This is a genomic window from Haloleucobacter albus (assembly GCF_052492075.1).
Genome location: NZ_JBQWAS010000030.1, coordinates 115,343 through 173,013, shown reverse-complemented (window position 1 = coordinate 173,013; position 57,671 = coordinate 115,343). Strand labels below are relative to the sequence as shown.

The following is a 57,671-nucleotide window of genomic DNA, read 5'->3' as shown; positions in this document are numbered from 1 at the left end:
CGCTTTTCGTGCGGGTGGCAGCCGGAGCCGGGCCCGCCTTCGCCCAGAGCGACATTCCCGTAACCGTGCGCATTTATGACCGCATCGGCATGGTGCGCGGCTCCATGGAAAAGCCGGTGGCCGAAGGGGCCACATTCACCGAGGATGGCGACCAGCGCCAATATCTCAAGACCATCGACAACAAGCGCTATCGGGTGCTTGAGCAAAGCTACCTCATGCGGCCCCAGCGCAGCGGAGAGATACGGATTGAACCCCTGCGGCTGGAGGCGACGGTTTCCAGCTTCCAGGGCAGTTCCGCCGCATCGGACATGGCCGGGGTGCTGGGTCGGGGGATGGACCCCGGCCATCGCCTGGAGCGCAATCTCACGGTGCGCTCACAGCCGGTTTCCATCACCGTGCAACCGCGCCCGGAAGGCGCGAAGGGCTGGTTCCTGCCTGCCCGGAATGTGACGCTGCGCGAGGAGTGGTCCACCCCGCCAGACAAGGCCCGCGTCGGACAACTGCTGACCCGTACACTTATTCTTGAGGCAAAGGGCTCCACATCAAACCAGCTTCCCCCGCTGTCCATCAGCCCCGTCGCCGGGCTGCGCCAGTATGAGGACCATGCCGAGGCCGAAAATGTCTGGGTGGGAGATGAGATGGGCACACGGCTGGAGAAGGTCATCTCCATCATGCCAACCCAGCCGGGAACAATGGACCTCCCTGCCATTGATGTGCCTTGGTGGAACCTGACAACCCACCAGCAGGAAAATACCCGCCTTCCGGCCATCACCCTCAAGGTGGAGGGTGATGTGATGGCAGCGGCCGTTCCGCCAGCCGCCGCGCCTGATGATGAGAGTACAGCTTCCAGTGCCTCCCCCTCCTCCATCCTGCCGGAGCAACCGCCGATGCAGCGGCTGACATCGTGGCTGGGGCCGGTGTGGCAACAGGTGCGCCCCCATTGGGCGGTGCTTGGAACAGCGACTTTCGGAGCCCTCGCCCTCATTCTGCTGGCGCTGGGCCTGAAGCGACGGCGCGCAGCCTCGCAGCCACGACAGCCAGAGGCGCGCTCTCCCAAGACAGCTCCTGATATTTCGGAAGAGGAAGCCTTCGCCGCGCTGGAAATCGCCTGCAAGGCTCATAATGCGACACAGGCTCATGCCGCCTTTCTGCGCTGGAAACAGCAGGCACCGCGCACCATATGGGTGGAAAGCCCTATCCCGGCAGAACTGGAACATTTGCGCCAGCATCTTTATGGCAATGCGCCGGGTCTCTGGAATGGAGCCGGCCTGCTCAAAGCCCTGCGTCGAGCGCGCAAAATACAAAAGCGCGCCCCCTCCCGCCCCCATGGGGCCCGGCTGGCGCCGCTCTATCCCGAGGCGTGACCTCGAGCCCTTTTTCCCCAAACAAAACGGGGGCCGCATGTTGCGACCCCCGCTTCAAAATACATCGTCTGACAGAAGCCGGCTCAGGCCAACTTCATCTCCGGCACATCAGCCGGCACGATGAGACGGGCAGAAGTGGCCTTCACCACATCCTCAACGCTCACGCCCGGCCCGCGCTCGCGCAGAACAAGGCCTTCATCGGTGGGCTCGATCACCGCCATTTCGGTGACAATCAGGCTCACACGACGCGCCGCCGTCAGCGGCAATGTGCATTCCGGCACAATCTTCGGCGTACCGCGAGCGGTGTGGACCATGGACACGATGACCTGCTTCGCGCCGGCCACCAGATCCATCGCGCCGCCCATGCCCGGCACCTTGTGGCCCGGCACCATCCAGTTGGCGAGATAGCCCCGTTCATCCACTTCAAGGCCACCAAGAACAGTGATGTCCAGATGACCGCCACGGATCAGCGCAAAGCTCATGGAGCTGTCAATGGAGGCTGCACCGGGCACAGCGGTAACAAAACCACCGCCCGCATCCGTCAGGAAGGGATCTTCCATGCCTTCCAGCGGATGCGCGCCAAGGCCGATCAACCCGTTCTCGGCCTGAAAGAAGACATCCGAATTCTTCGGCAGATAGTTGGCCACCATGCTGGGCAGACCAATGCCCAGATTGACCAGCATCCCCGACTTCAATTCCAGCGCCACGCGCCGTGCGATGACTTCCTTGGCGCTCATGACCGGCTTTTCAGTGGTGTTTGCAGTTTCGGTCATCACGCAGCCCTCGCCAGAAGATGGTCAACCAGAACGCCCGGCGTGTGTACGGCATCCGGGGGAATCACGCCAACGGGCACGATCATGACCGGCTCCGCAATCACGGTTTTGCCGGCCAGGGCCATGGCCGGGTTGAAGTTCCGCGCCGTCAGGGCATAAGCGAGGTTGCCCACATAGTCCGCCTGATGGCAAGCCAGCAGGGCGAAATCCGCATGAAGCGGCTTCTCCAGCAGGTAGGTCTTGCCGTCCACGTCCACCTTCTGCTTGCCGTCTTCGACAGGGGTGCCAAGGCCGGTGGCCGTCAGCACACCGCCAAGGCCCATACCGGCGGCACGAATACGCTCCACCAGCGTGCCCTGAGGCACCAGTTCCACCTCGATCTCCCCGGAAATCATCTTTTCCTGGATCTCGGGGTTGAGACCGATATGGGTCATGATGGCTTTTTTCACTGCCCCGGCGTGGACCAGCGCACCAATGCCCTTGCCCGGCACGCCAGCGTCATTACCGATGACTGTGAGATCCTTCACCCCGCGGGCCACCAGCGCCTCAATGATGCGGAATGGCGTACCCACAGTCATGAAGCCGCCAATCATCAGGCTGGCCCCATCGGGAATAAGCGCTGCGGCTTCCTCGGGTTTGATTGCTGTTTTCATGGAAGCTCTTCTCCCTCAGGCCTTCTCTACTCTACTGCTGCTCGGCCAGCAGCCGCTTGGCCGCGCGTGCAATAACCAGTTCCTCGTTCGTGGGAATGACCATCACGCGGGTACGGCTGAACTCGGTACTGATGACCTGAGCATTTGCCTCGTTCTTGTTCGTGTCGACCTCAATACCAATCCAGGAGAGGTCCTCACAGATGCGACGACGGATTTCGACAGCGTTTTCACCAATACCGCCGCAGAAGACCAGCGCATCCACACCCCCGAGCGTGGCCGCCAGGCCACCCAGCTCACGACGAATGCGGAACACGAAATAATCAATGGCCTCGTGCGCCTCGGGCACCTGAGCATTCAGCAGCACGCGCATATCGTTCGAGATGTCGGACAAGCCGAGCAGACCCGACTTGTAATAGAACATGTCGCGCACCTGATCGACGCTCAGCCCTTCCTGCTGCTGGAGATAGAAGATCACGCCCGGATCAATCTGCCCGCAACGCGTACCCATCGGCAAACCGTCCAGCGGGGTGAAACCCATGGTCGACGCCACGGAGCGGCCATTGAGAATGGCGCACATGGAAGCGCCATTGCCCAGATGCGCCACAACGACGCGCCCGGCAAAAAGCAGGGGAGCAATGCGCTCCAGCTCACCGGAAATATATTCATAGCTCAGGCCGTGGAAGCCGTAGCGACGCACGCCCTTGTCATAATATTCCCGCGGAATGGCGAAGGTGTCATTCACCTTGGGATGCTTGCGGTGGAAGGCGGTATCGAAACATGCCACTTGCAAGGCATCGGGAAAATGAATCTTCGCGGCTTCCACGCCGGCAATATTGTGCGGCTCATGCAGTGGGGCGAGCGGCGAAAGGCTTTTGAGCTCCTTCAACACCGCATCATTAATCACCACCGCCTTTGAGAAATGCGGGCCGCCATGCACCACGCGGTGCCCCACCACGGATGCTTTTGCCGCCGGAAACTTCTCGCGCAGCAGGGCCAGCGCCGTATTGAGCGCAGAGGAATGATCCTGCGCCTGCACGGCCGCCAGATCCTGCTTCACAGCCGGCTCATTCAGACCAAACTGGGTCTTCAGCTGCGGTTGACCGCCAATATTCTCCACACCGCCAACGGCCATGAGCTGCGGCTCACCTGCACCGGCGATGTTGTACATGGAGAATTTGAGCGAAGACGACCCAGCATTCAGGGTCAGCGTAACGGGAAGGGTCATTGGTCGCAATTCCTCAGATCTTGCCCATCAGGCGGGCCTGATGCACCAGGGCCACCGCGCAGGAGGCAAGGCGCGACTTGTCGCTGTCGGCACGCGAGGTGAGGATGATTGGCACCTTTGCGCCCATCACGATCCCGGCGGCTTCAGCACCGGAAATGAAGGTGAGCTGCTTGGCCAGCATGTTGCCGGCGTCCAGATCCGGCACCACCAGCACCTCGGCCTGGCCAGCTACCGGGGAGACAATGCCCTTGATGCGCGCGGCGGCCAGATTGATGGCATTGTCCATGGCCAGCGGGCCATCCACCATGCCGCCAGTAATCTGCCCCCGCTCATTCATCTTGGACAGCAGCGCCGCATCCACGGAAGACGGAATGGACGGATTGACCGTTTCCACCGCCGAGAGCACGCCCACCTTCGGATTGTCCATCCCCAGGGAGTGCGCCAAATCAATGGCGTTCTGCACGATATCCACCTTCGTCGGCAGATCCGGCGAGATGTTCACGGCCGCATCGGTCACCAGCAGCGGGTGCGACACACCGGGTACATCCATCACGAAGATATGGGTAAAGCGGCGGCCAATACGCAGGCCCCGTTCCTTGCGCAGGGCGGCATGCAGCAGCACATCGGTGTGCAGATGCCCCTTCATCAGCGCATGGGCGCGCCCCTCGGCCACCAGATCCACGGCAGCATTGGCGGCGGCGGAATCATTGATCTGGTCGATGATTTCCACGCCATCCAGATTTTCACCCAGCTCCTTGGCGGCGGCGAGAATCTTGTCTTTCTGACCGACCAGAATGGGCGTGATGAGCTTGGCTTTCATGCCCAGAATGGCGCCACCCAGAGAGTTTGCCTCTTCCGGTGCAACCACGGCCACGGAAATCGGTTCCAGCGTCTCCGCCCGTTCCAGAAGGGCGTCAAAATGGCGATGGCTCTGCACCACAAGGCCCGGCAGATCCTGTTCCTCATACTGGAATTTGGCGGTGGGGGCGCACACCTCGGCCTCCCCTTCCAGCAGCACGGCATCATCGGAGACACGCCGCACTTCGGTGCCGAGACGCACGGTGCGGTCATCCTTCTTTTCAAGGACGGTGACCTTCGCCACCAGATCATCCCCGGCCTTGGCGCGGTCCTTGAAGGTGAAAACCTGATGCTTGTAGAGCGTTCCCGGCCCCGGAAGAATGTTGCCGAGCACGGCGGAAATCAAAGACCCCACCCACATGGAGGGCGCCACGACCTCATCTTCCTTGCCATCTCCATCCACATCCTGATGCGGCAGATGCATGGGATTGTGATTGCCGGAAGCATTGGCGAAGACAATCAGATCATCAGCGGTGCAGCTGCGCTTCAGTTCCGCGCAATCACCCACCTTGAGTTCTTCAAAAGTTCTGTTTTCGCGAATCATGAAACGACCCTGCCCCGGCATGAATGAAGGAAAAGGGGCGCCGCGCATTGCCCGGCGACCATGGCAGGAAGGCCGGGGCCCGTCCTCCGGCGAAACGCCGCAGAGGGCCTCAGACCTTCCACATTCCGGAAAACTCAGCTTCGGGCCTCTCAGCCCATGATGTGGAAACCACCATCAATCATATGCACGCAGCCCGTCACATTGCGGGCGGACGGGCTGGCGAGGAAGGCTGCATAAGCCCCCACATCGCGCAATGTGGACAGCTGGTGGGTAGGCGCGCGGGCCGACACTTCATTCATCATGGTGTCGAACTCGGCGATGCCCGAAGCCGCGCGCGTCTTCATCGGCCCAGGCGAGAGGGCATTCACGGAGATGCTCTTTGCACCCAGCTCAGCGGCCATGTAGCGCACGGAGGCTTCCAGAGCGGCCTTCACCGGCCCCATCACATTATAATGCTCCATCACACGGGCGGAGCCATAATAGGAGAGGGTCTGGCAGGAGCCGCCATTGACCATCAGCGGCTCGGCGTGGCGCACCATGCGCATGAAGGAATGGACGGAAATATCCATGGCCATGCCAAAGCCATCGCGCGAGCAATCCACAACGCGCCCGTGCAGATCGTCCGCCGGGCAAAAGGCAACCGCATGGATCAGGGTATCGAGCCGGCCCCATTTTTCGGAGATCTGCCGGAACAGATCCGCCATGGCCGTATCATCCTGCACATTGAGCGGCGCGATGATTTCGGCATCCAGCTCTTCCGCCAGCGGGCGAACGTGGGGTTCAGCCTTCTCATTCAGGTAGGTGATGGCAAGATCGGCCCCCTGATGGCGCAGCGCCTTGGCGCAGCCCCATGCGATGGAGTGTTCATTGGCAACCCCAACGACAAGAGCTTTCTGACCCGATAAGGAAAACATCACAGCCTCCCTGACATATCTGCCAGTGGTATCATATTGCCAGAGGCGCGCATGGCAACCTCAAACACCCGGTGCATAAAGTTTCTTCCTTCGCCATTTCTTTAGGCAGAAAACTTCTTCAAGCTCATTTCTTGCCAAAAATGCGTTTGAGCCTACTTCACGCCCCGGAATGGACTTTCACCACGCTGCTGTAGCCGTTGAATCACTTCAAAACGATGACGCAGGTCAACCGTATGAAGATACGAGCTTTCTGCATCTCCTGTTTTCCATGCCGCGAAACTTTCATCACCTCTGCGCATACGACTCTTTGCCTCACGGGTGCGGTCTGAATCAGAAAATCATCCGGCCCGGCAAGGAAGCTCAAAGCAGCTGCGCCATGAAAACTTGTCATCGGCATCTGAATTTTCAACATATGGACAGTGAACTGCCCTGCCCTTAGGCTTCCATTGGCCTAAGGACGAATCGCATCTGGCTTCTCCGGCTTTTTTCGCTTGAAAGGCGCCGCCTTATTCATGAGCCGGTTGTTGTTTGCTGTGCTGGAAGCGTGCATCCTGCGGCGCAACACAGCGCATGCGCGCACATTGTGCGGACAGAATGGGGCCAGCGCGCCGCGATTGCGGGGCTGTCAGCATCTGCGGGGAGTATGAATGAGCACCATCCCGATCCACTATGACAGGATCCTCTCCATTGTTGGCGAGGTGGTGCGTGTAGCCCTGCCCGCGCAAACGCGGGATGACCCGGAAGGGCCGCGTTATGGCGACTTGGCGGTGGTGTATGATGGCGATGTCGCCGGTGCGGAAGATCCTTTCCACGCCAGCCAGCCGCGCCTTGCGCAGGTGGTGCAGCTTGAGGAAGGAGCAGCCTCGCTCCAGGTGTTTGGCGGCACACAGGGCCTGTCCACCCGCACCCGCGCGCGGTTTCTCGGCCACCCGCCGCAGGTGGCCTTTTCCGACAATATTCTCGGCCGTGTCTTCACCGGCGATGGCAGCGTGATGGATGAAGGCCCGCGCCTCGATCAGGACCGGCAGGTGAATATTGGCGGCCCCTCCGCCAACCCGGCCCGGCGCGCGCTGGCCAGCCGCATGATCCGCACCAATGTGCCGATGATCGACGTGTTCAACTGCCTGGTGGAAAGCCAGAAGATCCCCATCTTCTCCACCGCCGGCGAACCGCATGACGCCCTGCTGGCGCGCATCGGCGTGCAGGCGGAAGCCGATATTGTGGTGTTTGGCGGGCTCGGCCTCACCTTTGATGATTACTGGCGCTTCCGCACCGCCTTCGAGGATGCCGGCGTGTTCGCGCGCACCGTCATGTTCATCAATCAGGCCGCGGACCCGCCGCTGGAGCGTCTGCTGGTGCCGGATATGGCGCTCGCCGTAGCTGAACGTTTCGCGGTGGAGGAAAAGAAGCGCGTTCTCGTGCTGCTGACCGACATGACCGCCTTCGCCGACGCCCTGAAGGAAGTGGGCGTGGCGATGGAGCGCGTGCCTTCCAATCGCGGTTATCTGGGTGATCTCTATTCCCAGCTCGCCCGGCGCTATGAGAAGGCCGCGGTATTTCAGGGGGCGGGCTCTGTCACCATTCTCACCGTCACCACCATGCCTGGCGGAGACGTGACGCACCCGGTACCGGACAATACCGGCTATATCACCGAGGGGCAGTTCTACCTGCGTGACGGGCTGATAGACCCCTTCGGCTCGCTTTCCCGCCTCAAGCAGCATGTCATCGGCAAGGAAACGCGCGAAGACCATTCGGCGGTGATGAACACCATGATCCGTCTCTATGCCGGCGCGCGCGAGGCCGAGCGCAAGCAGTCCATGGCCTTTGAACTGTCGGATTATGACCAGCGCCTGCTGCGCTATGGCGCGCTGTTCAAAGAGCGCTTCATGGATATCAGCGCCAATCTTTCGCTGGAGGCCGCGCTGGATCTTGGCTGGCAGACCATGGCGGAATGCTTCGCGCCGGAAGAACTTCTGGTGCGCCAGAATCTGCTGGAGAAATACTATCCCGCACCGCAGGATTGATGGCCATGGCCCAGAACTCCCGCGTGACACTGAGCAAATCCCAACTCAGCCGCGAGAAGGAAAATCTCGCCAGCTATCGCCGCTACCTGCCGGCGCTGGATCTCAAGCGCCAGCAGCTCATGGCCGAGCGCAACCGCGCCCGCATTGCCTGCGCGGATCTGGAGCAAGCCATGCACCGGGCCATTGAAGAAGCCGGTGCAACCCTGCCCATGATGGCCGAGCACCGGCTGGATCTGAAAGGGCTCGTCACCCTGGAGGAAGTCCTCATCGACATGCAGAATGTCGCTGGCGTGCGCCTGCCTCAGGTTCGCGCTGTGCAGGTGAAGGTGGCACCCTATGGCCCGATGACCCGCCCGCACTGGGTGGACGCTTTGGTGCGCCGGTTGACCGAGGCCGTGCGTCTGCGCGCCGAAATGCAGGTTGCCGAGCGCCGCATGGCCCTGCTGGACAAGGCCGTGACGCGCGTGACCCAGCGCACCAATCTGTTTGAGAAGATCCTGATTCCGCAGGCGGAAAAGAATATTCGCCGCATCATGGTCTTCATCGGTGATACAGAGCGCGCCGCCGTCGTGGCCGCCAAGCTCTCCAAAAGCAAACGCGCCCGTGAGAAGGTCGCCCGCCCGGAGGCTCGCGCATGAGTATTGCCCGCATGCAGCGCATCACCCTGTGCGGCCCTTCGGCAGACAAGGCCCGCACGCTGGACGCCCTTCAGGCGCTGGGCGTGATGCATCTCATTCCCCTGAGCGATCCCGGCCCGCTGGTGCCGCGTGACGCCACCCGCACCAACCGCACCGAAGAAGCCTGGCGACATCTGGAAGAGGCGGCGGACAAGCGCCTGACCTTCCGGCCCGGTATCGCATTCGATCTGGATGAGGTGGTCGCGCGCGTGCTTGATAACCGCGCCCATCTGCGCACCCTGCACAACCGGATCGAGTTTTTACAGAACCGGGTTGAGGCGCTCGCGCCATGGGGCGACATCCACTTTCCGGCGCTGAATGAGATGGGCGGTCAACGCCTGTGGTTCTATGCCCTGCCTCTGGCGACCCGCCCGGCGCTGGACCGCGTGGAGCTGCCCTGGCAGGTGGTGCGCAAAACCTCCACCACCCTTTATGTGGTGGTCATCAGCCCGGAGGAGCCGCCGGCAGACCTGCTGCCCGTGCCCCGCACCTGCACCGGCAACCTGCCGCGCAGCGTGATGAAGCAGGAGGTTGAAGAACTGGCCGTTGCCATAGATCAGGCCGAAAGCGCACGCAGCGAACTGACCCGCTGGCGGCTGGCGCTGGGCCTGCATCTGGCTGCTGCCGCAGACCGCGAGGATCTGGATGTCGCCATGGCCCAGACCCTCGACGCAGAGGCCGTGTTCGCCGTGCAGGGCTGGGTTCCGATCGACGCCACTGCCGCTGTGTGTGAACTGGCGGAAAAGGCACGCCTTGCCTTCGTGGTGGAAGAGCCCGGCCCGGAAGATATGCCGCCCACCCAGTTGCGCACCCCTGCGGGCATGGAAAGCGGCAGCGACCTCACCTTCTTCTATACAAGCCCCGGCTATCGCAGCTGGGACCCGAGCCTGATGGTGTTTGCATCCTTCGCCCTGTTCTTCTCCATGATCGTGGCAGATGCGGGCTATGCCATCATCATCGCCCTCACCACCCTGCTGTTCTGGAAGAAGCTGGGCGGCACGGCCGGTGGCCGGCGTGGGCGCGTGCTGCTGGGCGTGCTTTCAACCACGGCCATTGTCTATGGCGTGCTGGCGGGCTCCTATTTCGGGCTGGAGCCGCCGGAAGGCAGCTGGCTGGCGGCCATCTCCATCATTGATGTGCAAAATTTCGATCAGATGATGGATCTCACCATCTTCATCGGGGCCCTGCACCTGTCCATCGCCCTTGGTGCCGTGGCCTGGCTCAACCGCACCAGCGGCAAGGGGTTTTCAGCGCTGGGATGGATTGTCGCGCTGTGGTCCGGCATGATGCTGGCCCATGGTGCGGATGACAGCCTGTTCGCCATGGAAACCATCGGCTCTCTCGGCCTCGCCGTGGGCCTGTGCATGGTGTTCTCCGGTGCGGCCGCCGCCGTGCCTGTCACCACCCCGAAGGACTGGCTGAAACGCCTGATTGCCGGTGCCATGGCGCTCACCAGCGCCACCAAGCTGTTTGGCGATGTGCTGAGCTATCTGCGCCTGTTCGCGCTGGGGCTGGCCAGCGCCTCCCTCGCCATCACCTTCAACACGCTGGCGGTGGAAATGCGCGGCACGCATCCCGGCCTTGGCGTGCTGCTGATGATCCTCATTCTTGTCTTTGGCCATTCGGTGAATTTCATGCTCGGTGTCATGAGCGGCGTGGTGCACGGGCTGCGGCTCAATTTCATCGAGTTCTTCGGCTGGGGCCTGACCGAAGAAGGCTACCCCTTCCGCGCCTTCACCAAGCGCACCCACACTCAGATTCAGGAACAGACCGGGGCCGGCGAGAGCGTGACGAACGCCCGCCCGGCACACCCGTGAGGAGACGGACCTATGGATGAACTTGTCATCACGCTTGGCTGGGTTGGCGTGTTTGCCCCCATGGCTTTCGGCGCGCTGGGCTGCGCCATCGGCGTGGCCATTGCCGGCCAGGCCGCCATTGGTGCCATGCTGGAAACCGATAGCGGATACGGGCGTTTCATCGGCGTTTCAGTCATCCCCTCATCCAACGTCATCTATGGCATTGTGGTGATGTTCTCCCTGCAACAGAGCATTACGGCGGAGAATGGCGGGGCGCTGTTCGCCATTGGCTTCCTGGCTGCGCTGGTGCTGCTCTATTCCGCCATCTGGCAGGGCCGCGCCTGCGCCAGCGCCATCGCCGCCTCCAAGACCAAGCCGGAAATCTTCGGCCTGTCGCTGGCCCCGGCCGCCATCGTGGAAGGCTTCACGGTCTTCACCTTCGTGTTTGCGCTGGTTCTGGCCCGCTCCATCTGATTTTCAGCCCCCCGCCGGCCTTCTGCGGCCATGCCGCGTGCGGCGGGGGAACAACGCCATCACTTTTGCCCGCATTTGCGTGCCTGCCTTGTGCCCCTGGCGCATGTCGCACCCGCCCGGAAATGCGCCCGATCATGCTCCAGGAGCGCGCCATGTCCCAGAAGCAGACTGCCGCCACCGCCTCGGGCGTCGAAGCCCTCATCACCCGCCTGCGCGATGAAGGCGTGTGCGCCGGCCGGACCGAGGCCGACCGTCTTGTGGCCGAGGCGCAGGCCCATGCCCGTGAAATTCTCGAAAAGGCGGAAGCTCAGGCTCACGCCCTGCGCGAAGCGGCGCGGGATGAAGCCGAGGCCCTGCGCCGCGCCGGGGAAGATGCCCTGCGCATCGCCGTGCGCGATACCATGCTGGAGCTGAAAAGCCAGATCTCGCAGCGCTTCGCCTCTGAAGTGGGCAAGACCGTCTCTCAGGTGATGAGGGATGATGAGCTGCTCAAGCGCATGGTTCTCGCCGTGGCCAGCGCCAGCCGCGATGAGGCCGGCATGGACCGCGCCGGTGAGATGGTTATCGAGCTACCCCGGCAGGTGGTGGGGCTGGATGAGCTGCGCCGCAACCCGGAAGAGCTGGTGGAAGGCTCCCTTACCCATTTCGCAGCCGCCACCGCCGCCGACATGCTGCGCGCCGGGGTCACCTTCTCCCGGCAGGAGGGGGATGATGGCGGTATCCGCATTCATCTGGTTGATCGCGGCGTCAGCGTGGAGCTGACGGACAAGGCCGTGGCCGCTCTGCTTGTGGCCCATCTCCAGCCCCGTTTCCGCGCCCTGCTGGAGGGTGTGGTGCGATGATCGGCGTCGTGGATGAGCCTTATGTGATGCTGATGTCCAGCCTGCCCGCGCTGGGCCAGCTTCTGGGCAGCGCCACGCCGGCCATCACCATCACCCGGCTGGAAGAGCGCCTGCGCTTTCTCTCGCCCGGAGATCGCGCTGATCTGGACGCCATGGCCAGCGCCCTCTCCTGGAAACGCATTCCGCTGGGCACGGATGAGACCGCCTATCTTGCCCATGTCGCCCGGCAGATGGAAAAAGTGCGCAGCCCGGTGCTGCGCAACATCATTCGCGACCGGCTGGAAATCCGCACCCTCACGGCCGCCCTGCGCCGGCGACACGCCGGTGAAGAAGCCCCCGCCCCCGGCCTGCTCTGGGGCTATGGCCGCCATCTGGAAACCATCCGCAAGAACTGGGCCCTGCCGGATTTCGGCGTCGCCACCTCCTTTCCATGGGTCAATCAGGCCCGCGAACAATTGGAGGCCGGCGATACAAGAGGGCTGGAGCGCACCATGCTGCAAGCCGCCTGGAATGCCGCCGCGCGCTATGCCGACGGCCACTATTTCGATTTTGAAGCCGTGGCGGTCTATGTGATGCGCTGGAATCTGGCCGATCACTGGGTGCGTTATGACATCGCCGCCGCCACGCGGCGCTTCGAGACTCTCCTTGATGCCGCCTGCGGCGACATTCTTCCTGAAACCGGCAAACCGGGGAAAAGCGCATGACAGCCCAAACCGCCACCGTGCCACCCGCCACTGTGCCGCCCATGGAGCCCACCGCCACCATTGTGGCCGTTCAGGAAGACATTGTGCGCCTGCGCCTTGTGGACCCCGCAGGCGGACGGCTGATGAAGAATGAGGTGGTCTATATCCGCCCCGCCCGCGCCCCCGAGGAACGACTGAAGGCCGAAGTGCTGCGGGTGATCGGCGATGAAGCCGATGCCCAGGTGTATGAAAGCACGGCCGGCGTGGGGCTGGGAGACGCAGTGGAACAAACCGGCCGTCTGCTCTCCATCCGCCTCGGCCCCGGCATGCTGGGGCAGGTGTATGACGGATTGCAAAATCCGCTGGAAATTCTGGCTCAGGAACACGGCACCTTCCTGCCGCGCGGCGTAGCCGCGCCGGGGCTGGACCCGGACGAGCGCTGGTCCTTCTCGGCCCTGTGCCGGGTGGGCGACAAGGTGCGCGCAGGCGATGTGCTCGGCACCGTGCCGGAAGGCCCCATCACCCACAAGATCATGGTGCCGTTCGAGCTTGATGAAGACTGGACCGTAAGCTGGATCCGCGATGACACGGTGACGGTGAACGAGCCCATCGCCCGCATCACCGCCCCTTCCGGCGCGGAACGCACCCTGACACTGGCGCAGGACTGGGCGGTGCGCCGCACCCTGCCACGCCTGCAATTGCGCAAGGGCTATTCCACGCGCCTCTACCCCTCCGAGCCAATGATTACCACCCAGCGCATCATTGATGCCTTCTTCCCGGTGGTTCAGGGCGGCGCGGCCTGCATTCCCGGCCCGTTCGGCGCAGGCAAGACGGTGCTGCTCAACCTGATCGCCCGCCATTCGGATGTTGATGTGGTGGTGCTGGTGGCCTGCGGGGAACGCGCCGGCGAGGTGGTGGAGACCATCACCGATTTTCCCCGCCTGAAAGACCCCCGTACCGGCGGCTCGCTGATGGACCGCACGGTGATTGTCTGCAACACCTCCTCCATGCCGGTGGCCTCACGCGAGGCCTCCATCTATACCGGCATCACCATCGGCGAGTATTACCGCCAGATGGGGCTTCGGGTGCTGATGATCGCCGATTCCACCTCGCGCTGGGCGCAGGCCATGCGCGAGACTTCCGGCCGGCTGGAGGAAATTCCGGGCGAGGAAGCCTTCCCCGCCTATCTCGACAGCGCCATCAAGGGCGTTTACGAGCGCGCCGGCGTGGTGCGCACCAATGATGGCTCAACCGGCTCCTTCACCATTATCGGCGCGGTGTCGCCTGCCGGCGGCAATTTCGAGGAGCCGGTGACGCAATCCACCCTTGCGGCGGTGAAATGCTTTCTCGGCCTGTCCTATGATCGCGCCTACAAGCGCTTCTACCCCGCCATCGACCCGCTCACCTCCTGGTCGCGCTATCGTAAACAGCTTGCGCCCTGGTGTGACGAACATATGGGCGCGGAATGGGCGCACCGTATCGACGAGATGATGGCGCTGCTGGGGCGTGGCGACGAAATCCAGCGTATGGAGCAGGTCGCTGGCGAAGAAGGCATTTCCATCGAAGACTTTCTCGCCATGGAAGCCGCGAAATTTCTCGACATGGTTTTCCTCCAGCAGGACGCCTTCGATGCGGTAGACAGTTCCGTTTCGCTGGAACGGCAGAAACAATTGTTCAACAAGGTCTACGCCATCGCCACAAGCCGTTATGAATTTGAGGACAAGGAAAGCGTGCGCGTGCATTTCACGCGGTTGACCGGCCTGTTCAAGAATCTCAATTATGCGGCCCCCAATTCGCCCGATTTCGAGCGTCTCTCCCGCGAGATCGACGAATTGCATGAAAGCGTGCCTGTGACCTGAAGGTGGGCCTTCAGCCTGACGCAACACGGGAAAAGACATCAAAAAACGGGCGGACAAACCGAACCTTCGGCGTCTGCCCGTTTTTGCAAGCACAGGTTTCGCAAAGCCGAAAGCTCAGGCTACACTGACAACTGAAACGAGATCAGGGACCTCTTCAGAATGTGCACATCGCTTCTCTATCGCGACGCCGCCAACCGCGCCTATCTTGGGCGAACACTGGAGTTAAGCCTTGATTTGCCTTATCAGGTCACGCTCTTTCCAAAGGGTCAGGCCCTGTCGTCGACGGTTCAGGGGCACCCCGCACTGAACTGGGAGATGCGCCACGCCACAATTGCGGTGACCATGCCCTCCGTGCCCACGGCGGCGCTGGATGCCAGTAATCTCAAGGTCATTGAAGGGCTGAATGATGCGGGGCTGACCTTCAGCGTCCAGTCCTATCCGCAGGCCGATGGCCCCCAGGCCCCGGTGGATGCCGCCCGCGCCGCGCTTTCCGCCGCAGATATCGGAGCCTGGGTTCTGGGCCAGTTCAGCACCGTCGCCGAAGTGAAGGCCGCGCTGGAAGACATGCCCGTGGTGCTGGAGCCGGTGCCGCTTCTCGGAGGGCTGGCCATGCCCTTCCACTATGGGATTCATGATCCGAGCGGGGCCAGCCTCGTGATCGAGTTCCATCACGGTGTGCGCACAATCTACGACAACCCCGTTGGGGTGATGACCAATGCGCCGCAGTTTCCCTGGCACCTCACCAATCTCAACAATTATACCTTCCTCAACAATGTGAACCATGCGAAGGCAACCTTCGGCGCGTATCAGGCTGTGCAGCCCGGCACCGGCATTGCCAAGGCCGGCCTGCCCGGCACTGACACATCTGTCGATCGCTTCATCCGCGCGGCCTTCTATGCCCAGTTCGCGGAAAAGCAGACCGATCCGGACAAGGCCGTTCAGATGGTCGCGCATATCATGAACAATTTTGACCGCCCCCGTGGCATCACCGTAGACCAACCGAACCTTGGCAGCGACCATCTGCATGTGACCGGCCATGATACGGATGGCGAAACGACCGAATCCACGAGCTGGACCAGCATTGCCGATCTCGACCGGCGGCTGATGTTCCTGCGGGATGCAGGTGGCATGAATTACGCCTGTCTTGATGTGACGGCGCTGGCCGGCACTGCGGATTTCCGCACCATGCCCATGGCCCGGCTGCTGCCCGGCCCCGTCAATGTCTCCCCGGCTCTCGCCGGCGCATAACCCAAGGTGGATGAGACGCGGCACCGGCTTTTGCCCCTGTCAACATCACTCATGCAAAAGGGCGGGCGCCGCAAGGCCCCGCCCTTTTCACATCCGCTCTACGCGTGCGCCCTACGCGTGGCAGAGCCTCAGCCCAGCCAGATGCCCAGCAAGGAGGCTGCGATGATCCACAGCGCGATATTGCCCCAGCGCGCGCGCTTCGCCTCTGCCCGGCCAATACCCTCCAGGGTCTCCGGCGAGAGCTGAAGGCCATTGCGGGTGGCCACGTCCATCTGCTCCACCACACGGGCTGTCTGGCCCAAAAGCGTAGGAATATTGGTGGCGAAATGACCCACCTGCCCCAGCCCGGACCCCACCTGCTGAAGCTGGCCGACAGGGCCGAGATTACGGGTGATCCACTCCTCCACCACAGGTGCGGCGGTCTTCCACATATCCAGCTGCGGATCGAGCGAACGAGCGACCCCCTCCACCACCACCATGGTCTTTTGCAACAGCAGCAGTTCCGGGCGGGTACGCATGTCGAACAGTGCCGTCACTTCCAGCAACAGGGCCAAAAGGCGTGCCATGGAGATCTGGTCGGCCGTGCGAGAATGAATGGGTTCGCCAATGGCCCGGATGGCGAGGGCGAAATCCTCCACCGAATGGTGGGCGGGCACATAGCCCGCTTCGAAATGAACTTCGGCCGTGCGGCGGTAATTGCGGGTGATGAAGCCATAGAGGATCTCGGCAAGGAAGCGCCGTTCCTTCAGCCCCAGCCGGCCCATAATGCCGCAATCCAGCACCACAAGGCGGCCCTGCGCATCTACGAAGAGATTGCCGGGGTGCATATCGGCATGGAAGAAGCCATCGCGCATCGCCTGCTTGAGAAAGCTCTGCATCACGATGCGGGCGATCTCCTTCAGGTCATGTCCGGCGGCGACCAGCGCCTCCTTGTCGGAGAGCTTGATGCCGTCAATCCACTCCGTGGTCAGCACCTCACGGCCGGAGCGACCCCAGTCCACCTCCGGCACATGCACATCAGGATCTTCGCTGACATTCTCAGCCAGTTCCGTATAGGCGGCGGCCTCAAGGCGCAGATCCATCTCCATGGAGACGGAGCGGGCCAGCGTATCCACCACGCTTTCCAGACGCAGACGACGGGCCTCGGCAAAGTTGTTTTCGGCGAACTGCGCCAGACGGCGAAAGCTTGCCATATCGGAGGCAAAGCGCCGCTGCACGCCGGGGCGCAGCACCTTCACCGCCACGGTGCGGCGTTCCCCATCGCGCTCCACCACCTCGGCCTTGTGCACCTCGGCAATGGAGGCGGCGGCCACGGCGGGGCCAAATTCCGGGAACACCTCGCGCACCGGCTTCTCGAACGATTCCGAGACGATGCGCTCGGCCTCTGCCTGCCCGAAGGCGGGCATGCGATCCTGAAGCACCTCAAGATCGCGCGCCACGGAAGGGCCCACCACATCCGGCCGGGTGGCGAGAAACTGACCCAGCTTCACATAGGAGGGACCAAGCCGGGAGAGCGCCGCAGAAAAACGCGCCGCGCGCGAACCGGCATCGCGCCGGGCCATCATGCGGGCAATGCGCAGGGCCGGCCGGGCCAGCGGCGGGGCCACGGCGGGCGACACCAGTGAAAGCACGCCCTCGCGCGCCAGCACATAACCGGCGCGGGCAAGACGGGCAGCATCGGCGAAAATCAGGATCACGGCTTGCGCCCTTCCATCGAAACCTTGTTCAGCAGCGCACGCGCCATCAGATGCGGAAGCCCCAGTGCAGAGCCACAATGCCGCCAGTCATGCGCATGAAATCCACCCGGCCGAAACCGGCATCACGCATCATCTGGGCGAATGTCTCGGCATTGGGGAAGCGGCGGATGGATTCAACCAGATACTGATAGGGCTCGGCATCCCCTGCGACCTGCCCCCCAACACGGGGAATGACATTGAAAGAATAGGTCTCGTAGATCTTGTCCAGAACCGGCACATCCACCTTGGAAAATTCCAGCACGAAGGCGCGGCCACCAGGTTTCAGCACCCGGCGCATTTCCTTCAGCGCCTTGGGAATGCGCGGCACATTGCGGATACCGAAGGCGATGGTCACGGCATCAAAGCTGCGATCTTCGAAGGGCAACTCCTCGGCATTGGCATCCTGAAAATCCACCTTGCCGGAAAAGCCGCGCTTTTCCGCGCGCTCGCGGCCAACCGCCAGCATTTCACGGTTGATATCCGCCACCGTGACATGAACATTCGGCCCACCGGCCTCGGCCACGCGGAAGGCCACATCGCCCGTGCCTCCGGCCAGATCCAGCAGGCGGAAAGGGCGCTCATTGATGGGCGGGCGCATCTTGGAGACGAGCGCATTCTTCCACACCCGGTGCAGGCCGCCGGACATCAGATCGTTCATGATGTCATAGCGTTTGGCGACCTTGTGGAACACATCGTCCACCAGATCCTGTTTCTCACCCAGCGGCACGGTGCGGTAACCGAAATGGGTATCGCCCTCCACACGGGCGGATTCGGCAAAGTCGGTCTGCGGGCGGGCGGTCGGTTCGGTCATGTCAGGCGCACCACGTGCTGTTCTGTTCGGCGCGCGGACCTTACCGGATCACGCGCGCCAATACCATGCAGCACATTGCGGCAGGCACAGCGCCGGACAAGCCGGCCGGGAGAAGCGGCACCTACTCCACCGGCATGGCTTCGCGCGCGGCGCGGGCATGATTGAGAATGGCGCGCAGGGCCGCCGGCTTCACCGGCTTGTGCAACACCATCATATCAGCCTCATGCGCGGCGGCGCGCACCTTGCGGGTGCGGTCCGCCGTAATCAGCACAGCAGGCAGATGTCCCAGCTTTGCGCGCATGACAGAAATGGCCTGCGTACCCAGCGCATCATCCAGATGATAATCCACCAGAATAATGTCTGGCCGTGCGGATGCCTGCCCCACCGCCTGCACAGCGGCTTCAGAATCACCCGCCGTGATGACACCGCAGCCCCATCCACCCAGCAATATGGCCATGCCTTCCAGAATGGCCGGTTCATTATCCACCACCAGAACCGTCAGCCCCTCCAGCCGCGCCCCGGCCCGCAGAGTGCGCGCGGGTGCAGCCTGCTCCTCCGGCACACAGGGCGCCATGGGCACATCCAACGCGAACGCCGTGCCACGCCCCGGCGTTGAGCGCAGAGTGATGGCATGGCCCAGAACACGGGTGATCCGCTCCACGATGGAAAGCCCCAGCCCCAGCCCGCGCGCCTCCCGCGCCCCGCAATCCAGACGCTGAAATTCCTGAAACACCAGCTTCTGTTCGGCTTCGGAAATGCCGATGCCGGTATCCAGCACCTCAATACGCACCATTTCCCCGTGCCGGCGGCACCCCACCAGAATGCGGCCCTGACGGGTATATTTCACGGCATTGGAAACAAGGTTCTGCAATAGCCGGCGCAGCAGGCGACGATCCGAGCGCACGGTAAGCGAAGAAGGCATGAAGGCCAGCTTCAGCTTCTTTTCCCGCGCCAGCGGTTCGAACTCGATTTCGAGCTGGCGGAAAATATCGGCGATACGAAACTGGGTCGGCTCGGGCCGCAGGACGCCACTATCCAGCCGGGAAATATCCAGCAGGGCGACCAGAATTTCCTCCACCGCCTCCAGCGAGGCATCCACATTGCGGGCGAGGCGCTGCTCCTCCTCGCCCTTGGCCCGTTCCACAAGGCTGGTGACATACAGGCGCGCCGCATTGAGCGGCTGTAGAATGTCATGGCTGGCCGCAGCCAGAAAGCGGGTCTTGGAGAGATTCGCAGCTTCAGCCTCGGCCTTGGCGCGGCCCAGCGCCGCATTCAGATGCTCCAGCTCTTCCGTGCGTTCGCGCACGCGCCGCTCCAGCGTTTCGTTCGCCCGTTCCAGCGCAAGCCCGGCCTCCACCGAGGCGGTAATATCGGTGAAGGTCACCGCCAGTCCACCGTCCGGCATGGGGGCAGAGCGCGCCTCGATCACGGCATCACGCCGGGCCAGCCGCTCGGAAAAATTCGGGCTGGGATGCGCATAGCGCTCCACCCGTGTGGACACGGCCAGCCCCGGCCCGGTCTCCGGCGCATATTTCAGGATACGCGCCAGTGGCGCACCCATGGCACAGCAATTCGCCGGCAAATCCAGCATTTCACCAAACTGGCGGTTCCAGCAGACCAGCTCCAGATCACGATTGAACACGGCGATGCCCTGCCGCACATGGTCAATGGCGCTCTGCAACAGTTCTCGATTGTGCTGGATGGCGCTGGAAGCATCATCCAGCAGCTTCAGCGCCGCCTTGGTGGAAACGGTGCGCTTGCGCAACAGCAGCGACAACACAAGCCGGGAGGACGCCGCCCCCACCGCCGCCGCCAGCAGATGTTCGGCATGGCGCACCGTATCGGCATCGGCCTCGCGCGCAGGATCAAAGCTGGTGCCGCGTGAGCGAGCAAAGCTGATAAAGGCGGCGCGGGTGCGCTCCTCTCCCAGATAGCGCGAGACAGTGGACACCACCTCCCCCACCGTGACCGCCGAGCGCCAGGGCAGGAAGGAGGGGCGGTATTCCAGCGTTTCCGGCCCCCGCACAGGCTTGGAACCCCAGCCCTGCCCCACAAACAGCTCTGCCTGTACCAGCTCGATCTTGCTGGGGCGGGTGAGGAAGGAAACCCCGAGCAGCACCAGTATATTGATGGAAATACTCCAGACCACGCCATGGGCCAGCGGGTCAGCCTCAATACCGAACAAGGCCGTCGGACGCAGCCAGGCGAGGCCAAAGGGGCCGTGATCCACCAGCGCGCGGGAAATCAACCCGCCTTCCGCCAGAGAGGGCAGCATGAGCGTATAGGCCCAGATCAGCGCCCCCACCAGAATGGCGGCAATGGCGGCCTTGGCCGTCACCCCGCGCCAGGCCAACCCGGCGGCAAAAGCCGGACCCACCTGCGCAATGGCCGCAAACGAGAGAAGGCCGATCTGCGCCAACTGCACATCGCCTGTGGTGCTGTAATAAAGATAGGCCAGCAGCAGGATGGAAAAGATGGCGATGCGCCGCACCAGAAGCAGCAGGCCCACCATATCCTCGCGGCGTGGCTCCTCCTCCGCCCGCCCGGCACTGCCCCGCAGCAGAAGCGGCATCACCAGATCATTCGAGATCATGATGGCCAGAGCCACCGTTTCCACGATAACCATGGCCGTGGCGGCGGAGAGCCCGCCTATGAAAGCCAGAAGCGCCAGCCCATCGGCCCCTGCGGCCAGCGGCACCGCCAGCACATAGACATCACTGTCCATGATGCCGTTGGGAAACAGCACCATGCCCGCCAGCGCCAGAGGCACCACGAACAGATTGATGAGCAGCAGATAAAGCGGGAACAGCCAGCGCGCCCGGCGAATTTCCTCCTCGCTGGTATTTTCCACCACCGCCACATGAAACTGGCGCGGCAACAGCAAAAAGGCCCCGCCCGCCAGCAGGATCATCGTCACCCCGTTTTCAAGCGAGGGACCGCGGGTGAAAGGCGCGGTGACATTGGCTCGCTGCGCCGCCGCCCACAGATCCGCCGGGCCGGAAAACAGCACGAATGTGACAAAGATGCCCACGGTCAGAAAGGCCGCCAGCTTCACCAGCGATTCCGCCGCCACCGCCAGCATCATGCCATGCTGGTGTTCGGTGGCATCGGTGTGGCGGGTGCCGAACAGCACCGCGAACACCGCCATGGCGCAGGCCACCAGCAGGGCCAGATCCCCCCCCACTGTCCAGTCCGAAACCTCCCCGGCAAAATGCCCAAGCACCGCCATAAGCGAGGAGGACACCGCCTTGAGCTGCAACGCGATATAGGGCACCGCCCCCACAATGGCCACCACTGCCACCAGAGCCGCAATGCCCTGATGCTTGCCATATCGGGCGGCGATGAAATCAGCGATGGAGGTGATGTTGTTGGCCTTGGCCAGTCGCACCACCCGCAGCAGCAGGGGCGAGGCCAACAACATCAACATGGCCGGGCCAACATAAATGGTGAGAAAATCAAACCCCTGTGTCGTCGCCAGCCCCACCGAGCCGAAAAACGTCCAGGAGGTGCAGTAGACAGCCAGCGACAGCGAATAGATCAGCGGCCGGGACACCCGCCGGCGCGGACGGTTGCGGTCTCCATAGCTGGCGATGGCGAACAGCAGGCTCAGATAAGCCAGCGCGGCAAAGATGACGACCGAGGTCTGAAGCATATTCCCCTTCCGGCCGCACGGACAGGGCCGACCTTGGCTGCGACCAGCCTGCGCCCCAATCCGAGCCCTGCACAGGCGCGCGCTCGGCCTCTTGTGTGCCGGGCGGCCTGCATCCCCCCTCCTTCCCATCAAGGGAAAGCTGTGAGGGGAAAATCACATTTGCCGGCGGGCCTTGTCCAGCCCATTCCTGTGCGGGCAAGCCGACATTGTGCAGGGTAATCAGGCGTTGCGCTGCGACAGCTTCTCGCGACGGCGCTGCACGGATGAGGGGATGTTCATGCTCTCGCGATATTTGGCCACGGTGCGCCGGGCAATATCAATGCCGTCGGCTTTCAGCTTCTGCACCAGCGTATCGTCGGAAAGCACATCCTCCGCACTTTCATTTTCGATCAGGGTCCTGATGCGGTGGCGCACGGCCTCGGCCGAATGGGCCTCCCCGCCACCGGATGCGGAAATGGCGGAAGAGAAGAAGAACTTCATCTCCACCACACCCCGTGGCGTGGAAATATATTTGTTGGAGGTCACGCGTGAGACGGTAGATTCATGCATGCCGATGGCATCGGCCACCATGCGCAGATTGAGAGGCCGCAGATGGCGCACACCATGCAGCAGAAACCCATCCTGCTGGCGCACGATCTCGCTGGCCACTTTCAGAATGGTGCGGGCGCGCTGATCCAGAGAACGCGTCAGCCAGCTTGCACTTTGCAGACATTCTGAAAGGAAGCTCTTTTCCTCGGCTGAAAGAGATGCCTTCGCCACCGTGGCGTGGTAGCTCTGGTTCACCAGCACGCGCGGCAGGGTTTCCGAGTTCAGCTCCACCAGCCAGGTTCCATCCCGGCCGGGACGGACATAAACATCCGGCACCAGCGGATGCACCACGCCGGAGCCGATGACCAGACCCGGCTTCGGGTCAAGCCGGCGGATTTCCTGAATCATGTCGGCAATATCGGCGGCATCCACGCCGCACACCCGCCGCAAGGCGTTGCGATCATGGCGGGCCAGAAGCTCCAGATTTTCCACCAGCGCCTGCATCGCCGGGTCATAGCGGTCCTTCTCGCGCAGTTGAAGCGCCAGACATTCGGAGAGCGAGCGCGCGCCCACGCCGGAAGGCTCGAAGGTCTGGATCAGCGCCAGCACGTCATCCACCTCGGCCCGGCTGACCGAGAGTTGCTCGGCCACCTTGTCGAGATCCGCCGTCAGATAACCTGTCTCGTCGATCAGGCCGATCAGATACAGGCCGATGAGCCTGCGGGTCTGGTCTGTCTCGGCCACGGAAAGCTGGGCTTCCAGATGATCGGCCAGAGTGGTTTCGGCGGCCAGAAAGGCTTCGGGATTGTAGTCCTCTCCGCGCTCTCCTCCACTCCACTCCGTATAGGATGAGGATGCACTCCCGCCAGCAGCCCCGCCACCCGGCGCCATCTGCCCGGAGGGCACGTCATCAGGGAAGACATTGGCGAGATCAGCATCCATGCGGCTTTCCATATCCGCACGGCTGGGCTCCATGTCGCTCGCCATCCACTCGCCGGTATCGGGAGATTCCCCCCCGCTCTTGTCGGCCCCGCTCTCGCCTGCACTGTCGCCGGCCTCCGCCCGCTCCGCGCTTTCAGGCATGCCCTCTTCGCTGGCCCGCTCCAGAAGCGGGTTCCGCTCCAGCTCAGCCTCCACATAGGCTGTCAGCTCCAGATTGGAGAACTGCAACAGCTTGATGGCCTGCATGAGCTGCGGGGTCATCACCAGAGACTGGCTCTGGCGGAATTCCAGCTTCGGGCTCATCGCCATGGGCGCGCCCCTTCCTGCCGGAGCCGTTCCAGCCTGACCAGACGACGCGCAAGCGCCGCCTTCATAGACGGAACTCCTCGCCCAGATAGAGCCGGCGCACTTCCGCGCTGGAGACGATGGAATCCGGGTCGCCCTCCATCAGCACGGAGCCGGAATGGATGATATAGGCCCGGTCGATCAGCCCCAGCGTCTCACGCACATTATGGTCGGTAATCAGCACGCCAATGCCGCGCGCCGTGAGATGGCGCACAAGCGACTGGATATCGCCCACCGCAATGGGATCAATGCCGGCGAAGGGCTCATCCAGCAACATATAGGAGGGGTGGCTGGCCAGAGCGCGGGCAATTTCAACGCGGCGTCGCTCACCACCCGAAAGGGCGATGGCGGGGGATTTGCGCACATGGCCGATCTTGAATTCGTCGAGAAGCTCTTCCAGCTCCTCCTTCCGGCGGGCCCGGCCCTTCACCGTGACCTCCAGCACGCCCATGATGTTGTCTTCCACGGAAAGCCCGCGAAAGATCGAGGCCTCCTGCGGCAGATAACCGATGCCCAGACGCGCGCGGCGATACATGGGCATGGAGGTCACATCATGCCCGTCCAGCTCGATACGCCCGGCATCCGCCTGCACCAGCCCCGTCACCATGTAAAAGCAGGTGGTCTTGCCCGCGCCATTCGGCCCCAGCAGGCCCACGGCCTCTCCCCGGCGCACATTCAGGCTCACATCGCGCACCACAGTGCGCCCGCCATAGGTTTTGGCGATACCGTGACTGGCCAGCGCATCCCTCGCTCCAGCCGTTGAACCGACAAAACCGGCCTGAACAGCAGCGGCTGAGGCGGGGGAGTCACTTTCGGGGGCGACTGTGTTCTGATCCATGTGGGCTCTCGCGAAACATGTTGTAGCTGACAGGGGAGCGCAGCCCGCAAGACCACGCCTCCCGCCCCCATCCGCCCGAACCGGCCACGCCATGACAGATGCGCCATGACGAACGCGAACCGTGCAGACCGACGCGTTCGGGCACCATGTACGACATCTGCCGCACAGGGCCATGAAACCATTTTGTCAGATGTAATATTTCGGAAGAGTGGATGCAACGGAACATGCAAGTTCCGGGCCGTCATTCCCGTTTTCCGCCCAGGTTCGCATGCCGCATCGGAACCCCGGAACCGGCCGGCCTCCACATGCAGGCCGGGAGCGCCGCCAGATAAGCAGACGAACAAACCTTTCACAACCCCTGTCAGAACGCGATACGGCGCCAACCCTGACTGGCCGGCGCCGTCATCCTTCCGCGCAAGATCATGGGCGCAGACATGCCCTGCCTCCCGGTGCTGCGGACAAACCTGCACCGGAGAAGGCGGATCAATCCCGACGCTGCCCCAAACCCATCTGCTTGGCCAGCGCGGAACGGGCCGCAGCATAGTTGGGCGCAACCATGGGATAATCCGGCGGCAGACCCCACTTCTCCCGATACTGCTCGGGCGTAAGGTTATACTGCGTGCGCAGATGCCTCTTGAGAGATTTGAACTTCTTTCCGTCTTCAAGACAGATGATGAAGTCCGGCGTGATGGACCGCTTCACCGGCACGGCCGGCTTGAGAAGCTCCACCTCGGGCTCTTCTTCCCTGCGGGAGGCCCGCTCCAGCGTGGCATAGACCTCATTGATGAGGGCAGGCAAATCCCCGGCAGCGACAGAATTGTTGCTGACATAGGCGGAGACAATATGCGCCGCCAGCTCCATATACATATTGGATTCAGCTTCTTCGCTCATGTCACTTTCTTCATCTCTTCGGGCAAAACCCGTAGCGATTACCCGGCCATACAGGCATGAAACATGCAGGGCATGAACCGGAAACCCCTCCGTTCCGCACTGCCGACACTGATTCAACTAGCATTGAACCTTACATCGCACAAGTGAGTGAGTCAGCAAAAATCAAGTACTTTTTCGCACGAATGCGCCCAACAACTTTAGCAGCGAAAATTGTACAGCCACATCAGGCGACATCTTCGCACATTGTCGCACCACCATCTTTCCCGGTCACGCACACACAAACAGTCTTGTAGGTGCGCTAACTTTCGCACATGCAGCAAAACAAGATCTGTGCCGACAAACTCATATGCAGAACACCGCGCTATCAAGAAACCGATGAAACAATGCGAAACCGCGAAGCTGTTGCATCTCGTCCGGCCAGCCCCCATCTGCCAGAAGAAGCCCGGCAACCACCCCCGGCATTTGCGCCGCAAGCATGGCTCTGCCACCTTTGCACCATCGCGTGCAGCGCCCCTTCTTGCAGCACTCCTGCAGAATGCCAGTGAAAAGAGCCCGCCATGTCCGCCAGCAATCCCCACGACAAGCCGCCTTCTGAAGCGCCGCAGAAAATCGTCCGTTCCGAGGGCGAATGGCGCTCCTGCCTCACGCCGGAACAGTTCCGCATCGCCCGTGAGCAGGGTACGGAGCGCGCCTTCACCGGCCCCTATTGGGATGAGAAACGCGCCGGGCTTTATCGCTGCGTGGCCTGCGGCACGGCGCTATTCCGCTCCGAGAGCAAGTTCGATTCCGGCACCGGCTGGCCCAGCTTCTTCCAGCCGGTTTCGCCTGAAGCCCTTGTGCTGCATGAAGATACCAGCCATGGCATGCGCCGCATCGAGGTGCGCTGCGCCAGTTGCGACAGCCATCTCGGCCATGTCTTTCCCGATGGGCCAGCCCCCACCGGCATGCGCTTCTGCATGAATGGCACCGCCCTTTCCTTCTCCCTCGACACCGCGGAAGACGAATGACCACCGCCCAGATGCCCGCACATCCCCCCGCCCCCGCCGAACGTCGCCCCGTATCGCGCACCCTGCATGGCGTGACGCTGACCGATGATTATGGCTGGCTGCGCGCCGAAAACTGGCGCGAGGTGATGCGTGATCCCACCACCCTGCCGGGCGAAATCCGCACCTTTCTTGAAGCTGAGAATGCCTATGCGGACAGCTTCTTCGCTCCTCTTTCAGACTTGCGTGAAAAGCTGGTGGCGGAGATGCGCGGGCGCATCAAGGAAGATGATTCCTCCGTGCCTGCTCCCGATGGGGCCTTTGCCTATTACAACCGCCACCGTGAAGGCGGACAGCACCCGCTGGCCTGCCGCAAGGAAACCTCTGCGCAAGGCGAGCCGACCGGCGCGGAAACCATCATGCTGGATGGCGACTGCGAGGCTGAGGGCAAGGCCTATTTCCAGTTTGGCGGCTGGAAGCACACCCATGACCATGCCCGTCTGGCCTGGTCTGCCGATACATCCGGCGCGGAGCTTTATGATATTCGCGTGAGAGATCTCGCCTCCGGCACAGATCTTCCCGATCATATCGCGGAAACCACGGGAGATCTTCTGTGGAACAGCGCCGGCACCCAGCTCTATTACATTCGCCGGGATGAGGAACACCGCCCCTCACAGGTCTTCCGCCATACGCTGGGCGCAGCGCCGGAAACGGATGAACTCATCTATGAGGAAAAGGACAAGGGCTTCTTCGTCTCGCTGGGCGAAACCCAATCCCGTACCTATGGGCTGATCGCCTGCGGCGATCATGAAACCTCTGAAATCCATCTGCTGGATCTGGCTGATGACGCCGCCACGCCCCGCCTTGTCTCCGCCCGCACCGAAGGGCTGCGCTATGATGTGGAGCACCACCCCTCGCTGAATGGCGTGGACAGCCTCATTCTGCTGACCAATGCGGAAGGTGCGGAAGATTTCAAGATCGTCCACGCTCCCACCTGCACGCCTGCGAAGGAGAACTGGCAGGATCTGGTGCCGCATTTCCCCGGCCGCATGATCCTCTCCTGCACGGTGTTCGCCGGCCATATGGTGCGGCTGGAACGCGAAGGCGGCCTGCCGCGCATCACCATCCGCGAACTGGCATCCGGTGATGAACACGCCATCGCCTTTGCCGAGGAAGCCTATGCGCTGGGGCTGAACGGGGCCTATCCGTTCGAAACCACCCATATCCGCTTCACCTATGCCTCCATGACCACGCCTTCCGAGGTCTGGGCCTATGATATGGCGACGCGCGCACGCGCCCTGCTGAAACAGCAGGAGGTGCCCTCCGGCCATAACCCGGAGGATTATGAAACCCGCCGCATTCTCGCCCCCGCCCCGGATGGCGAGACGGTGCCGGTCTCCCTCATCTACCGCAAGGGCACGGCGCTGGATGGGTCCGCCCCCCTGCTGCTCTATGGCTATGGGGCCTATGGCATCACCATTCCGGCGGGCTTTTCCACCAGCCGGCTGTCGCTGGTGGATCGCGGTGTCATCTTTGCCATCGCCCATATTCGCGGCGGCACCGACAAGGGCTGGCGCTGGTACAAGAATGGCAAGCTGGCGAAGAAAACAAACAGCTTCACGGATTTCATCGCCGCAGCCGAGCATCTGGTGGCGCAGGGCTTCACCCGGCCCGACAGGATCGTCGCCCATGGCGGTTCGGCCGGCGGCATGCTGATGGGGGCCATCGCCAATATGCGGCCGGACCTGTTCGCCGGCATCATCGCGGAAGTGCCCTTCGTGGACGTGCTCGCCACCATGCTGGACGATACCCTGCCGCTGACCCCGCCCGAATGGCCGGAATGGGGTAATCCCATCACCGATGCAGCGGCGTTCGAAACCATCCGCGCCTATTCGCCGGTGGATAATGTGAAATCTCAGCCCTACCCGGCCATCTTCGCACTGGCCGGCCTCACCGACCCGCGCGTGACTTATTGGGAGCCGGCCAAATGGGTGGCGCATCTGCGCGCGGCCAATACTTCACAGCACCCCATCCTGCTGCGCACCAATATGGATGCCGGCCATGGTGGGGCTTCCGGTCGGTTCGACCGGCTGGATGAGGTGGCTCTCTCCTACGCCTTCACCCTTGCCATGGTGGGCGCAGCCGAACGGGAACCCGCCCCGGCCGACTGAACTGACCCGGAAACACGGATCAATTTACGCCCCGCAGCTCTCCGGCTTGCGGGGCGTTTGAGTCTGCCCCGGCATCAGGCTGATGGCGGACCGGCATGAAAACGGCACATTGTGGGGCGGCATGGGCCTGAGACGGGCCGGGGGTGGTCAGCCTGCCCACAAGGCGCCCTGACGGCCTCATTCCCAAACAGGTGAGGAGCCACGCCCATCTTTTAGGCAAGGCCGCTCAAAAAATCACATAATAAATTGAAAAATATATAAAATTTCAAGATTCAGACAGGGTTGAGAAGCCCGTCATGAGGGGCCACGGAACCACGCCATCCCATCCGATTCCGTTGACGCCCATGCTTTCCCATGTTAGCCCATGAATACCCAAGACATGAAGGACGGCTGCCCCGTCCACGGGCTGGCGGAACGCTCCGGCAACCCGAGCTGAAGGAAGGCATCCCGGCGCCATGGACCGCTTCGTGTCCACATACACGATGCGTCTCGACGCCAAGGGCCGGGTTTCCATCCCCGCGCCCTTCCGGGCGGTGCTGACCCGTGACGGCGCGGAGGGGCTCTACTGCCATCCAAGCCTTGCCGAACCTGCGCTGGACGCAGGCGGAAACCGGCTCCTCGGCGAGATCGAGGCGCTGATCGAGCGCTATCCCCCCTATTCGGAGGAGCGCGAGGAGCTTGCCGCCGCCCTGTACGGCACCAGCGAGACCCTGCGCATCGATACGGAAGGACGGGTGGTGCTGAGCGAAACGCTCAAGGCCCATGCCGGCATCACCGATCAGGTGGCCTTTGTGGGGCTGGGGCACAAATTCCGGATCTGGGAACCGGAGCGGCTGAAGCTGCATCTCACGGAGGCCACCCGCAGGGTGCGTGAGCTGCGCAAGGCCATCGGCTCCCGTACAGAGAGCCCACGGAGCAAAACGGAATGAAGACGGGTCTCGGGGTCGGCCCCGCCGACGCCGCTGGCGGACCGACCCGTCATTATCCAGTCATGCTGCGTGAGGTTCTCGCTCACCTCGCGCCGAAGCGTGACGGCCACTATGTGGACGGCACCTTCGGCGCGGGCGGCTACAGCCGCGCCATTCTCGAAGCCGCAGACTGCCGGCTCATGGCGTTTGACCGCGACCCCACCGCAATCGCCGCCGGAGCGGCTCTGGTGCAGGCCTTTGATGGCCGCCTCTCTCTGGTGGAAGATCGCTTCTCCCGGCTCGATATCCGCACCGAAGACGCCGGCTTTGCCCCGCTGGACGGGGTTGTGCTGGATATTGGCGTGTCCTCCATGCAGCTCGATCAGGCCGAGCGCGGCTTCTCCTTCCGCCGTGACGGACCGCTCGACATGCGCATGGGCAATGCCGAACGTTCAGCTGAGGAACTGGTCGCGACGCTGGATGAAGTGCATCTGGCCCATGTCATCTGGTCTCTGGGGGAAGAGCGCCAGTCACGCGCCATCGCCCGCGCCATCGTGAAGGCACGGGCCGAAGCACCAATCACCCGCACCGCCCAGCTCGCCGAAATCGTCTCGCGCGTGGTGCGCTCCAAGCCCGGAGAGGTGCATCCCGCAACGCGAACCTTCCAGGCGCTGCGAATTGCTGTGAATGAAGAATTATCCGAGCTGGCGCAAGCACTTGCAGCCGCAGAACGGGTTCTCAAACCAGGCGGAAGGCTGGTTGTCGTCACCTTCCACTCGCTGGAAGACAGGATCGTTAAGAATTTTCTGGCAAGTAGGGTAAAGGCACCGTCCGCATCGCGTCATCTGCCGCAAGCGGAAGGGCCGGCTCCCTCGTTCCGCCTCGTTGCCAAAGGCGCTATCGAGCCCGGCCCTGATGAAGTGGCAGAAAATCCGCGCTCCCGGTCCGCGAAACTTCGCGCGGCCGAACGCACGGATCAACCGGCGCATGAAGATGGTGACCTGATGGGGCTGCTCCCGGCCCCTTCACCGCAACGGAGCGGGCGGAGACGCTAGGCCAGATGTTTCGTGTCGCCAATTTCATCATCGTTCTTGTGCTGCTGGCGACCGCAGTGGTGGTTTACCAGCTTAAATATGCCTCCACCATGGAAGCGGAACGGCTCGCCACGCTGCGCTCTTCCATCCGCAAGGAGCGCGACGCCATTTCCCTCATGAAGGCGGAATGGGCGCGGCGCACCTCCCCCATTTATGTGCAGGGCCTGGTGGAACGGCATCTGGACATGAAGCGGCTCAACGTGACCGACCTGTCCTCGCTGGACGGTCTGCCGGCAAAACCCAACACATCCGGCGACGGCATTGGCGGCATGATCGAAGCGCTGGTGGATGAACCTCTGGTCACGTCTTCCGTCAGCCGCGCCGTACCGAACCATGGCGCAACCTCGCCCGACAGCCCCTCCGTGCCATCCAGCTCGGCCCTGCGCCCCGCACCGCAGGCCGCTGCGCCAGCGCCCGCACCGGCCCGCCGGCAGCAACAGCCGGCCCCAAGCCGGTATATCAGCGCTGCCCCGCCACCGCCGCCGGCCTATTACGGGCAGGTGCAATATGCCCGGCCCCAATATGCGCAACCGCAGGCGACAGGCCGTGTCATCGCCGAACCGCCACCGCCGCCCGTGCCAAGCTATGGTGGCGCTCCCATCCTGCCTCCCGGCTCCCTGCCCGGCGCACGCTGACGAGGCCTGAGACATGAACACACCTTCTTCCAACCGCCCTCACGGCTTCATTTCGCACCGCCTGCTGCCCATGCTGGCGCGCGGTGCGCTGGCTCTTGGCCTTGCGGGCCGTGGCCTGGCCCATCTGCTGTTTCGTGGCCTGCGCGGCATCGCCCTTGCACCTGTGCGCGGGCTGATGCTCGCCTTTCGCAAGCGCCCGCAAGCCAATGCCGCCGCCATGGCCGCCACGCGCATCCGTCTGGTCATGGCCGGCTTCTGCCTGGTGTTTGCGGCCATCGCCGTGCAACTCACCCATCTGGCCCTCACGGCGGATGATGGCGTGACCCGCGGCGGAGGTTCCGACGCCGTGGCCTCGGCCCGGCCCGACATCATCGACCGCAATGGCGACATCATCGCCATTGACGTGAAATCCCCCTCCCTGTTCGCCGAACCACGGCGTCTGATCGACCCCGATGAGGCGCTGGAGGGGCTGCTGAAGGTTCTGCCCGATCTGGATGTGGAGGAAACCCGCAAGCGCCTGAACTCCGGCCGTGGCTTCGCCTGGCTCAAGCGCGAGATCACCCCATCCCAGCAGCGCGCCATTTACCGCCTTGGCATTCCCGGCATCGGCTTCCTGAAGGAGAACCGGCGCATCTATCCCGACGGCCCCATTCTCTCCCACGTCATTGGCGGGGTGAATGTGGACAATCAGGGCATTTCCGGCCTTGAGAAATGGGTGGACGGGCGCGGCCTCGCCGAGCTGCATCTGGCCGGTTTCGCGACAGACAGCCAGCAGAAGCCGGTTCAGCTCTCCATAGACATGCGCGTGCAACATGCCGTGCGTGACGAATTGCTGCGCGCCAAGGAAAAATTCTCGGCTCTGCATGCCATGGGACTGGTGGTGGATGTGGAGACCGGCGAGATCATCTCCATGGTCTCCCTGCCGGATTTCGACCCCAACATCTCTGGAGACCCCACGGATGAAGCCTATCTGAACAGGCTCACCACCGGCGTGTTCGAGATGGGCTCCACCTTCAAGGCGCTTTCCTTCGCCATGGCGCTGGATTCTGACCGCATTGGGCTGCATTCCCGCTTTGATGCCCGCAGCGCCATGCGTTTCGGCAAGTTTTCCATCCGTGACTATCATGGTGAGAACCGCATTCTCACGGTACCGGAAATCTTCCTTGCATCCTCCAATATCGGCACCGCCAAGATGGTGCTGGCTCTGGGCGTCGATGCGCACAAGAAGTTTCTGAAGAAGATGGGCCAGCTGGACCGGCTGCGCACAGAGCTGGCGGAAAGCGCCATGCCTATCGTGCCGCGTCACTGGGGTGAGCTGAACTCGGCCACCATTTCCTTCGGTCATGGCCTCTCGGTCGCCCCGCTACAGGCGGTGATGGCGGTGAGTTCCATGGTGAATGGCGGCTATCTCATCCCCCCCACCTTCATCAAGCGCTCTCCCGAGGAGGCGCGGGAAGTCGCCACAAAGGTTCTGAAAACCTCGACCTCGGATGAAATGCGCTATCTCATGCGCCTGAATGCCGAAAAGGGAACCGCCAGAAAAGCCAATGTTCCCGGCTATATTGTGGGTGGCAAAACCGGCACCGCGGAAAAGGTGGTGAATGGGCGCTATGCCAAGAACAAGCTGCTGACCTCCTTCACCGCCATTTTCCCAATGGACCAGCCACGTTACCAGGTGCTGGTGATGCTGGATGAACCCAAGGGCCTGAAGGAAACCTACGGCTATGCCACAGCCGGCTGGAACGCAGCCCCCACCTCCGGCAAGATCGTGGAACGCATCGCCCCCATGCTGGGTGTCTCCCCCCGCGCGGTGATCCCCACGGCGGAAGAAATGCTGCACAATGCCGGCCAGAAGCTGGCGGAACGCTGAAGCTCCTGTCTGGCCTGAAGATGTCCGCACCTTCAGGCCAGACCCAGACCATGTGCCGGAGGCCGTCCCCATCATCCGGGGTGAATGACCCCACGGCCAGAAGAGAACACATGGCACACTCAACGGCGACACCCATGGCGAAACCGATGGCAGCCCATATGCTCGGCCCGCTTCTTGCCGGCCATGCCCGCCTTCTGCACCCCGATGCAGCGCACCAGTCCATTACCGGGCTGACGGCGGACAGCCGCAAGGTCCAGCCCGGCTTTCTCTTTGTCGCCATACCCGGCACCCATGCCGATGGCATGCGCTTTATTCCCGATGCTATCGCCAAAGGTGCAAAAGCCATTCTGATGGAGCCCCTCTCCCCGCTGCCACAAGCGCCGGAAGGGGTGAGCTTTGCCTTCTCGCTGGATGTGCGCCGCTCTCTCGCCTTGTCCGCCGCGCGGTTTCATGCCGCGCAACCGCCTGTGGTAGCTGCTGTCACCGGCACGGCGGGGAAGACTTCCGTGGCCTTCTTCCTGCGGCAGATCTGGGAACAGCTTGGCCACAAGGCCGCCTATCTCGGCACGATCGGGCTTATTTCGCCCGGCGACAGCACCTATGGCAGCCTCACCACGCCGGACCCGGTGGCCCTGCATGAAACCCTTGCGCGGCTGGCCGCCGAGGGCGTGACCCACATGGCGCTGGAAGCCTCTTCCCACGGGTTGGACCAGCGCCGGCTGGATGGCGTGCGGCTGGCAGCCGGCGGCTTCACCAATCTGGGCCGCGACCATCTGGACTATCACCCCACGGTGGAAGCCTATTTCAAGGCCAAGATGCGCCTGTTCACAGCCCTTCTGCCGGATGAAGCGCAAGCCGTTGGCGTGCTTAGCGCCCCCCATGCCGCCACCGCGCTGGAATGGGCGAAGACCCGAGGCCTGAACACGCTCAGCTTCGGGGATGAAGGCTCCGGGGCGGATATTCGCCTCACCTCCATCACGCCCGAAGGGGTGGGGCAGCGCCTGCGCTTTGCCGATGGTGAAGAGGTGCTTTTGCCGCTGGTGGGCCATTTCCAGGCAGAGAACGCCCTGCTGGCGGCAGGTCTGGCCATGGCCTGCGGCGCATCGCGCGCCGAAACCCTCGCCACCCTCGGCACCCTTCAGGGGGTGCCCGGCCGGCTGGAACAGGTGAGCAATGATGCCTCCCGCCCTATCTTCGTGGATTATGCCCACAAGCCGGAAGCCCTCGCCACGGTTCTCGATACGCTGCGCCCGGCGGTTTCCGGCCGGTTGATTCTGGTGTTTGGCTGCGGCGGTGACCGCGACAGGGGCAAGCGCCCACTGATGGGAGCCATTGCCGCCGACAAGGCTGATCTCATCATCGTGACCGACGATAATCCGCGCACGGAAGACGCCACCGCCATTCGCGCCGAAATTCTTGACGCCGCTCCCCACGCCCTTGAAATCGGGGACCGGGGCGAGGCCATTCACGCCGCAGTGGACCAAATGCGACCGGGTGATGCGCTGGTGGTGGCGGGCAAGGGCCATGAAAGCGGGCAGATTGTCGGGCTTGAAACTTTCCCGTTTTCCGACAAGGAGGTGGTGCGCGCCGCTCTGGAGCGCACTGCGGCAACGAACAAGGCACAGGGATGACGCAAGGGGATGACGCATGAGTGAACATGCCGGCAAGGCCGCCTCCGGCCGTCCATTGCTCTATGATCCCGGCGAGATGGCCGCAGCCATGGGCGCGGATATGCGCGGCGTGCCTGGCGGCATTTACGGCATTTCCATAGACAGCCGCACGCTGGAGCCGGGCGATGCCTTTTTCGCCATTACCGGCGAAGCCAGTGATGGCCATGCCTATGTGGAGAAGGCGCTGGCTGCCGGAGCCTCCGTGGCCGTGGTGGCCCGAGAGCGGGCCGGCAGTTTTCCGGCAGATGCGCCTTTGATGTTGGTGGATGATGTGCTGGACGCTCTCAACGCGCTGGCCCACCATGCCCGCGCGCGCTCCAGCGCCCGTATCGTCGCCATTACCGGCTCGGTGGGCAAGACCACCACCAAGGAAGCCTTGCGCGCCGCCCTTTCCGCCGATGGCGAAACGCACGCATCCGCCGCCTCCTACAATAATCACTGGGGGGTGCCGCTCTCCCTCGCCCGGCTGCCGCGCAGCGCGCGCTATGGGGTGTTCGAAATCGGCATGAACCATCCCGGCGAAATCACCCCGCTGGTGAAACTGGTGCGCCCGCATGTGGTGCTCATTACCACGGTGGAGGCCGCCCATCTGGCGCAATTCTCCGGCATTGAGGAGATTGCCGACGCCAAGGCCGAAATATTTGACGGGCTGGAAGCCGGCGGTACGGCGGTTCTCAATCTCGACAATCCGCATTTTGGCCGACTCAAGGCGGCGGCCGGGGCCAAAGGCGTGTCGCATGTCGTCACCTTCGGCGCGGCCGAGGGGGCGGATGTGCAGTTGAAAAGCCTCACTCTCCAGCCCGGCTGCTCGGTAGCGATGGCGGATATTCTGGGAACGCCCCTCACCTTCAAGGCCGCCCTGCCGGGCCGGCATATCGTGCAGAACATGCTGGGTGTTCTGGCGGCGGTGAAGCTGCTGGGGGCGGATCTCGCTCTTGCCGCGCTGGAACTGGGCCGCATGCGCCCGCCACAGGGCCGCGGTGTGCCGGTCAAGCTTGATCTGGGTGGCGGTGAGGCCTCGCTGATCGACGAGAGCTACAATGCCAACCCCGCCTCCATGCGCGCCGCGCTGGAGGTGCTGGGCCAGCTTGAAACCGGCGCGCGCGGCCGGCGCATCGCCGTTCTGGGCGACATGCTGGAGCTGGGGCCACAAAGCGAGGCGCTGCATGCCGCCATCGCCGAGGATATTCGCGCCAACAAGATTGATCTGGTGTTCTGTAGCGGCGCGCTGATGCACGCCCTGTGGCAGGCCCTGCCGCCCGAGCGCCGGGGCGGGTATGCCCATGATGCGCACCACCTTGAACCCATGCTGGCCAGCGCCATTCGCGCCGGCGACACACTGATGGTGAAGGGCTCCAATGGCAGCCGCATGGGCCTGCTGGTCAAAGCCCTTTCAGAACGTTTCCGTGCGCAGAGCGATGCGCTCGCCGAAGGATGACCCATGCTGCAATGGCTTGCTGAACTGCACCCCGCGCTTCCGGCCCTGAATGTGTTCCGCTACATCACCTTCCGCACGGGTGGGGCAGTGGTGACGGCTCTTCTTTTCGTCTTCCTGTTCGGGCCGGCCATCATTTCCATGCTGCGGGTGAAACAGGGCAAGGGCCAGCCGATCCGCACAGATGGACCACAATCCCATCTGTCCAAGAAGGGCACGCCCACCATGGGCGGGCTGATGATCCTTTCTGGCATTGTGGTGGCGACCCTGCTGTGGGCGGACCTGACCAACCCCTATGTGTGGGTGGTGCTGCTGGTCACTCTCGGCTTCGGGCTGATCGGCTTTTATGATGATTATCTGAAGGTCACCAAGCAGACCCATAATGGTCTTTCCGGCAAGAAGCGGCTGGCCATTGAGGCCGTCATTTCCGGCCTTGCGGTCATCGCCATGATGTATGTGGGGCAGCCGGGCATGTCCACATCGGTCGCCTTCCCCTTCTTCAAGGATTTCCTGCTTGATCTCGGCATCTTCTTCGTCATTTTCGGGGCCTTCGTCATCGTGGCCGCCGGCAATGCGGTGAACCTGACGGACGGGCTGGATGGTCTGGCCATTGTGCCGGTGATGATCGCGGCCGGCACGTTCGGCTTCATCGCCTATCTCGCCGGCAATGTGGTGTTCTCCGATTATCTGCAAATCCATTATGTCGCCGGCGTGGGCGAGGTTGCGGTCATCTGTGGGGCCTTGCTGGGCGCTGGACTGGGCTTCTTGTGGTTCAACGCGCCCCCGGCGCAGGTCTTCATGGGCGATACCGGATCTCTCGCGCTGGGCGGCATGCTCGGCTCCATCGCGGTGGCCACCAAGAATGAGATCGTGCTGGCGATTGTCGGCGGCCTGTTCGTACTGGAGGCGGTCTCCGTCATTGTGCAGGTGGTGTCCTTCAGGCTTACCGGCAAGCGCGTGTTCAAGATGGCCCCCATTCACCACCATTTCGAGCAACTGGGCTGGACCGAGCCGCAGGTGGTCATCCGGTTCTGGATCATCGCCGTGGTGCTGGCGCTGATCGGCCTGGCCACGCTGAAGCTGCGCTGAGCGGCAGCGCTGAACAGAAGCACACAAAAATGGCCCGGCAGGTCTCCCCGCCGGGCCATTTTGTTTCAGATGAGCCCCGTTTTCCGGGCCGGCATCATTTGCGCGCGCAGCTATTGATCCCCACCAGCGAATAAGCCGGGCAGAAACGGAAGATGGCGGTGAGCAGCATCACCAGCCCCACAGCACCAATCACCCACGCCCAGCCACCAATTCCCGCCAGGGCGGGAATGATGCTGGCGCCCACAAACGGCACCAGCAGCAGAATGATGCCTACAATGAACCGCAAGACGCGGTCTGCCCCACCCACATTCGCTGTCATGTCTTCCTCCAGCGCCTCGAATTGAACATTCAATGTTTTTAATGTGTAGACCCACCCCGGCGCAACTGCGCAGAAGCGGCAGGGGTGCGGCCATGTGTCCTGAAAGACATGTGTCCCTGCATCAAGGCCCCGGATAGCCGCCCGGTTCCCGCCCCACAGATTGTTTCCATCCCACCCGCGCATGTTGCAGGCAGAACGCGCTATACAGAACGCCCTGAGAGCGCTGTATTCGCGCATTGCATTTGCGAGATGGGTCATGATTCCAGTCACAGTCCTCAAGGACCAGACCGTCGCCCTGTTCGGGCTGGGCGGTTCGGGCCTGGCCACCGCCGAAGCGCTGCAAGCCGGCGGCGCGCATGTCGTCGCCTATGACGATTCCGAGCGCGCCCGGCTCAAGGCGGCGGAAGCCGGCATCACCGTGCAGGATCTGCGGGAGATGGACTGGAGCTCCGTGCAGGCGCTCATTCTCGCCCCCGGCGTGCCGCTCACCCATCCAGAGCCACACTGGTCGGTAAGGCTGGCGCAGGCCCATGGCGTCGAGATTATCGGCGATATTGAACTGTTCTGCCGCCAGCGCACCGCAACCGCCCGCCGCGCGCCCTTCGTCGCCATCACCGGCACCAATGGCAAATCCACCACCACGGCCCTGATCTCCCACATTCTGCGGGTGGCCGGGCGTGATGTGCAGATGGGCGGCAATATCGGCACCGCCCTGCTTTCCCTCGCCCCACCCAAGGCCGGGCGGGTGCATGTGGTGGAATGCTCCTCCTACCAGATCGACCTTGCCCCCGGCCTCGACCCCACAGTGGGGGTGATGCTGAACATCACGCCGGATCATCTCGACCGGCACGGCACGCTTGAACATTATGCCGCCGTGAAGGAACGCCTCGTGCGCGGCGTGGAGAGCGATGGCACCGCAGTAATCGGTGTGGATGATGATTTTTCCGCCGCCATGGCGGACCGCGCCGAACAGGCGGGCCAATATGTGGTGCGCCTTTCCATGCGTCGCCCGCTGGCCGATGGCATCTGGCGCGAGGGTGAAACACTGGTGGTGAGCGAAGGCGGAGCTGAACGCTTCCGGCTGAATCTGGCGGGCATTGGCGCGCTGCGGGGCGTGCATAATGCCCAGAATGCCGCCGCCGCCTACGCCACCGCCCGCGCACTGGGTGTTGCGCCGGAAATCATCGCGGCTGCCATGACCCGCTTTCCCGGCCTTGCCCATCGCATGGAAGAGGTGGGGCACAAGGGCCCGGTGCTGTTCATCAATGACAGCAAGGCCACCAATGCTGACGCTACCGAACGCGCACTTCTCAGCTTCGAGGATATTTTCTGGATCGCGGGCGGAAAGCCGAAGGCAGGCGGCATTGCTCCACTTGCCCCCTTCTTCAGCCGGGTACGCAAGGCTTATCTGATTGGCGATGCCGCGCAGGATTTCGCAGCAACCCTTGGGGGGGCCGTGCCCCATGAACAGAATGGCACACTGGATGCCGCTCTCGCCTCGGCTCTGAAGGATGCGGAAGCCTCTGGCCTGTCGCATCCGGTGGTGCTGCTCTCTCCGGCCTGCGCCAGCTTCGATCAGTTCGCGAACTTTGAAGTGCGGGGCGACGCCTTCTGCGATCTGGTGAAACAGATCCCCGGTGTGAATGCGCGCGAGCGGGCCCGCCACTGAGGCCAAAGGCCAATCAAATGCCGCATTGGCTTTTGGTGAAACCGGGCGGCGCTTCAGAGCCCCGGTGCCTCAGCCCGGCGGCGCCTGCTTCGGTGCCACGCCATGCAGGAACACGCGAATGCAGCGGCGCACATGTGCGCCGCGCGCCGCACCTCCGGGCCAATCCACCTCACCATCAGCCTTGAACAGCACGGCACCGAAAATCATGTCCATCAGCAGGCGGGCCATGGCTTCGGCGTCATCCACGCAGAGGCGTCCGGCCTCCTGTTGCACTGCCAGCCACCGGGCCAGCTCCGAGCGGGAGGGATCTCCACCCTGCCGGCGCAAAACGTCACCCAGCTCGGGAAACTGCCGGGCCTCCACCAGCACCAGCCTCAACACCGCCACACGTTCGCGATCATCCTCCGGTGAAATATCGGCGTGAAAGATGGCGGCCAGCGCCTCTTCCAGCGAGAGATGCTCATAACAGCCCGGCAAGGCCAGCATGCTGCGCCGGTGCGCTTCCACCACGGCGGAGAACAGCTCCAGCTTACCGGGAAACAGCCGATAGAGCGTGCGCTTGGACATGCGACAGGCAGCGGCCACTTCATCCATGGTGGTGCGCCCATAACCATGGGCCAGAAACAGCCGGCGCGCCTCTTCCGCAATACGATCGCGCTGCACATCATCCGGCACCAGCTTGGGACGGCCGCGACGACAGGGCTGCTCAGCCGGCAGAGGGGAAGACTGCGGACAGGTGGCTTCCGCCTGCCCCATCTTCCTCAGATGGCCATCCGGCTTCGTCATACCTGTTGCGCTCCCCTCAGGCGGTGCGGCCTGTCTGCTCCCGGCCTGTGTTCCGCAAGCCGCACCTTTCTGCAAATCCTTCGCAAAACACCCCGGAGACAGACTGGACGCATTGACAGCGCCCCGCGACGCAAATAGGGGTAATTCACGGTTTCTTAAATATAGTCTCTCGCGCCGGCCTCTGTTTTTCAAGAGGCCCAGCTTTTTTCGCGGCTGGTGGCGTCGGGCGCAACCTCTTCATGATGCGAGACAATGGTGCCTGAGCCGCGCGAAACACCTGCCTTCCCCTCATGGAAACCTGTTCGCCGTCTTCTGGCGGTTCCGGCGCTGAGCCTGCTTCTGGCGGCCTGCTCCGTAGGGCCGGATTATAGCGCACCGGATTTCCGCCTGCCGGGAAGCTGGAATGCAGATGGCAAAAGCGCCCAGGCCAGCCCCCCTCAGCTCGCCAACTGGTGGCGGACCCTGAATGACTCCACCCTGAATGCGCTGATGGACGAAGCCGTCACCAACAATCTGGATGTCGCCACCGCCAGAGCCCGCGTGCGCGAAGCCCGCGCCAGCTATCGCCAGCAGGTGGGCGGCCTGTTTCCGGCCGTGGATGGCAGCGCCTCCTATACACGAGGAGACAATGGCTCGCGCACCGGCACAGATGGGGTGGTGGAACGCTCCGGCGTCTACAGCCAGTATCAGGCCGGGCTGGATGCCAGCTGGGAGCTGGATCTGTTCGGGGCCAATCGCCGCGCCGTGGAAGCCGAGCGCTATGGTGCACAGGCCGCCGAAGATGATCTGCGCGCCACCCTGCTCACCCTTGTGGGGGATGTGGCCGCCAATTATGTCACGGCGCGCGGCTATCAGGCCCGCATCGCCCTGGCCAAACGCACGGCCGCCACCCAGCGCGAGACGGCGGAGCTGACCCGCACCCGCATGGAAGCCGGCGCGGTGAGTGCGGTGGATGCCGCCAATGCCGCCGGGCAGGCCGCCAGCACCGAAGCCACCATTCCCGAGCTGGAAGCCGCCTATGCGCAGACAGCGCATCGCCTCGCGGTACTCACCGGCCAGCACCCCACCGCCCTGAACCGCCGCATGGCGCGCAGCCGGCCCATTCCGGTGCCCCGGCGCGGCGTGCGCAAGGGCGTGCCGGCGGATGTATTGCGCAACCGGCCGGATCTGCGACAGGCCGAACGGGATCTTGCCCAGTCCACCGCCCTGATCGGACAGGCGGAGGCCCAGCGCTATCCCAGCGTCAGTCTCACCGGCAATGTCTCCACCATGGGCACCAAGATTGGCGATCTGGCCCGCGGCTCCTCCATCAGCTGGGCATGGGGGCCCACCCTGACCGTGCCGGTGTTTGAAGGCGGCCAGCTCAAGGCCCAAGTGGAAGTGCGCGAGGCGCAACGCGACCAGAGCTTTCTTGCCTATCATGCCGCCGTACTCACCGCGCTGGAAGATGTGGAGAACGCCTCTGTCGCCCTCACCCAGGAGCGGCGCAAGACGCAGAAGCTCACCGCATCCGCAGAGGCTTACCGACAGGCGGCGCAGCTCTCCCACAGCCTGTATCGCAACGGCTCCACCAGCTTCCTTGAAGTGCTGGACGCGGAACGCTCGCTCTATTCGGCAGAAGATGCGCTGCTGCAAAGCCGCGTGGCCATCACCACCCATTATGTCGCGCTCAACAAGGCGCTGGGCGGCGGCTGGAATGGCGAGATGGATGTGATGACCCCGGCCGTGATTGATGTGAACACCGGGCCGCACCTGCCCTTCTTCCGGCCATGAGCCATTCGGAAACAGTCAGGGCAGATGCGCCAGAAAGAGACGAGATGACATGCCCCTGTTTCGGCAGCCCGCCCATTGCTGCCCACATGCCCGGCATTTCATCTGACGAGAGGGCCGGATGACCGCAACGGATCTGCGCGCTGGCAAGCGGCGCATCATCACCATTGGCGCAGTACTCATTGCCGCCCTGCTGGGCTGGTTCGTGCTGTGGGACTGGCTGTTCCCGCCCGAGCAACCCCGCATCATGAGCGCGCCGGCCACCATCGGCACCATTGAGGAAACCGTGCTCGCCACCGGCATTCTCAAACCGGCGCGTCTGGTGGCCGTGGGTGCGCAAGCTTCCGGCCGCGTCACCGCCATTGCGGTGGAGCTGGGTCAGAAGATCCGCAAGGGCGAACTGGTGGCGGAGATTGATTCCATCACCCAGGAAAACGCCCTGCGCACGGCCAAGGCGGCGCTCGCCAATGTGCGCGCCCAGAAGCAGGAGAAACAAGCCAGCCTGAAACTGGCAGAGCTGACTCTGGCCCGTCAGGACAAGCTCATTCGTCAGACCGCCGTTTCACGCGCCGATTTCGAGAGCGCCGAGGCGGAAGTCGCCACCACCCGCGCGCAGATAGCAGCGCTTGAGGCACAGATCATCGAAGCGGAAGTGGCTGTCAGCACCGCGGAGGCCAATCTGGGTTATACCCGCATCACCGCCCCCATTGATGGCACGGTGCTCTCCATCGTCACTCAGGAAGGGCAGACGGTGAACGCCTCACAATCGGCCCCCACCATCATCATTCTGGGGGATCTGGAAACCATGACCGTGCGGGCCGAAATCTCCGAGGCGGACGTGGTGCATGTGAAGCCCGGCCAGCCCATCTACTTCAACATTATCGGCGAGCCGGACCGGCGCTATGAGGCCCGGCTGGAATTCATCGAGCCCGCCCCGGAATCCATCAAGAGCGATTCCAGTTTTTCATCATCCTCAACCAGCTCCAGCAGCGCGTCCTCATCATCCGAGGCCATCTATTACAACGGCCTGTTCAATATACCGAACCCGGAAGGCCGCCTGCGCACCTATATGACGGCGGAAGTCTATATCGTGCTCGACAAAGCGGAGAATGTGCTCACCATTCCCTCCGCCGCACTGGGCGCGCGCGGCAAGGACGGGCTCTACAGCGTGCAGATATTGGGCAACGACGGCTCCATCAGCCTGCGGCAGGTCAGAACCGGCCTGAACAACAAAACCCGCGTGCAAATCACCGAAGGGCTCAATGAAGGTGAGCGGGTGATTACCGGACAACTTGCAGCAGGCGCATCCGGCGGCACCATGCGGCGGCGCGGGCCGCCCATGGGGCTTTAGCAGCGGGAGGAAGAAATGGCCGAACCGCTGATCGTTCTTGAAAAGCTGCGGCGCGAATTTCCAGCCGGCGAGGGCGTGCTCACCGTTCTGAAAGATATAGACCTCACCATTGAGGCCGGTGAAATGGTGGCCATCATCGGGGCTTCCGGCTCCGGCAAATCCACCCTGATGAACATATTGGGCTGCCTGTCACGCCCCACCTCCGGCAGCTACCGCATCAATGGGCGAGAAACCGCTTCTCTGGAGCCGGATGAACTGGCGGCCCTGCGGCGCGAGCACTTCGGCTTTATCTTCCAGCGCTATCATCTGCTTTCCGAACTGACGGCGCTGGGCAATGTGGAAATTCCGGCTATCTATGCCGGCTGGGACACATCAACCCGCCGCGACCGCGCACTGGAGCTTTTGGGCCGGCTGGGTATGGGAGAGCGTACGGACCACCGCCCCGGCCAGCTTTCCGGCGGCCAGCAACAACGCGTCTCCATTGCCCGTGCGCTGATGAATGGCGCAGATCTCATCCTCGCCGACGAACCCACCGGCGCACTGGATACCGCCAGCGGCGAAGATGTACTGCGCATTCTGGAAGAGCTGCATGCCGAGGGCAAAACGGTCATCATCGTGACCCATGATCCGAAAGTGGCGGCGCGGGCGGAACGCATCATTGAGTTCTCCGATGGCTCCATCATCTCGGATACGCGCACGGGAAAAGCCGCCCCGACCTCGCAGGGCAAGCCCGAAGCCACGCAGGCGCGGGCGCTGGATGCCGCCCGCTCCCGCTCCTGGGCGGCCGCTCTGATGCGCTTTCAGGAAGCCTTCCGCATGGCGCTTCTGGCCATGCAGGCGCACAAGCTGCGCACCTTCCTCACCATGCTTGGCATCATCATCGGCATTGCCTCCGTGGTGGCCGTGGTGGCGCTGGGCGAAGGCTCACGGCGCAAGGTTCTGTCCAACATCTCATCGCTCGGCACCAACACGCTGGAGGTTTTTCCCGGCAAGGATTTCGGCGATGTCCGCTCAGGCAAGATCACCACGCTGGTGATTGCCGATGCCCGCGCGCTGGCCCAGCAACCCTATGTGGCGGCGGTAACGCCCACCGTCTCCACCTCCACCACAGTGCGCTTCGGCCCGAAGGAGGCGACCGCGCTGGTGAATGGGGTAAGCGAACAATATTTCGATGCCCGCGGCACAAGGCTGGTTTCCGGCCGCCTGTTCGGCCCGGAAGCGGTGCGACACATGGAACAGGTGGCGGTGATTGACGAAAATACCCGCAAGACCCTGTTCGACGATGATGATGGCGATCCTGTCGGGCGCGTCATTCTGGTGGGTGCAGTGCCCTGCCGGATCATCGGCGTGGCGGCGCAGCAGCAGGGTGGGTTTGGCGGCAGCCAGAACCTGTCCATCTACCTGCCTTACACCACGGTGCAGACCCGCATTCTGGGCAGCACCACCTTGCGCTCCATCACCGTGCGTGTGAATGACGATACCGATACCGAACTGGCGGAACAAGCCGTCACCAGCTTCCTCACCCAGCGCCATGGCACACGGGACTTCTTCATTCTCAATACCGATGACATCCGCAAAACCATCACCTCCACCACAGAGACGCTGACCCTGCTGATCGCCGCCATTGCGCTGATTTCGCTGCTGGTCGGCGGCATAGGGGTCATGAATATCATGCTGGTTTCGGTGTCGGAGCGTGTGGCGGAAATTGGAGTGCGCATGGCCGTGGGTGCCCGGCGCAGCGATATTCTTCAGCAGTTTCTGACCGAGGCGGTTCTGGTGTGCATTATTGGTGGCGTCACCGGCATCGCTCTGGCCCTGAGTTTTGGTTATGTGTTCGCCTTTGTCGGCTCCACCTTCACGCTGATTTATTCCACCACCTCCATTGTGGTGGCCTTTCTGTCGTCCAGTCTGATCGGCGGCCTGTTCGGCTTCCTGCCGGCGCGCAGCGCCTCCATGCTGGACCCGGTGGAGGCGTTGAGCCGGAACTGATGATGCCGAAACCTCAAGCGCCATGTGAAAAGGCCGGGGCAAATGCCCCGGCCTTTTCACATGCAGAAGATCAGAACAGTGTGTGAAGGGGGCTGAGTTCCCCGAACACATCACCCGATTGACACATCACCCCTTGCGCATACGGCGCATGGCGCGGCGCAGCGGGCTGACGCGCGCCTCGCGCAACTGTTCGTCCTTTTCCTCCAGCTGCTTGCGCAGATTGCGCATTTCACGCTTCAGCGCATCATTCTGCTCACGCACCACAGCCTCGCTTACCGGGCTGGGCGCTTCGATGCGGATTTTGGAGGGGTCCGCCGTTTCATTGAAGGCGGCGCGGGCGGCCTCGGCACCCACGTCCGGCAGGAAGGGCTTCAGGGTTTGGAAGAGATAGTCCCCATCCTGCGCAAAACGTGGAAAATGCAGGAAGGCGAAGGGAATGCCCGCACGGGTGAGGCGCTCCACCAAATGATAGAAGCCGACGGCCAGAACCCGCTCGGCGTCTTTCTCATCCATTGAATAGAGCAGGCCGCCGGGCACCGTGCCCCACACATCCCACGGGGCCTGAAGCTCGCTCAGCCAAGGTGCGGATTTCAGCATGGCCTGCTGCTCCACCACCACCCGGCTGCGGGCGGCATGGCTCAGGTCACGGATGGGAATGATGACGCCATCGGTCTCAAAGCGCCCGCTCTCGATCAGCTCGTCAATGACGAGATAGAGCCAGGGGTTCTTGCAGACATAAGGCGTGGAAGCGTCATCCAGCAGATGCAGCGGCTCTTCCAGCCCGGCATTGGCGTTTTCATCAATAGGCGTATCGGGGTTGCGCGACAGGGTGGTGTCGAGCCCCAGAGCCGTAAGATAGCGCACGAGGAAAGTTGTTCCGGCCCGGCCGGTCCCCGCAATATGCAAGTGACGTCCCAATTCACCGCCCTTTGATGATGGCCTTGAGCCCATGGCGCGCACGCCCCTCGCCACAGGCATCCGGATGTAACTTTATACCGCACAGCCCCAGGGGGCCCGCAATGAACGCCCCCTCTCTACAGGCCGTCTTCGGTCGGGTCCAGTATTTCAGTGTCAGAACAACCCTTGCTTTTCAATATGTCCGCCGTGTTTCCAGATGCGCCAAAGCACTCATCGAACACGAGTTCCGCCAAGGGCAGGCGCCGCCGCCACCCGGCCTGTTCCAGATCCGGTACGGTTTCAAATTGCGAGACATAACCCACGCACAGCAAGGCAATAGGCACGACGCTTTCAGGGATGCGCAGAATGGTGCGCACATCATCCAGCGAAACGATGGAAACCCAGCCCATGCCAAGCCCTTCGGCACGGGCGGAGAGCCAGATATTCTGCACCGCGCACACCGTGGAATAGACATCCATCTCGCTCTGATGGGTCCGCCCCAGCACCACCGGGCCGGCCCGGTCCCGCTCACAGGTGATGCACAGCAAAAGCGGCGCTTCGCGCAGGCCCTCCAGTTTCAGCGAACGATAGAGCGCGCGCCGTTCACCCTCGAACATGTTTGCGGCCTGCTCATTGGCCCGTTGAAACGCTTCATGCAGGGCCGTCTTTGTCTCCGGCTGGCGAATCACGATGAAGTTCCAGGGCTGGAGAAAGCCCACGGAGGGGGCCGCATGGCCGGCAGCCAGCACGCGGGCCAGCACATCATCCGGCACCGGGTCCGGCAGGAAATTGCGGCGCACATCTCGTCTTTCATGGATGCAGCGATAGATAGCCTCGCGCTCTGCCGGTGAAAAACTGTTGTCCTGCGCCATACGCGATCTCCCTCCGGCCGGCGCAGGCTGCCCTGCCGCCCCTTTCACAAGGTGCTATCCATAACCTGCCATCACCGGGCCGCAACAGGGGTGCTTCTTCTGAGGACAGAGCCCACTGTTTTTGCCGGAAGGCCCATTTCCAGACCATCCCGCCTTGTTTCTGCCGTCGCGGGAGATGTCATAATCAGTTATCCCGTGTCCGTCCGAGGATTCGAACCGGAGTTGCCGATGTTTGCGCGCACTGCCTGCCTTGCCCTCGTTTGCGCCGCCATGGCCGGCCCACTCTCACTGGCCGCCCATGCGGAAGAAAGCGCCACAGCACAGGCCCAAAGCCCGCAACCGGCACAACAGCCCCCCTTCCGCACCGGGGTTTCCCTCATGGGCGAGCCAAAATACCCGCCCGGCTTTGCCCATTTCGATTATGTGAACCCGCAGGCGCCCAAGGGCGGCGTGCTGCGTCTGGGCACAGATGGCACATTTGATTCACTGAACTTCATCGTGCCACGCGGCACCCCTGCCAGCGGCATGCAGTTTTTGTATGATACGCTGATGGCCCCCTCCCATGATGAGGTATCCAGCGAATACGGACTGCTGGCGGAAGGGCTGAGCTATCCGGCGGATTATTCCTCCGCCACCTATCGTCTGCGCGAAGGCGCGACGTGGCATGACGGCCAGCCGGTGACCCCGGAGGATGTGGTGTGGTCCTTCGAGGCGCTGACCGCAAACAATCCCAGCCAGCGCTTCTATTACAGCCATGTGGTGAAGGCCGAGAAGACGGGCCCGCGCGAGGTGACCTTCACCTTCGATCAGGCGGGCAACCGCGAGCTGCCGCAGATTGTCGGCCAGCTCATGGTGCTGCCCCGGCACTGGTGGACCGGCACCAGCCCGGATGGCAAGCCGCGTGATATCACCCAGGGCACGCTTGAAGTGCCGCTGGGCTCCGGCCCCTATCGCATCAAGGAGGTGGTGCCGGGCCGCTCCATCACCTATGCCCGCATGCCCGATTACTGGGGCAAGGACCTGCCGGTAAATGTGGGCCAGCACAATTTCGATGAGATCCGCTACGAGTATTTCCGCGATGAAACCGTGATGCTGGAAGCCTTCAAGGCCGACCAGTATGACTGGCGGGTGGAAAGCTCGGCCAAGAACTGGGCCACCGCCTATGATTTTCCCGCCCGAAAGGCCGGGGATGTCGTGCTCGAAATGTTCGAGAACCGCGCCGTGGGCGTGATGCAGGCATTCATTCCCAATCTGCGCCGTGAAAAGTTCCAGGACAGGCGGGTGCGGCAGGCGCTGAACTATGCGCTGGATTTCGAGGGTATGAACCACACCCTCTTCTTCGGCCAGTATATACGGGTCAACTCCTTCTTCGCCGGCACGGAACTGGCCTCTTCCGGCCTGCCGGAAGGGCGTGAACTGGAGATGCTACAGGCGGTGAACACAGCCCTGCCCGGCACCCTGCCGCAGGAGGTCTTCACCACGCCCCACACCAATCCGGTGGCCGGGAATGAAGGCGCCCGCCGCAACAATCTGCGCGCCGCCGCCCGTCTGCTGAAGGAGGCCGGCTTTGAGGTGAAGAACCGCAAGCTGGTGAATGCGAAGGGCGAGCCCTTCACCATCGAGATCCTGCTGGCGAGCCCGGCGATGGAGCGCGTGGCGGTGTTCTACAAGCCCGCGCTGGAGCGTCTGGGCATTACCGTGAACATTCGTCTGGTGGACAGCTCCCAATATGTAAACCGGGTGCGGGCACGGGATTTCGACATGATCGTCTCCGGCTGGAGCCAGTCGCTCTCGCCCGGCAATGAGCAACGCAGCTTCTTCGGCTCCTCCTCCGCCAACCAGCCCGGCAGCTACAATTTCGCCGGCATCGCGAACCCGGCCGTCGATATGCTGATCGAGAAGGTCATCTATGCGAAGAACCGCGAGGACCTTGTCGCCGCCACCCATGCGCTGGACAGGGTGCTGATGTGGAACGAATTTGTCGTGCCAGCCTGGACGCTGAACTTCACCCGCACCGCGCGTTGGAACCGCTTCAGCCACCCCGAGGCGCTGCCCGCCTATAGCTATGCCTTCCCCGACATCTGGTGGTTCGACAAGGAGAAGGCCGCCCGCATCGGCGCCAGCTCGCAGGGACAAAAGCCGGCACAGGGGAACAAGGCCCAATGACCGACACCCCGCGCACCGTCCCCACCCCCGCTGACACATCTGAGACCGGAACCGGCAAGCGGGGAGCGTCACCATGCCTGCCCGCTGAGGCCGGTCTCACCCGGCGCACCCTTCTGTGTGCGGTGGGCGGCATGGTGGGCAGCGGTGTGACGGGCGGCCTGATGGCTGGCCCGGTCCGTGCGCAGGAAGCGGCTGCGATACTGGAGGACAGCGGCACGCCACAGGCCATGACCCAGCGCCACGGCCTCTCCTTCTTTGGGGACCTTCGCTATCCGGCCGGGTTCAGCCATTTCGATTATGTGAACCCGGATGCGCCCAAGGGCGGCCCCTTCTCGCAGGTGGGCCGCAGCGTTTTCTACAACCAGTCTTTCAACAGCTTTGATACGCTGAACCCCTACAATCAGCGCGGCAATGGAGCTTTCGGCATCGAGCTTGTTCATGACACGCTGATGGAAGCGGCGGGTGATGAGAAATCCGCCATGTATCCGCGTCTGGCCCATGCAGTTGAGGTTTCCGAAGACGGGCTCACCTATCGCTTTCTGCTGCGGCCGGAAGCTCGCTTCCATGATGACACGCCGGTGACTTCCGCCGATGTGGTGGCCAGCTTCGAGGCGCTGAAGGCCCATGGCTATGAAACCATCCGCATGGCGCTGCGCACCCTCACCAGCGTGGAGGCCGACGGCCCTCACGCCGTGGTGATGCGCTTTGCCGCCGGGCGTTCGCGCAGCGCGCCGCTCACCGCCGCCGGCCTGCCCATCTTCTCGAAGGCGTTTCTGGGCCAGCACCCTTTCGAGCGGTCTCTGACCGAGGCCCCCCTCGGCTCCGGCCCCTATCGCGTGGCGCGGTTCGAGGCCGGGCGCTTCATCGAATATGAGCGGGTGAATACCTATTGGGGCCAGAAGCTGCCGGTGATGACCGGACGCTACAACTTCGACACCATCCGCTACGAATATTTCCGCGACCGTATCGCCAGCCTCGAGGGCTTCAAAGCCGGGGCCTATCTGTTTCGCGAGGAATTCACCGCCCGCGAATGGGCCACCCAATATGATTTTCCCGCCGTGCGCGATGGCCGCGTGAAGCTGGATACACTGCCGGACAACAGCTTTTCCGGCGTGCAGGGCTGGTTCATGAATACCCGCCGCCCGCAATTCTTCGACCGGCGGGTGCGCGAAGCCATCAACATGCTGTTCGACTTCGAATGGACCCGCAAGAACCTGATGTATGACGCCTATGCGCGCACATCCTCCTTCTTCCAGAATTCGGACATGATGGCCGAGGGCGCGCCTTCGCCCGCCGAACTGAAGCTTCTGGAGCCATTCCGCGGCAAGGTGCCGGAGGCGGTCTTCGGCCTGCCCTTTATCCCGCCCGTTTCCGATGGCTCGGGTGAGGACAGGGCCTTGCGCCTGAAGGCCGTGGCCCTGCTGAAGGCGGCCGGCTATCATTTTCAGGCGGGCCGGCTGGTGGACCACAAGGGCAAGCCCTTCACCCTTGAGTTTCTGGACTTCGACGGCGCGATGGAACGCCACCATGCCCGTTTCATCGGCCATCTGAAGAAGGTCGGCATCAGCGCCACCTACCGGGTGGTGGACCCGGCGCAATTCCAGATGCGCCTCCAGAATTTCGATTTTGACGTGGTCTCGCGCCGCTACAGCTTCTCACCCTATCCGGGGGAGGAGTTGCGGGCCTATTTCTCCACCGAGGCGGCACGCACGCCCGGCTCCTACAATGTGGCCGGCATTTCCGATCCGGCGGTGGATAGCCTCATCGCGCAGGCCATCGCCGCCAGCTCGGCGCAACAGCTCACCACCATATGCCGGGCGCTGGACCGGGTGTTGCGGGCGAATTTCTACTGGATTCCACAATGGTATGCGAACAGCCACCGCATCGCCTTCTGGAACGTGTTCGGCCGCCCGAAGGTGAAGCCCTATTATGAACTCGGTGCGCTCGACACATGGTGGAGCACCGGCAACACCGATGCGATGCCGCAATGATATTCCCCATCCCTCATTTTCACGCCTGAGCGGGAGACCCGATGCTCGCTTATATCCTGCGCCGCCTGCTGCTCATGATTCCCACCATATTGGGCATCATGCTGGTGTCCTTCGTCATTGTGCAGTTTGCGCCCGGCGGGCCGGTGGAACGGGTGATCGCCCAGATTACCGGCGATGATGTTTCCGCCACCGCGCGCATTTCCGGTGGCGGAAGTGATTTCTCCGGTGCGGCGGGCGCCCAGGCGGCCGGCACCGGAGACGCCATCAGCTCCAAATATCGCGGGGCGCAGGGGCTGGACCCGGCCTTCATTCAGGAGCTGGAAAAGCAGTTCGGCTTCGACAAGCCCGCCCATGAGCGTTTTTTCAAGATGATCTCCGATTATGCGACCTTCAATTTCGGCCGCTCCTATTTTCGCGACATCTCGGTGATTGATCTCATCTCGGAAAAGCTGGCTGTTTCCATCTCGCTCGGCCTGTGGATGACATTGCTCACCTATGCCATTTCCATTCCGCTGGGCATCGCCAAGGCCATGCGCGATGGGTCACGCTTCGATATCTGGACCTCGGCCGTGGTGATTGTCGGCTATGCGGTGCCCTCCTTCCTGTTCGCCATTTTGCTGATCGTGCTGTTCGCCGGCGGCTCCTTCTTCGATCTGTTCCCGTTGCGCGGGCTGGTTTCGGAGGATTTCTGGCAGATGAGCTGGCCGGAACGAATCGTCGATTATTTCTGGCATCTGGCGCTGCCCATCACCTCCATGGTGCTGGGAGCCTTCGCCACCATGACGCTGCTAACGAAGAATTCCTTCCTAGAAGAAATCCGCAAGCAATATGTCACCACCGCGCGGATGAAGGGGCTGAGCGAGCGGCGGGTGCTGTATGGCCATGTGTTCCGCAATGCCATGCTCATCGTCATCGCCGGCTTTCCGGGAGCCTTCATCTCGGCCTTCTTCACCGGCTCGCTGCTGATCGAGACCATCTTCTCGCTGGACGGGCTGGGCCTACTGTCGTTCGAGAGCGTGCTGAACCGGGATTATCCGGTGGTGTTCGCCACCCTTTACATCTTCTCTCTGGTGGGGCTGATCGTGAGCCTGGTCTCGGATGTCACCTATATGCTGGTGGACCCGCGCATCGACTTTGAAAGCCGGGAGGTGTGAGGCGATGAACACGGCCACCACCCCCGAAAACCTGTCTGCCCCCCTGCCCGGAACCGCGCCTGAAAAGCGCCGCTGGCTTTCGCCGCTGAACCGGCGACGTCTGCTCAATTTCCGGCGTAACAAGCGCGGCTACTGGTCCTTCGTCATCTTCTCCATCCTGTTCGTGCTCTCCATGGGCGCGAATTTCATCGCCAATGACAAGCCGCTGCTGATCTCCTACGAAGACCATTTCTATATCCCGGTCTTCAAGGCCTACCCGGAAACCGATTTCGGCGGCGATTTCGAAACCACGGCCGATTATCGCGACCCCTATGTGCAGGAACTGATTACCGAAAAGGGCGGATGGATGATCTGGCCGCCCATCCGCTATTCCTACGCCACTCATAATCTGGACCTGCCGACCCCCGCCCCCTCCCCGCCCACATGGATGCTGAGCGAAGACCAGTGCAAGGAAGTGGCCGAACGCAAGGGCGTTTCCGGCTGCGGGGGGCTGGAGTGGAACTGGCTGGGCACGGACGACCAGGGCCGTGATGTACTGGCCCGGCTGATTTATGGCTTCCGCATCTCTGTGTTGTTTGGCCTGATCCTCACCGTCATTTCCTCCATCATCGGGGTCGCAGCGGGCGCGGTGCAGGGCTATTTCGGCGGCTGGGTGGATCTGCTGTTCCAGCGTTTCATCGAGATCTGGACCGCCATTCCCTCGCTCTATCTGCTGCTCATCATCTCATCGGTTCTGGTGCCGGGCTTCTGGGTGTTGCTGGGCATATTGCTGCTGTTCTCATGGGTCTCGCTGGTGGGGCTGGTACGGGCGGAATTCCTGAGGGCTCGCAATTTCGAATATGTGCGCGCGGCGCGGGCGCTGGGGGTCGGCAATTTCACCATCATGACCCGTCACCTTCTGCCCAACGCCATGGTGGCAACGTTGACCATGCTGCCCTTCATCATGTCGTCTTCCGTCATGACACTGACCGCGCTGGACTTTCTCGGCTTCGGCCTGCCGCCGGGCTCGCCCTCGCTGGGTGAGTTGCTCTCGCAGGGCAAGAACAATATCCAGGCGCCCTGGCTGGGTCTCACCGCCTTTTTCACGGTGGGTGTGATGCTGAGTCTGCTCATCTTCATCGGCGAGGCGGTGCGTGACGCATTCGACCCGCGCAAGACCTTTGCGTGAGGGAGAGACCATGACAAACACCTCTCTTCCCCCTATCGCCCCCAACCCTGCCGCCGAAACACCCCTGCTGTCGGTGCGCGATCTCTCCGTCGCCTTCCGCCGCGAGGGGCAGGACACGCTGGCGGTGAACCGGGCCTCCTTCGATATCCGCCGGGGCGAAACGCTGGCACTGGTAGGCGGCTCGGGCTCCGGCAAATCGGTCACGGCGCTCTCCATCCTGAAGCTGTTGCCTTATCCGGCCGCCAGCCACCCCTCCGGGCAGATCCTGTTTGAGGGGCGTGACCTGCTTCAGGTCTCCGAGCGCGAATTACGCGGGGTGCGCGGCAACCGCATCACCATGGTGTTTCAGGAGCCGATGAGTTCGCTCAACCCCCTGCACACCATCGAGAAGCAGGTGGGGGAGATGCTCATTCTCCACCGCGGCATGAGTGTTTCCGCCGCCCGCACCCGCACGCTGGAGCTGCTTCACGAGGTGGGCATTCCAGACCCGGAACAGCGCCTCTCCTCCTATCCACACCAATTGTCCGGCGGGCAGCGCCAGCGCGTGATGATCGCCATGGCGCTTGCCAATTCGCCCGATCTGCTGATCGCCGATGAGCCCACCACCGCCCTTGATGTGACTGTTCAGGCGCAGATCCTGAAACTGCTGAAGGATCTTCAGGCCCGCCTCAGCATGGCCATGCTGTTCATCACCCACGACCTCAACATCGTGCGCAAGATCGCCGACCGGGTCTGCGTGATGCAGAAGGGAGAGGTGGTGGAACAGGGTGGTGCGGAAGAGACCTTCCTGAACCCGCAACACCCCTATACGCGCGAACTGCTGGAAGCCGAACCCACGCCCGACCCGGCCCCCGCCTCGCAAGGCGATGTGGTGGTGAAGGCCGAGGATGTGAAAGTCCACTTCCCCATCAAGCGCGGCTTCTTCCGCAAGACGGTGGGCCATGTGAAGGCGGTGGACGGGGTGAGCCTATCCATCCGCCGGGGTGAAACGCTGGGTGTGGTGGGCGAATCCGGCTCCGGCAAGACCACGCTGGGCCTGGCTCTGCTGCGGCTCATTTCCAGCACCGGCAAGGTCGCCTATCTTGGCCAGCGCATTGACGGCCTCGGCTTCAAGGCCATGCGCCCCCTGCGCCGCCACATGCAGATGGTGTTTCAGGACCCTTATGGCGCGCTCTCACCGCGCATGTCGGTGGGCGACATTGTGGGCGAGGGCCTGCTGGTGCATGCGCGCGACCTTTCCGCCGCCGCGCGCGAGCAAAGGGTGATCGCCGCGCTCGCCGATGTCGGGCTCGACCCGGAAGACCGCCATCGCTATCCGCATGAATTTTCCGGTGGGCAGCGTCAGCGCATCTCGATCGCCCGCGCCATGGCGCTGGAGCCGGATTTCGTAGTGCTGGACGAACCCACCAGCGCACTCGACATGATCGTTCAATCCCAGATTGTCGAACTGCTGCGCGCCCTCCAGCGCAAGCGGGATCTCGCCTTCATGTTCATCACCCATGATTTGCGGGTCGTCTCAGCGCTGGCCAGCCATCTGCTGGTGATGCGTGGCGGCGTGGTGGTGGAACAGGGGCCGGCCAAGACGGTGTTTGAGCACCCGCAGGAGGATTATACCCGTGCATTGTTCGCCGCAGCCTTCTCGCTGGAAACAGCGCCGGAAAATGTGGTGAACCCATGAGCAAGCCCCACAGCCCAGCCCTGCCGCAGGATGGCCCGGCCGATGTCGAGGTTTCCGCCCCCCGCCTGCTGGCCGGCGCTTACAAGAATTACGAACGCTTCGACGTTACCCTGCATGTGCCGGGCAGCGCCCCCCTGCATCAGGAGCGCGATGTGCTTCGCGCCGGCCATACGGTTGGCATCCTGCTCTATGACCCGGATCGAGACAGCGTGGTGCTGATCCGCCAGTTCCGCCTGCCGGCCTTTCTCATGCTGGGGGCGGAACGGGCCGAAATGGTGGAAATCGTCGCCGGTGGCCTTGAAAACGGAGAGGAAGCCGAAGTCGCCGCCCGGCGGGAATGTGTGGAAGAAACCGGACTGGAGCCGCGCCTTCTGGTGCCCATGCTGCGTTTTCTGCCCACACCGGGTATCATAGATGAATATGCCAGCTTCTTTCTCGGCATTGTGGATGCTACGGAGCTGCCAGAGCGCGGCGGCATGGCTGACGAGGCAGAATTGACCCGTCCCTTCCTTTTATCGGTTGACCGGGCCATTGCCATGGTGGCAGAGGGGCGCAGCGCCAATGGCTATCTTGTCATCGCCCTGCAATGGCTCGCCCTGAACCGGGGCCGCCTGCCGCAACTCATTCGCCCCACCTGACCGGAACGACCAAGGAGCCCGGATATGGCAACGCATCGCACTCTCATCTCTGCCATGGGCACGCTCGCCATCGCCACCGCAGCCATGATTAGCCCCAGCCTGACAAGTCCAGGTCTGGCTGCCAGTACGGAACCCGCATTGCGGGCCCGCACCACTCTCACCCTCGGTCCGGGCCCCGTGGAAACGAACCCCGTGCGCTATGAATGCGACAAGGGCTGGCCGCTCTCCGTCACCTATGTGAATGCCGGGCCCAATGTGCTGGCCATTATACGGGTGAAGGGTGTTGCCCAGCTTTTCGTCTCCGCCATCTCCGCATCCGGCAGCCGTTATGTTTCCGGCCCTTATGAATGGTGGGCCAAAGGCGATGAAGGCATTCTGCGCGATTTGACCCGCGATGAGGATGAAAACGTCCTCTACAGCTGCAAGACCGTGACCGACAAGAAGTGAGATCGTCACCGCTGACGATCAAAATGATGAAAGGGGCGGGCTGCAAGGCCCGCCCCTTTCATGTTGCAGCACGGATTTGCTGCGCCCCCCTTTTGCCCGTCCCCTTGCTCGACATGGAAAAACGGCGCACAACATGAAACGGCACCATGCCACCTCCCGGAAGGCATGAAATACGCCGCCGGGAGATAGCACGGTGCCGATGGCCTGCCCCGCCATCACTGCCCATTGCGAGCGGTCCAGCCGCCTGCCTGCACACAGCCAGAGCCCATGAGCCATGTTCTCGCGGAAATCGCGATCATTCTCCTGCCCATTTTCGGGCTCATCGCAGTGGGCTATGGGGCCGCGCGCAGCGGGCTGATGAGCGAAAGAGCCTCCGACGGGCTGGCGGAATTCGTCTTCAATGTCGCTGTGCCGGTGCTCATCTTCAAGACGCTGAGTGACGCCCATTTGCCCGATGCCCAGCCCTGGGGCTACTGGATCGCCTATTTCAGCGGCGCCTTCTTCGTGTTTGCGCTGGCCATGCTGGCGGCGCGCAAGCTGTTTGGCCGCAACCATGATGAGGCGGTCATTCATGGTTTCACGGCCGGGCAGGCCAATACCGTTTTTGTAGGCGTTCCGCTCATTCTCAGCGCATATGGCGAAGCCGGAGCGGTGCCGCTTTTTCTGCTGCTGGCCATTCACCTGCCGGTGATGATGGTGGCCGCCACATTGCTGCTGGAAGGCGGGGCAAGCTTCGCCACATCGGCCACACGCCGCCGGCTGCTGAAGGCGCTGGCCTTCAATCCCATTCTTCTCGGCATTTATGCGGGGGGGCTGGCCCAGATGACCGGTGTCAGCGTTTCCGGGGTTCCACGCGACATGATCGACATGATCGCGGCCGCCGCCACGCCCTGCGCGCTGATCTCTCTGGGGCTTTCGCTCAAGCGTTATGGCATTGGCGGCGATCTGCGCCCGCCTTTGCTCATCAGCACGCTCAAACTGCTGGTGCATCCGCTGGCGGTGTTCCTGCTCACCCTGCTGTTGCCGATGCCGCCCGTGTGGGCCGGTGTAGCCGTGCTGTTCGCCGCCATGCCCAGTGGGGTAAATGGCTATCTGCTGGCCCAGCGCTATGGACTGGGTGTCCATATCGCGACCAGCGCCGTGTCCCTGTCCACTCTCTTGTCCGTCTTCACCATTGCGATCTGGCTATATGTGCTGGGCCTGTGAGCCCTTCAGACACGACGGTACGGCAAGGCCCAGCCGCT

General features: G+C 62.9%; 46 protein-coding genes (2 of these 46 running past the window's edge). 30 read left to right on the top strand and 16 right to left on the bottom strand.

Features of this window, described 5'->3' with window-relative positions; translation table 11 throughout:
- Positions 1 to 1,364 carry the 3' portion of a BatD family protein gene (locus ACT6QH_RS14300; RefSeq protein WP_444975499.1) on the top strand. Its footprint begins 496 nt before the window's first position, so the window shows 1,364 of its 1,860 coding nt (coding positions 497-1,860); its start codon lies off the left edge, out of view; it ends in the stop codon at positions 1,362 to 1,364.
- Positions 1,365 to 1,447: 83 nt separating this feature from the next.
- Here ACT6QH_RS14300 and ACT6QH_RS14295 read toward each other — a convergent pair whose 3' ends face one another.
- The 5 genes from ACT6QH_RS14295 to fabI all read right to left on the bottom strand — a co-directional run bounded on the left by ACT6QH_RS14295 (position 1,448) and on the right by fabI (position 6,331).
- A complete protein-coding gene (locus ACT6QH_RS14295; RefSeq protein WP_444975562.1) occupies positions 1,448 to 2,101 on the bottom strand; it encodes a 3-oxoacid CoA-transferase subunit B in 654 nt (217 codons plus the stop codon).
- A gap of 35 nt (positions 2,102 to 2,136) precedes the next feature.
- Positions 2,137 to 2,790 carry a CoA transferase subunit A gene (locus ACT6QH_RS14290; protein WP_444975498.1) on the bottom strand — a complete coding sequence of 218 codons (654 nt, stop codon included), beginning with the start codon at positions 2,788 to 2,790 and terminating at the stop codon, positions 2,137 to 2,139.
- Positions 2,791 to 2,821: 31 nt separating this feature from the next.
- Positions 2,822 to 4,015 carry an acetate/propionate family kinase gene (locus tag ACT6QH_RS14285; RefSeq protein WP_444975497.1) on the bottom strand — a complete coding sequence of 398 codons (1,194 nt, stop codon included), beginning with the start codon at positions 4,013 to 4,015 and terminating at the stop codon, positions 2,822 to 2,824.
- 13 nt (positions 4,016 to 4,028) lie between these two features.
- Positions 4,029 to 5,417: a bifunctional enoyl-CoA hydratase/phosphate acetyltransferase gene (locus ACT6QH_RS14280; RefSeq protein WP_444975496.1), complete on the bottom strand. Its 1,389-nt coding sequence runs from the start codon at positions 5,415 to 5,417 to the stop codon at positions 4,029 to 4,031.
- Between the two features lie 149 nt (positions 5,418 to 5,566).
- Positions 5,567 to 6,331, bottom strand: a complete 765-nt coding sequence (gene fabI, locus ACT6QH_RS14275) for an enoyl-ACP reductase FabI (RefSeq protein ID WP_444975495.1) — start codon at positions 6,329 to 6,331, stop codon at positions 5,567 to 5,569.
- A gap of 647 nt (positions 6,332 to 6,978) precedes the next feature.
- On the opposite strand from fabI, the gene ACT6QH_RS14270 reads away from it, so the two are divergent.
- The 8 genes from ACT6QH_RS14270 to ACT6QH_RS14235 all read left to right on the top strand — a co-directional run bounded on the left by ACT6QH_RS14270 (position 6,979) and on the right by ACT6QH_RS14235 (position 15,934).
- A complete protein-coding gene (locus ACT6QH_RS14270) occupies positions 6,979 to 8,355 on the top strand; it encodes a V-type ATP synthase subunit B (protein ID WP_444975494.1) in 1,377 nt (458 codons plus the stop codon).
- Between the two features lie 5 nt (positions 8,356 to 8,360).
- Positions 8,361 to 8,993, top strand: a complete 633-nt coding sequence (locus tag ACT6QH_RS14265) for a V-type ATP synthase subunit D (protein WP_444975493.1) — start codon at positions 8,361 to 8,363, stop codon at positions 8,991 to 8,993.
- Positions 8,990 to 10,849 (top strand): V-type ATP synthase subunit I, encoded by a 1,860-nt coding sequence (locus tag ACT6QH_RS14260; protein WP_444975492.1) that lies wholly within the window; start codon positions 8,990 to 8,992, stop codon positions 10,847 to 10,849. Before ACT6QH_RS14265 ends, ACT6QH_RS14260 begins: the two co-directional genes overlap by 4 nt.
- Before the next feature lie 12 nt (positions 10,850 to 10,861).
- Complete coding sequence (locus tag ACT6QH_RS14255) at positions 10,862 to 11,302, top strand: ATP synthase subunit C (RefSeq protein ID WP_444975491.1); 441 nt, start codon at positions 10,862 to 10,864, stop codon at positions 11,300 to 11,302.
- Between the two features lie 152 nt (positions 11,303 to 11,454).
- Positions 11,455 to 12,144: a hypothetical protein gene (locus ACT6QH_RS14250; protein ID WP_444975490.1), complete on the top strand. Its 690-nt coding sequence runs from the start codon at positions 11,455 to 11,457 to the stop codon at positions 12,142 to 12,144.
- Positions 12,141 to 12,848 (top strand): hypothetical protein, encoded by a 708-nt coding sequence (locus ACT6QH_RS14245; RefSeq protein WP_444975489.1) that lies wholly within the window; start codon positions 12,141 to 12,143, stop codon positions 12,846 to 12,848. The genes ACT6QH_RS14250 and ACT6QH_RS14245 overlap by 4 nt, the downstream gene beginning before the upstream one ends.
- Complete coding sequence (locus tag ACT6QH_RS14240; RefSeq protein WP_444975488.1) at positions 12,845 to 14,686, top strand: V-type ATP synthase subunit A; 1,842 nt, start codon at positions 12,845 to 12,847, stop codon at positions 14,684 to 14,686. The genes ACT6QH_RS14245 and ACT6QH_RS14240 overlap by 4 nt, the downstream gene beginning before the upstream one ends.
- A 159-nt stretch (positions 14,687 to 14,845) precedes the next feature.
- Positions 14,846 to 15,934, top strand: coding sequence for a linear amide C-N hydrolase (locus ACT6QH_RS14235; RefSeq protein WP_444975487.1), 1,089 nt, complete (start codon positions 14,846 to 14,848; stop codon positions 15,932 to 15,934).
- 128 nt (positions 15,935 to 16,062) lie between these two features.
- Here the strand turns inward: ACT6QH_RS14235 and ubiB are convergent, their stop codons facing one another.
- The 6 genes from ubiB to ACT6QH_RS14205 form a co-directional block, all read right to left on the bottom strand.
- Positions 16,063 to 17,631, bottom strand: coding sequence for a 2-polyprenylphenol 6-hydroxylase (gene ubiB, locus ACT6QH_RS14230; RefSeq protein WP_444975486.1), 1,569 nt, complete (start codon positions 17,629 to 17,631; stop codon positions 16,063 to 16,065).
- A 46-nt stretch (positions 17,632 to 17,677) separates the two neighbouring features.
- Positions 17,678 to 18,481, bottom strand: coding sequence for a bifunctional demethylmenaquinone methyltransferase/2-methoxy-6-polyprenyl-1,4-benzoquinol methylase UbiE (gene ubiE / locus ACT6QH_RS14225; protein WP_444975485.1), 804 nt, complete (start codon positions 18,479 to 18,481; stop codon positions 17,678 to 17,680).
- Between the two features lie 121 nt (positions 18,482 to 18,602).
- Complete coding sequence (locus tag ACT6QH_RS14220; RefSeq protein ID WP_444975484.1) at positions 18,603 to 22,133, bottom strand: PAS domain-containing hybrid sensor histidine kinase/response regulator; 3,531 nt, start codon at positions 22,131 to 22,133, stop codon at positions 18,603 to 18,605.
- Positions 22,134 to 22,352: 219 nt separating this feature from the next.
- A complete protein-coding gene (gene rpoN / locus ACT6QH_RS14215) occupies positions 22,353 to 23,912 on the bottom strand; it encodes an RNA polymerase factor sigma-54 (protein ID WP_444975483.1) in 1,560 nt (519 codons plus the stop codon).
- Positions 23,913 to 23,973: 61 nt separating this feature from the next.
- Positions 23,974 to 24,786 carry an LPS export ABC transporter ATP-binding protein gene (gene lptB, locus ACT6QH_RS14210; RefSeq protein WP_444975482.1) on the bottom strand — a complete coding sequence of 271 codons (813 nt, stop codon included), beginning with the start codon at positions 24,784 to 24,786 and terminating at the stop codon, positions 23,974 to 23,976.
- A 483-nt stretch (positions 24,787 to 25,269) separates the two neighbouring features.
- Positions 25,270 to 25,677 (bottom strand): Ros/MucR family transcriptional regulator, encoded by a 408-nt coding sequence (locus ACT6QH_RS14205; RefSeq protein WP_444975481.1) that lies wholly within the window; start codon positions 25,675 to 25,677, stop codon positions 25,270 to 25,272.
- Positions 25,678 to 26,234: 557 nt separating this feature from the next.
- Between ACT6QH_RS14205 and msrB the strand changes: the two genes are divergently transcribed.
- From msrB to mraY, 9 genes are all read left to right on the top strand, one after another.
- Positions 26,235 to 26,684 (top strand): peptide-methionine (R)-S-oxide reductase MsrB, encoded by a 450-nt coding sequence (gene msrB, locus ACT6QH_RS14200; protein WP_444975480.1) that lies wholly within the window; start codon positions 26,235 to 26,237, stop codon positions 26,682 to 26,684.
- A complete protein-coding gene (locus ACT6QH_RS14195; protein WP_444975479.1) occupies positions 26,681 to 28,831 on the top strand; it encodes a S9 family peptidase in 2,151 nt (716 codons plus the stop codon). Before msrB ends, ACT6QH_RS14195 begins: the two co-directional genes overlap by 4 nt.
- A 455-nt stretch (positions 28,832 to 29,286) precedes the next feature.
- Complete coding sequence (locus ACT6QH_RS14190; protein ID WP_444975478.1) at positions 29,287 to 29,760, top strand: division/cell wall cluster transcriptional repressor MraZ; 474 nt, start codon at positions 29,287 to 29,289, stop codon at positions 29,758 to 29,760.
- A complete protein-coding gene (rsmH, locus tag ACT6QH_RS14185) occupies positions 29,757 to 30,794 on the top strand; it encodes a 16S rRNA (cytosine(1402)-N(4))-methyltransferase RsmH (protein WP_444975477.1) in 1,038 nt (345 codons plus the stop codon). Before ACT6QH_RS14190 ends, rsmH begins: the two co-directional genes overlap by 4 nt.
- Before the next feature lie 5 nt (positions 30,795 to 30,799).
- On the top strand, positions 30,800 to 31,468 hold the full coding sequence (ftsL, locus tag ACT6QH_RS14180; RefSeq protein ID WP_444975476.1) for a cell division protein FtsL: 669 nt from the start codon (positions 30,800 to 30,802) through the stop codon (positions 31,466 to 31,468).
- A gap of 175 nt (positions 31,469 to 31,643) precedes the next feature.
- Entirely contained in the window at positions 31,644 to 33,338 is a 1,695-nt protein-coding gene (locus tag ACT6QH_RS14175) for a peptidoglycan D,D-transpeptidase FtsI family protein (protein WP_444975561.1), read from the top strand.
- Positions 33,339 to 33,496: 158 nt separating this feature from the next.
- A complete protein-coding gene (locus tag ACT6QH_RS14170; RefSeq protein WP_444975560.1) occupies positions 33,497 to 34,969 on the top strand; it encodes a UDP-N-acetylmuramoyl-L-alanyl-D-glutamate--2,6-diaminopimelate ligase in 1,473 nt (490 codons plus the stop codon).
- 16 nt (positions 34,970 to 34,985) lie between these two features.
- Positions 34,986 to 36,446 (top strand): UDP-N-acetylmuramoylalanyl-D-glutamyl-2,6-diaminopimelate--D-alanyl-D-alanine ligase, encoded by a 1,461-nt coding sequence (locus ACT6QH_RS14165; RefSeq protein WP_444975475.1) that lies wholly within the window; start codon positions 34,986 to 34,988, stop codon positions 36,444 to 36,446.
- A gap of 3 nt (positions 36,447 to 36,449) precedes the next feature.
- A complete protein-coding gene (gene mraY, locus ACT6QH_RS14160; RefSeq protein ID WP_444975474.1) occupies positions 36,450 to 37,532 on the top strand; it encodes a phospho-N-acetylmuramoyl-pentapeptide-transferase in 1,083 nt (360 codons plus the stop codon).
- A gap of 94 nt (positions 37,533 to 37,626) precedes the next feature.
- Here mraY and ACT6QH_RS14155 read toward each other — a convergent pair whose 3' ends face one another.
- The gene (locus ACT6QH_RS14155) at positions 37,627 to 37,851 is read right to left on the bottom strand and encodes a YgaP family membrane protein (protein ID WP_444975473.1); all 225 of its coding nucleotides are present in this window, start codon (positions 37,849 to 37,851) and stop codon (positions 37,627 to 37,629) included.
- 256 nt (positions 37,852 to 38,107) lie between these two features.
- Between ACT6QH_RS14155 and murD the strand changes: the two genes are divergently transcribed.
- A complete protein-coding gene (murD, locus tag ACT6QH_RS14150; protein WP_444975472.1) occupies positions 38,108 to 39,520 on the top strand; it encodes a UDP-N-acetylmuramoyl-L-alanine--D-glutamate ligase in 1,413 nt (470 codons plus the stop codon).
- 69 nt (positions 39,521 to 39,589) lie between these two features.
- Here murD and ACT6QH_RS14145 read toward each other — a convergent pair whose 3' ends face one another.
- A complete protein-coding gene (locus ACT6QH_RS14145; protein WP_444975471.1) occupies positions 39,590 to 40,306 on the bottom strand; it encodes a TetR/AcrR family transcriptional regulator in 717 nt (238 codons plus the stop codon).
- A gap of 252 nt (positions 40,307 to 40,558) precedes the next feature.
- On the opposite strand from ACT6QH_RS14145, the gene ACT6QH_RS14140 reads away from it, so the two are divergent.
- The 3 genes from ACT6QH_RS14140 (at position 40,559) to ACT6QH_RS14130 (ending at position 45,416) form a co-directional block, all read left to right on the top strand.
- On the top strand, positions 40,559 to 42,079 hold the full coding sequence (locus ACT6QH_RS14140) for an efflux transporter outer membrane subunit (protein ID WP_444975470.1): 1,521 nt from the start codon (positions 40,559 to 40,561) through the stop codon (positions 42,077 to 42,079).
- A 118-nt stretch (positions 42,080 to 42,197) separates the two neighbouring features.
- A complete protein-coding gene (locus tag ACT6QH_RS14135) occupies positions 42,198 to 43,427 on the top strand; it encodes an efflux RND transporter periplasmic adaptor subunit (protein WP_444975469.1) in 1,230 nt (409 codons plus the stop codon).
- Positions 43,428 to 43,442: 15 nt separating this feature from the next.
- Positions 43,443 to 45,416, top strand: coding sequence for a MacB family efflux pump subunit (locus tag ACT6QH_RS14130; RefSeq protein ID WP_444975468.1), 1,974 nt, complete (start codon positions 43,443 to 43,445; stop codon positions 45,414 to 45,416).
- A 126-nt stretch (positions 45,417 to 45,542) separates the two neighbouring features.
- On the opposite strand, the gene ACT6QH_RS14125 is transcribed toward ACT6QH_RS14130, so the two are convergent.
- Both ACT6QH_RS14125 and bluB read right to left on the bottom strand, forming a co-directional pair.
- Positions 45,543 to 46,280 carry a hypothetical protein gene (locus ACT6QH_RS14125; protein WP_444975467.1) on the bottom strand — a complete coding sequence of 246 codons (738 nt, stop codon included), beginning with the start codon at positions 46,278 to 46,280 and terminating at the stop codon, positions 45,543 to 45,545.
- Positions 46,281 to 46,450: 170 nt separating this feature from the next.
- Complete coding sequence (bluB, locus tag ACT6QH_RS14120; protein WP_444975466.1) at positions 46,451 to 47,185, bottom strand: 5,6-dimethylbenzimidazole synthase; 735 nt, start codon at positions 47,183 to 47,185, stop codon at positions 46,451 to 46,453.
- A gap of 228 nt (positions 47,186 to 47,413) precedes the next feature.
- Here bluB and ACT6QH_RS14115 point away from each other — a divergent pair, with 228 nt between their 5' ends.
- From ACT6QH_RS14115 to ACT6QH_RS14080, 8 genes are all read left to right on the top strand, one after another.
- Positions 47,414 to 49,351 (top strand): extracellular solute-binding protein, encoded by a 1,938-nt coding sequence (locus ACT6QH_RS14115; RefSeq protein WP_444975465.1) that lies wholly within the window; start codon positions 47,414 to 47,416, stop codon positions 49,349 to 49,351.
- Positions 49,348 to 51,342, top strand: coding sequence for an extracellular solute-binding protein (locus tag ACT6QH_RS14110; RefSeq protein WP_444975464.1), 1,995 nt, complete (start codon positions 49,348 to 49,350; stop codon positions 51,340 to 51,342). Before ACT6QH_RS14115 ends, ACT6QH_RS14110 begins: the two co-directional genes overlap by 4 nt.
- A gap of 41 nt (positions 51,343 to 51,383) precedes the next feature.
- A complete protein-coding gene (locus ACT6QH_RS14105) occupies positions 51,384 to 52,496 on the top strand; it encodes a microcin C ABC transporter permease YejB (RefSeq protein ID WP_444975463.1) in 1,113 nt (370 codons plus the stop codon).
- A gap of 4 nt (positions 52,497 to 52,500) precedes the next feature.
- Positions 52,501 to 53,664 (top strand): ABC transporter permease, encoded by a 1,164-nt coding sequence (locus ACT6QH_RS14100; protein WP_444975462.1) that lies wholly within the window; start codon positions 52,501 to 52,503, stop codon positions 53,662 to 53,664.
- Between the two features lie 10 nt (positions 53,665 to 53,674).
- Entirely contained in the window at positions 53,675 to 55,342 is a 1,668-nt protein-coding gene (locus ACT6QH_RS14095; RefSeq protein ID WP_444975461.1) for an ABC transporter ATP-binding protein, read from the top strand.
- Entirely contained in the window at positions 55,339 to 55,980 is a 642-nt protein-coding gene (locus ACT6QH_RS14090; RefSeq protein WP_444975460.1) for an NUDIX domain-containing protein, read from the top strand. Before ACT6QH_RS14095 ends, ACT6QH_RS14090 begins: the two co-directional genes overlap by 4 nt.
- A gap of 24 nt (positions 55,981 to 56,004) precedes the next feature.
- On the top strand, positions 56,005 to 56,427 hold the full coding sequence (locus ACT6QH_RS14085; protein ID WP_444975459.1) for an MliC family protein: 423 nt from the start codon (positions 56,005 to 56,007) through the stop codon (positions 56,425 to 56,427).
- A gap of 267 nt (positions 56,428 to 56,694) precedes the next feature.
- Positions 56,695 to 57,633 (top strand): AEC family transporter, encoded by a 939-nt coding sequence (locus ACT6QH_RS14080; RefSeq protein ID WP_444975458.1) that lies wholly within the window; start codon positions 56,695 to 56,697, stop codon positions 57,631 to 57,633.
- Here the strand turns inward: ACT6QH_RS14080 and gluQRS are convergent.
- Positions 57,613 to 57,671 carry the 3' end of a tRNA glutamyl-Q(34) synthetase GluQRS gene (gene gluQRS / locus ACT6QH_RS14075; protein ID WP_444975457.1) on the bottom strand. Its footprint extends 868 nt past the window's final position, so the window shows 59 of its 927 coding nt (coding positions 869-927); the start codon falls outside the window, past its right edge — the gene reads right to left on this strand; its stop codon occupies positions 57,613 to 57,615. The genes ACT6QH_RS14080 and gluQRS overlap by 21 nt on opposite strands.

Excerpts from the sequence above, each read along its gene's own strand:
- mraY (WP_444975474.1), top strand. The coding sequence starts at position 36,450 with ATGCTGCAATGGCTTGCTGAACTGCACCCCGCGCTTCCGGCCCTGAAT.
- ACT6QH_RS14135 (WP_444975469.1), top strand. The coding sequence starts at position 42,198 with ATGACCGCAACGGATCTGCGCGCTGGCAAGCGGCGCATCATCACCATT.
- ACT6QH_RS14090 (WP_444975460.1), top strand. The coding sequence starts at position 55,339 with ATGAGCAAGCCCCACAGCCCAGCCCTGCCGCAGGATGGCCCGGCCGAT.
- ACT6QH_RS14080 (WP_444975458.1), top strand. The coding sequence starts at position 56,695 with ATGAGCCATGTTCTCGCGGAAATCGCGATCATTCTCCTGCCCATTTTC.
- ACT6QH_RS14195 (WP_444975479.1), top strand. The coding sequence starts at position 26,681 with ATGACCACCGCCCAGATGCCCGCACATCCCCCCGCCCCCGCCGAACGT.
- ftsL (WP_444975476.1), top strand. The coding sequence starts at position 30,800 with ATGTTTCGTGTCGCCAATTTCATCATCGTTCTTGTGCTGCTGGCGACC.
- rsmH (WP_444975477.1), top strand. The coding sequence starts at position 29,757 with ATGAAGACGGGTCTCGGGGTCGGCCCCGCCGACGCCGCTGGCGGACCG.
- bluB (WP_444975466.1), bottom strand. The coding sequence starts at position 47,185 with ATGGCGCAGGACAACAGTTTTTCACCGGCAGAGCGCGAGGCTATCTAT.
- ACT6QH_RS14235 (WP_444975487.1), top strand. The coding sequence starts at position 14,846 with ATGTGCACATCGCTTCTCTATCGCGACGCCGCCAACCGCGCCTATCTT.
- ACT6QH_RS14105 (WP_444975463.1), top strand. The coding sequence starts at position 51,384 with ATGCTCGCTTATATCCTGCGCCGCCTGCTGCTCATGATTCCCACCATA.
- ACT6QH_RS14295 (WP_444975562.1), bottom strand. The coding sequence starts at position 2,101 with ATGAGCGCCAAGGAAGTCATCGCACGGCGCGTGGCGCTGGAATTGAAG.
- rpoN (WP_444975483.1), bottom strand. The coding sequence starts at position 23,912 with ATGGCGATGAGCCCGAAGCTGGAATTCCGCCAGAGCCAGTCTCTGGTG.
- ACT6QH_RS14240 (WP_444975488.1), top strand. The coding sequence starts at position 12,845 with ATGACAGCCCAAACCGCCACCGTGCCACCCGCCACTGTGCCGCCCATG.
- fabI (WP_444975495.1), bottom strand. The coding sequence starts at position 6,331 with ATGTTTTCCTTATCGGGTCAGAAAGCTCTTGTCGTTGGGGTTGCCAAT.
- ACT6QH_RS14100 (WP_444975462.1), top strand. The coding sequence starts at position 52,501 with ATGAACACGGCCACCACCCCCGAAAACCTGTCTGCCCCCCTGCCCGGA.
- ACT6QH_RS14110 (WP_444975464.1), top strand. The coding sequence starts at position 49,348 with ATGACCGACACCCCGCGCACCGTCCCCACCCCCGCTGACACATCTGAG.
- ACT6QH_RS14115 (WP_444975465.1), top strand. The coding sequence starts at position 47,414 with ATGTTTGCGCGCACTGCCTGCCTTGCCCTCGTTTGCGCCGCCATGGCC.
- lptB (WP_444975482.1), bottom strand. The coding sequence starts at position 24,786 with ATGGATCAGAACACAGTCGCCCCCGAAAGTGACTCCCCCGCCTCAGCC.
- ACT6QH_RS14085 (WP_444975459.1), top strand. The coding sequence starts at position 56,005 with ATGGCAACGCATCGCACTCTCATCTCTGCCATGGGCACGCTCGCCATC.
- ACT6QH_RS14255 (WP_444975491.1), top strand. The coding sequence starts at position 10,862 with ATGGATGAACTTGTCATCACGCTTGGCTGGGTTGGCGTGTTTGCCCCC.
- ACT6QH_RS14165 (WP_444975475.1), top strand. The coding sequence starts at position 34,986 with ATGAGTGAACATGCCGGCAAGGCCGCCTCCGGCCGTCCATTGCTCTAT.
- ACT6QH_RS14265 (WP_444975493.1), top strand. The coding sequence starts at position 8,361 with ATGGCCCAGAACTCCCGCGTGACACTGAGCAAATCCCAACTCAGCCGC.
- ACT6QH_RS14140 (WP_444975470.1), top strand. The coding sequence starts at position 40,559 with ATGGTGCCTGAGCCGCGCGAAACACCTGCCTTCCCCTCATGGAAACCT.
- ubiE (WP_444975485.1), bottom strand. The coding sequence starts at position 18,481 with ATGACCGAACCGACCGCCCGCCCGCAGACCGACTTTGCCGAATCCGCC.
- ACT6QH_RS14285 (WP_444975497.1), bottom strand. The coding sequence starts at position 4,015 with ATGACCCTTCCCGTTACGCTGACCCTGAATGCTGGGTCGTCTTCGCTC.
- ACT6QH_RS14250 (WP_444975490.1), top strand. The coding sequence starts at position 11,455 with ATGTCCCAGAAGCAGACTGCCGCCACCGCCTCGGGCGTCGAAGCCCTC.
- ACT6QH_RS14155 (WP_444975473.1), bottom strand. The coding sequence starts at position 37,851 with ATGACAGCGAATGTGGGTGGGGCAGACCGCGTCTTGCGGTTCATTGTA.
- ACT6QH_RS14280 (WP_444975496.1), bottom strand. The coding sequence starts at position 5,417 with ATGATTCGCGAAAACAGAACTTTTGAAGAACTCAAGGTGGGTGATTGC.
- murD (WP_444975472.1), top strand. The coding sequence starts at position 38,108 with ATGATTCCAGTCACAGTCCTCAAGGACCAGACCGTCGCCCTGTTCGGG.
- ACT6QH_RS14170 (WP_444975560.1), top strand. The coding sequence starts at position 33,497 with ATGCTCGGCCCGCTTCTTGCCGGCCATGCCCGCCTTCTGCACCCCGAT.
- ACT6QH_RS14175 (WP_444975561.1), top strand. The coding sequence starts at position 31,644 with ATGCTCGCCTTTCGCAAGCGCCCGCAAGCCAATGCCGCCGCCATGGCC.
- ACT6QH_RS14190 (WP_444975478.1), top strand. The coding sequence starts at position 29,287 with ATGGACCGCTTCGTGTCCACATACACGATGCGTCTCGACGCCAAGGGC.
- ACT6QH_RS14245 (WP_444975489.1), top strand. The coding sequence starts at position 12,141 with ATGATCGGCGTCGTGGATGAGCCTTATGTGATGCTGATGTCCAGCCTG.
- ACT6QH_RS14260 (WP_444975492.1), top strand. The coding sequence starts at position 8,990 with ATGAGTATTGCCCGCATGCAGCGCATCACCCTGTGCGGCCCTTCGGCA.
- ACT6QH_RS14205 (WP_444975481.1), bottom strand. The coding sequence starts at position 25,677 with ATGAGCGAAGAAGCTGAATCCAATATGTATATGGAGCTGGCGGCGCAT.
- msrB (WP_444975480.1), top strand. The coding sequence starts at position 26,235 with ATGTCCGCCAGCAATCCCCACGACAAGCCGCCTTCTGAAGCGCCGCAG.
- ACT6QH_RS14290 (WP_444975498.1), bottom strand. The coding sequence starts at position 2,790 with ATGAAAACAGCAATCAAACCCGAGGAAGCCGCAGCGCTTATTCCCGAT.
- ACT6QH_RS14220 (WP_444975484.1), bottom strand. The coding sequence starts at position 22,133 with ATGCTTCAGACCTCGGTCGTCATCTTTGCCGCGCTGGCTTATCTGAGC.
- ACT6QH_RS14130 (WP_444975468.1), top strand. The coding sequence starts at position 43,443 with ATGGCCGAACCGCTGATCGTTCTTGAAAAGCTGCGGCGCGAATTTCCA.
- ACT6QH_RS14095 (WP_444975461.1), top strand. The coding sequence starts at position 53,675 with ATGACAAACACCTCTCTTCCCCCTATCGCCCCCAACCCTGCCGCCGAA.
- ACT6QH_RS14145 (WP_444975471.1), bottom strand. The coding sequence starts at position 40,306 with ATGACGAAGCCGGATGGCCATCTGAGGAAGATGGGGCAGGCGGAAGCC.
- ACT6QH_RS14270 (WP_444975494.1), top strand. The coding sequence starts at position 6,979 with ATGAGCACCATCCCGATCCACTATGACAGGATCCTCTCCATTGTTGGC.